The organism is Streptomyces sp. Edi2 (genome assembly GCF_040253635.1).
Lineage (GTDB): Bacteria > Actinomycetota > Actinomycetes > Streptomycetales > Streptomycetaceae > Streptomyces.
Window position 1 is genome coordinate 8,820,940 of sequence record NZ_JBEJGX010000003.1, and the last position, 56,869, is coordinate 8,877,808.

At 71.9% G+C, this 56,869-nt stretch carries 48 protein-coding genes and 2 pseudogenes (1 of these 50 cut by a window edge); 18 read left to right on the forward strand and 32 right to left on the reverse strand.

Going from position 1 to position 56,869, the window contains the following annotated elements:
• Positions 1–650 carry the 5' portion of a transglycosylase family protein gene (locus ABR737_RS42165; RefSeq protein WP_350256427.1) on the reverse strand. The gene continues 79 nt to the left of window position 1, outside the view, so only the first 650 of its 729 coding nucleotides appear in the window; it begins with the start codon at positions 648–650; the stop codon falls past the left edge of the window.
• 722 nt (positions 651–1,372) lie between these two features.
• Here ABR737_RS42165 and ABR737_RS42170 point away from each other — a divergent pair.
• The 4 genes and pseudogenes from ABR737_RS42170 to ABR737_RS42185 all read left to right on the forward strand — a co-directional run bounded on the left by ABR737_RS42170 (position 1,373) and on the right by ABR737_RS42185 (position 3,856).
• Positions 1,373–2,053, forward strand: a complete 681-nt coding sequence (locus ABR737_RS42170; protein WP_350256428.1) for a GntR family transcriptional regulator — start codon at positions 1,373–1,375, stop codon at positions 2,051–2,053.
• Positions 2,054–2,204: 151 nt separating this feature from the next.
• Positions 2,205–3,089 carry an urea carboxylase-associated family protein gene (locus tag ABR737_RS42175; RefSeq protein WP_350256429.1) on the forward strand — a complete coding sequence of 295 codons (885 nt, stop codon included), beginning with the start codon at positions 2,205–2,207 and terminating at the stop codon, positions 3,087–3,089.
• Positions 3,090–3,235: 146 nt separating this feature from the next.
• Positions 3,236–3,519: pseudogene (locus tag ABR737_RS42180) on the forward strand (FAD-dependent monooxygenase); the annotation flags it as partial.
• A gap of 73 nt (positions 3,520–3,592) precedes the next feature.
• A complete protein-coding gene (locus ABR737_RS42185; RefSeq protein WP_350257171.1) occupies positions 3,593–3,856 on the forward strand; it encodes a hypothetical protein in 264 nt (87 codons plus the stop codon).
• Positions 3,857–3,910: 54 nt separating this feature from the next.
• Here the strand turns inward: ABR737_RS42185 and ABR737_RS42190 are convergent, their stop codons facing one another.
• The gene (locus tag ABR737_RS42190) at positions 3,911–4,390 is read right to left on the reverse strand and encodes an EF-hand domain-containing protein (protein ID WP_350256430.1); all 480 of its coding nucleotides are present in this window, start codon (positions 4,388–4,390) and stop codon (positions 3,911–3,913) included.
• Between the two features lie 171 nt (positions 4,391–4,561).
• On the opposite strand from ABR737_RS42190, the gene ABR737_RS42195 reads away from it, so the two are divergent.
• Both ABR737_RS42195 and ABR737_RS42200 read left to right on the forward strand, forming a co-directional pair.
• A complete protein-coding gene (locus tag ABR737_RS42195) occupies positions 4,562–4,765 on the forward strand; it encodes a hypothetical protein (protein WP_350256431.1) in 204 nt (67 codons plus the stop codon).
• A gap of 146 nt (positions 4,766–4,911) precedes the next feature.
• Entirely contained in the window at positions 4,912–5,646 is a 735-nt protein-coding gene (locus ABR737_RS42200) for a L,D-transpeptidase family protein (protein WP_350256432.1), read from the forward strand.
• A 174-nt stretch (positions 5,647–5,820) separates the two neighbouring features.
• Here the strand turns inward: ABR737_RS42200 and ABR737_RS42205 are convergent, their stop codons facing one another.
• Together ABR737_RS42205 and ABR737_RS42210 are read right to left on the reverse strand one after the other, a co-directional pair.
• Complete coding sequence (locus ABR737_RS42205; protein WP_350256433.1) at positions 5,821–6,219, reverse strand: thiol-disulfide oxidoreductase DCC family protein; 399 nt, start codon at positions 6,217–6,219, stop codon at positions 5,821–5,823.
• Positions 6,220–6,413: 194 nt separating this feature from the next.
• Positions 6,414–6,917: a hypothetical protein gene (locus ABR737_RS42210; protein ID WP_350256434.1), complete on the reverse strand. Its 504-nt coding sequence runs from the start codon at positions 6,915–6,917 to the stop codon at positions 6,414–6,416.
• A gap of 291 nt (positions 6,918–7,208) precedes the next feature.
• On the opposite strand from ABR737_RS42210, the gene ABR737_RS42215 reads away from it, so the two are divergent.
• Both ABR737_RS42215 and ABR737_RS42220 read left to right on the forward strand, forming a co-directional pair.
• Complete coding sequence (locus tag ABR737_RS42215) at positions 7,209–8,030, forward strand: SDR family oxidoreductase (protein WP_502964459.1); 822 nt, start codon at positions 7,209–7,211, stop codon at positions 8,028–8,030.
• 49 nt (positions 8,031–8,079) lie between these two features.
• Entirely contained in the window at positions 8,080–8,583 is a 504-nt protein-coding gene (locus ABR737_RS42220; protein ID WP_350256435.1) for a metallophosphoesterase family protein, read from the forward strand.
• A 78-nt stretch (positions 8,584–8,661) separates the two neighbouring features.
• Here ABR737_RS42220 and ABR737_RS42225 read toward each other — a convergent pair whose 3' ends face one another.
• The 9 genes and pseudogenes from ABR737_RS42225 to ABR737_RS42265 all read right to left on the reverse strand — a co-directional run bounded on the left by ABR737_RS42225 (position 8,662) and on the right by ABR737_RS42265 (position 23,165).
• On the reverse strand, positions 8,662–9,168 hold the full coding sequence (locus ABR737_RS42225; RefSeq protein WP_350256436.1) for a mycothiol transferase: 507 nt from the start codon (positions 9,166–9,168) through the stop codon (positions 8,662–8,664).
• Between the two features lie 292 nt (positions 9,169–9,460).
• Positions 9,461–11,758: a condensation domain-containing protein gene (locus ABR737_RS42230; protein WP_350257132.1), complete on the reverse strand. Its 2,298-nt coding sequence runs from the start codon at positions 11,756–11,758 to the stop codon at positions 9,461–9,463.
• A pseudogene (locus ABR737_RS42235) lies at positions 11,652–12,335 on the reverse strand (condensation domain-containing protein); the annotation flags it as partial. The pseudogene ABR737_RS42235 and the gene ABR737_RS42230, both read right to left, overlap by 107 nt.
• On the reverse strand, positions 12,325–14,241 hold the full coding sequence (locus ABR737_RS42240) for an amino acid adenylation domain-containing protein (protein ID WP_350256438.1): 1,917 nt from the start codon (positions 14,239–14,241) through the stop codon (positions 12,325–12,327). The gene ABR737_RS42240 and the pseudogene ABR737_RS42235, both read right to left, overlap by 11 nt.
• Position 14,242: 1 nt before the next feature.
• Positions 14,243–16,180, reverse strand: a complete 1,938-nt coding sequence (locus ABR737_RS42245) for a non-ribosomal peptide synthetase (protein ID WP_350256439.1) — start codon at positions 16,178–16,180, stop codon at positions 14,243–14,245.
• Positions 16,180–19,383, reverse strand: a complete 3,204-nt coding sequence (locus ABR737_RS42250) for a non-ribosomal peptide synthetase (protein WP_350256440.1) — start codon at positions 19,381–19,383, stop codon at positions 16,180–16,182. Before ABR737_RS42250 ends, ABR737_RS42245 begins: the two co-directional genes overlap by 1 nt.
• A gap of 141 nt (positions 19,384–19,524) precedes the next feature.
• The gene (locus tag ABR737_RS42255; protein ID WP_350256441.1) at positions 19,525–20,820 is read right to left on the reverse strand and encodes a non-ribosomal peptide synthetase; all 1,296 of its coding nucleotides are present in this window, start codon (positions 20,818–20,820) and stop codon (positions 19,525–19,527) included.
• 107 nt (positions 20,821–20,927) lie between these two features.
• The gene (locus tag ABR737_RS42260) at positions 20,928–22,235 is read right to left on the reverse strand and encodes an MFS transporter (RefSeq protein ID WP_350256442.1); all 1,308 of its coding nucleotides are present in this window, start codon (positions 22,233–22,235) and stop codon (positions 20,928–20,930) included.
• Between the two features lie 354 nt (positions 22,236–22,589).
• Complete coding sequence (locus ABR737_RS42265) at positions 22,590–23,165, reverse strand: TetR/AcrR family transcriptional regulator (protein ID WP_350256443.1); 576 nt, start codon at positions 23,163–23,165, stop codon at positions 22,590–22,592.
• Positions 23,166–23,257: 92 nt separating this feature from the next.
• Here ABR737_RS42265 and ABR737_RS42270 point away from each other — a divergent pair, with 92 nt between their 5' ends.
• A complete protein-coding gene (locus ABR737_RS42270; RefSeq protein ID WP_350256444.1) occupies positions 23,258–24,397 on the forward strand; it encodes an agmatine deiminase family protein in 1,140 nt (379 codons plus the stop codon).
• Between the two features lie 86 nt (positions 24,398–24,483).
• Here the strand turns inward: ABR737_RS42270 and ABR737_RS42275 are convergent, their stop codons facing one another.
• The 5 genes from ABR737_RS42275 to ABR737_RS42295 are packed head-to-tail and all read right to left on the reverse strand — an operon-like array spanning position 24,484 to position 30,546.
• Positions 24,484–25,017 (reverse strand): nuclear transport factor 2 family protein, encoded by a 534-nt coding sequence (locus ABR737_RS42275; protein WP_350256445.1) that lies wholly within the window; start codon positions 25,015–25,017, stop codon positions 24,484–24,486.
• Positions 25,001–25,822: a class I SAM-dependent methyltransferase gene (locus ABR737_RS42280; protein ID WP_350256446.1), complete on the reverse strand. Its 822-nt coding sequence runs from the start codon at positions 25,820–25,822 to the stop codon at positions 25,001–25,003. The genes ABR737_RS42275 and ABR737_RS42280 overlap by 17 nt, the downstream gene beginning before the upstream one ends.
• 22 nt (positions 25,823–25,844) lie before the next feature.
• Positions 25,845–27,170, reverse strand: a complete 1,326-nt coding sequence (locus ABR737_RS42285) for an MFS transporter (RefSeq protein ID WP_350256447.1) — start codon at positions 27,168–27,170, stop codon at positions 25,845–25,847.
• Entirely contained in the window at positions 27,167–29,179 is a 2,013-nt protein-coding gene (locus ABR737_RS42290; protein WP_350256448.1) for a PEP/pyruvate-binding domain-containing protein, read from the reverse strand. Before ABR737_RS42290 ends, ABR737_RS42285 begins: the two co-directional genes overlap by 4 nt.
• Positions 29,176–30,546 (reverse strand): ATP-grasp domain-containing protein, encoded by a 1,371-nt coding sequence (locus ABR737_RS42295; RefSeq protein WP_350256449.1) that lies wholly within the window; start codon positions 30,544–30,546, stop codon positions 29,176–29,178. The genes ABR737_RS42290 and ABR737_RS42295 overlap by 4 nt, the downstream gene beginning before the upstream one ends.
• 336 nt (positions 30,547–30,882) lie before the next feature.
• On the opposite strand from ABR737_RS42295, the gene ABR737_RS42300 reads away from it, so the two are divergent.
• Positions 30,883–32,166 carry a helix-turn-helix transcriptional regulator gene (locus ABR737_RS42300; RefSeq protein ID WP_350256450.1) on the forward strand — a complete coding sequence of 428 codons (1,284 nt, stop codon included), beginning with the start codon at positions 30,883–30,885 and terminating at the stop codon, positions 32,164–32,166.
• A gap of 232 nt (positions 32,167–32,398) precedes the next feature.
• Positions 32,399–32,794 carry a hypothetical protein gene (locus ABR737_RS42305; RefSeq protein WP_350257133.1) on the forward strand — a complete coding sequence of 132 codons (396 nt, stop codon included), beginning with the start codon at positions 32,399–32,401 and terminating at the stop codon, positions 32,792–32,794.
• A 156-nt stretch (positions 32,795–32,950) separates the two neighbouring features.
• Here the strand turns inward: ABR737_RS42305 and ABR737_RS42310 are convergent, their stop codons facing one another.
• The 4 genes from ABR737_RS42310 to ABR737_RS42325 all read right to left on the reverse strand — a co-directional run bounded on the left by ABR737_RS42310 (position 32,951) and on the right by ABR737_RS42325 (position 36,936).
• On the reverse strand, positions 32,951–33,313 hold the full coding sequence (locus tag ABR737_RS42310; RefSeq protein ID WP_350256451.1) for a hypothetical protein: 363 nt from the start codon (positions 33,311–33,313) through the stop codon (positions 32,951–32,953).
• A 196-nt stretch (positions 33,314–33,509) separates the two neighbouring features.
• Entirely contained in the window at positions 33,510–34,385 is an 876-nt protein-coding gene (locus tag ABR737_RS42315) for an HpcH/HpaI aldolase/citrate lyase family protein (RefSeq protein WP_350256452.1), read from the reverse strand.
• Between the two features lie 5 nt (positions 34,386–34,390).
• Positions 34,391–35,452: an HpcH/HpaI aldolase/citrate lyase family protein gene (locus tag ABR737_RS42320; RefSeq protein ID WP_129297994.1), complete on the reverse strand. Its 1,062-nt coding sequence runs from the start codon at positions 35,450–35,452 to the stop codon at positions 34,391–34,393.
• Positions 35,453–35,631: 179 nt separating this feature from the next.
• A complete protein-coding gene (locus ABR737_RS42325) occupies positions 35,632–36,936 on the reverse strand; it encodes a glycosyl hydrolase family 28-related protein (RefSeq protein ID WP_350256453.1) in 1,305 nt (434 codons plus the stop codon).
• A gap of 40 nt (positions 36,937–36,976) precedes the next feature.
• Here ABR737_RS42325 and ABR737_RS42330 point away from each other — a divergent pair, with 40 nt between their 5' ends.
• Positions 36,977–37,708 (forward strand): CDP-alcohol phosphatidyltransferase family protein, encoded by a 732-nt coding sequence (locus tag ABR737_RS42330; RefSeq protein ID WP_350256454.1) that lies wholly within the window; start codon positions 36,977–36,979, stop codon positions 37,706–37,708.
• Positions 37,709–37,774: 66 nt separating this feature from the next.
• Here ABR737_RS42330 and ABR737_RS42335 read toward each other — a convergent pair whose 3' ends face one another.
• The 5 genes from ABR737_RS42335 to ABR737_RS42355 all read right to left on the reverse strand — a co-directional run bounded on the left by ABR737_RS42335 (position 37,775) and on the right by ABR737_RS42355 (position 44,603).
• The gene (locus ABR737_RS42335; RefSeq protein ID WP_350256455.1) at positions 37,775–38,203 is read right to left on the reverse strand and encodes an FAD synthase family protein; all 429 of its coding nucleotides are present in this window, start codon (positions 38,201–38,203) and stop codon (positions 37,775–37,777) included.
• A 22-nt stretch (positions 38,204–38,225) separates the two neighbouring features.
• Entirely contained in the window at positions 38,226–39,734 is a 1,509-nt protein-coding gene (locus ABR737_RS42340) for a fibronectin type III domain-containing protein (RefSeq protein ID WP_350256456.1), read from the reverse strand.
• 119 nt (positions 39,735–39,853) lie between these two features.
• Complete coding sequence (locus ABR737_RS42345; protein ID WP_350256457.1) at positions 39,854–41,422, reverse strand: oligosaccharide flippase family protein; 1,569 nt, start codon at positions 41,420–41,422, stop codon at positions 39,854–39,856.
• Positions 41,419–43,101: a polysaccharide biosynthesis tyrosine autokinase gene (locus ABR737_RS42350; RefSeq protein WP_350256458.1), complete on the reverse strand. Its 1,683-nt coding sequence runs from the start codon at positions 43,099–43,101 to the stop codon at positions 41,419–41,421. The genes ABR737_RS42345 and ABR737_RS42350 overlap by 4 nt, the downstream gene beginning before the upstream one ends.
• Positions 43,098–44,603 carry a hypothetical protein gene (locus tag ABR737_RS42355; RefSeq protein WP_350256459.1) on the reverse strand — a complete coding sequence of 502 codons (1,506 nt, stop codon included), beginning with the start codon at positions 44,601–44,603 and terminating at the stop codon, positions 43,098–43,100. The genes ABR737_RS42350 and ABR737_RS42355 overlap by 4 nt, the downstream gene beginning before the upstream one ends.
• 185 nt (positions 44,604–44,788) lie before the next feature.
• On the opposite strand from ABR737_RS42355, the gene ABR737_RS42360 reads away from it, so the two are divergent.
• On the forward strand, positions 44,789–45,997 hold the full coding sequence (locus ABR737_RS42360; RefSeq protein ID WP_350257134.1) for a glycosyltransferase: 1,209 nt from the start codon (positions 44,789–44,791) through the stop codon (positions 45,995–45,997).
• A gap of 41 nt (positions 45,998–46,038) precedes the next feature.
• Here ABR737_RS42360 and ABR737_RS42365 read toward each other — a convergent pair whose 3' ends face one another.
• From ABR737_RS42365 to gmd, 3 genes are read right to left on the reverse strand one after another with little or no spacing between them, the layout of a single operon-like run.
• Positions 46,039–47,163, reverse strand: a complete 1,125-nt coding sequence (locus ABR737_RS42365) for a glycosyltransferase (protein WP_350256460.1) — start codon at positions 47,161–47,163, stop codon at positions 46,039–46,041.
• Positions 47,160–47,720 (reverse strand): LbetaH domain-containing protein, encoded by a 561-nt coding sequence (locus ABR737_RS42370; RefSeq protein ID WP_350256461.1) that lies wholly within the window; start codon positions 47,718–47,720, stop codon positions 47,160–47,162. The genes ABR737_RS42365 and ABR737_RS42370 overlap by 4 nt, the downstream gene beginning before the upstream one ends.
• Entirely contained in the window at positions 47,717–48,730 is a 1,014-nt protein-coding gene (gene gmd, locus ABR737_RS42375) for a GDP-mannose 4,6-dehydratase (RefSeq protein WP_350256462.1), read from the reverse strand. The genes ABR737_RS42370 and gmd overlap by 4 nt, the downstream gene beginning before the upstream one ends.
• Positions 48,731–48,907: 177 nt before the next feature.
• On the opposite strand from gmd, the gene ABR737_RS42380 reads away from it, so the two are divergent.
• Positions 48,908–49,852, forward strand: coding sequence for a GDP-L-fucose synthase family protein (locus tag ABR737_RS42380; protein WP_350256463.1), 945 nt, complete (start codon positions 48,908–48,910; stop codon positions 49,850–49,852).
• 76 nt (positions 49,853–49,928) lie between these two features.
• Here ABR737_RS42380 and ABR737_RS42385 read toward each other — a convergent pair whose 3' ends face one another.
• A complete protein-coding gene (locus tag ABR737_RS42385; protein ID WP_350256464.1) occupies positions 49,929–51,326 on the reverse strand; it encodes a sugar transferase in 1,398 nt (465 codons plus the stop codon).
• A gap of 393 nt (positions 51,327–51,719) precedes the next feature.
• On the opposite strand from ABR737_RS42385, the gene ABR737_RS42390 reads away from it, so the two are divergent.
• The 3 genes from ABR737_RS42390 to ABR737_RS42400 are packed head-to-tail and all read left to right on the forward strand — an operon-like array spanning position 51,720 to position 53,492.
• Positions 51,720–52,397 (forward strand): AIM24 family protein, encoded by a 678-nt coding sequence (locus tag ABR737_RS42390; protein WP_350256465.1) that lies wholly within the window; start codon positions 51,720–51,722, stop codon positions 52,395–52,397.
• A gap of 52 nt (positions 52,398–52,449) precedes the next feature.
• Positions 52,450–53,178, forward strand: a complete 729-nt coding sequence (locus ABR737_RS42395; protein ID WP_350256466.1) for a ribonuclease H family protein — start codon at positions 52,450–52,452, stop codon at positions 53,176–53,178.
• On the forward strand, positions 53,175–53,492 hold the full coding sequence (locus ABR737_RS42400) for a Rid family hydrolase (protein WP_350257135.1): 318 nt from the start codon (positions 53,175–53,177) through the stop codon (positions 53,490–53,492). Before ABR737_RS42395 ends, ABR737_RS42400 begins: the two co-directional genes overlap by 4 nt.
• 63 nt (positions 53,493–53,555) lie before the next feature.
• On the opposite strand, the gene ABR737_RS42405 is transcribed toward ABR737_RS42400, so the two are convergent.
• Positions 53,556–55,865 (reverse strand): FUSC family protein, encoded by a 2,310-nt coding sequence (locus ABR737_RS42405; protein WP_350256467.1) that lies wholly within the window; start codon positions 55,863–55,865, stop codon positions 53,556–53,558.
• A 416-nt stretch (positions 55,866–56,281) separates the two neighbouring features.
• On the opposite strand from ABR737_RS42405, the gene ABR737_RS42410 reads away from it, so the two are divergent.
• A complete protein-coding gene (locus tag ABR737_RS42410; RefSeq protein ID WP_350256468.1) occupies positions 56,282–56,821 on the forward strand; it encodes a DUF4232 domain-containing protein in 540 nt (179 codons plus the stop codon).
• Positions 56,822–56,869: the final 48 nt, after the last annotated feature.

The following is a 56,869-nucleotide window of genomic DNA, read 5'->3' on the forward strand; positions in this document are numbered from 1 at the left end:
TTCAGCCGGTAGAATTCCCGCCACCCCAGGCCGTGCGCGTAGGCGATACCGCTCAGCGTGTCGCCGGAGTTGACGACGACCGAGCCGCCGGTACTCCGGTGGCGTCCCACTTTGTATCGCTTCTCATGGGACTGGGTATGGCGGGACTGCGGTTGGCGGGGCTGGGGATGGATATGGCGGGCCCGCGCCCGGGCCGACGGGTCTGCCTGGCGCTGCGGTGCGGGGCGCGCCGGGGCGCTCCGCGGAGTGCGGTGTGCGGTACTCGAGTTGAGTCCCAGCGAGGCCGAGCAGGCCGGCCAGGCGCCCCAGCCCTGACGAGCCAGCACCCTCTCGGCCACCTGGATCTGCTGGGACCGGGTCGCCCGCGCCGCCCGGGGCGCGTAGGCGCCGCCGCCGAAGGAGTGCCAGGTGGAGTGGGCGAGCTGCAGCCCTCCGGAGAACCCGTTGCCCGTGTCGATACGCCAGTTCCCTCCGCTCTCGCACCCGGCCAGACGGTCCCAGGTCCCGCCGGCGCGGGCCTCGGCGGGCTGCCCGGACGCCAGGTTCAGCGCGCCGGCCGCGAGCAGGACCGCTGCTGCCGTGATGCCCCGGACACCATAGCCCCGGAATTCACTCCGGGCAGGCGCTTTTGCTGCCTGCGGAAATTCCATGCCCTTACTCCCGTCGCTCGCCGCGCAGTTGCCTGGCGGTCATTCAGGAATCCTGGCGCGTATGCGGTGTACGCGTTCGAATGGTGCTCGAACCTCGATTTCCGTGCGGCGCCATGAATTTGACGGGGAAGAGACAACCACGCCCCGAGTTCGCCTCGGCAGAGCGCGCGGTAGCGCCGTCGCGGCCCGGCCTGCACCCTTGCCGCCGGGGCGCGGCCGTGCTTGGGCCGTGCGCACCTGTTCAGACGGGCAGGGGCGCACCCGTCCGACCGTGGGCGCAGCACACCCCCGCGGCCGGTGATCACCGGCCCGGCCCGGGGGTGTCCGCCGAGCGCAACCGGCGCACTCGATGCATGCGCTGCGCAGGTCCGCATGCACCGCGCACGGGTCTTCGGCGGTGCAACGGCCCGTTCTGCCTTGGTGCAACGGCGCATTGCACACGGGTACGGCGACGTGGATCGCCCCTGGGAACGTCGGGAATATCGGGAATGCCGGCGGCCCGGCCCACGCGTCGTCCTGGAGCCAAGGGGCAGCCATGGCGATGAAGCCAGAAATGATTGAACGATCCTGCCGCGGTGTGGGCTGTTTCCATGGCGCCCGGTCCGACGGATCATGTTCATGACCTGCATTTATGTGACGCAGTGGGTCTGCAGTAACCATGTGGATCTCTGGAGTCCTGAATTTTGCTGAACAATCCTGAAGTCCTGAGGTAGCTTCCTTCTGTGGCCGATGAATCGAACGAGACGGGTGCGGCACCCCCGTACCTCGCCGCCCAGGCGATCGCCGACCGGTTGCGTGACCGGATCACGACCGGTGTGCTCGCGCCGGGTCATCCCTTGCGCGATGCGGCTCTCGCCGAGGAGTTCGGCGTCTCGCGCAACACCCTGCGCGAGGCCGTTCGGCTGCTGGTGTACGAAGGTCTCGCCGTCCACCAGCTCTACAAGGGCGCCGCGGTCAAAAGCCTCGATGCCGAGGACGTCCATGACATCTACGCCACCCGCCGGGCTCTGGAACTCCGGGCCGCGGAGCAGAGCTTCACCGCGCCCCAGGCGGCTCTCAACCGACTCGAGCGGTATGTGTCAGCCGCCGAAGAGGCGGCGGTGGCCGGTCGGTGGGACCGGACGGCCACGCATTCGCTGGACTTCCACCGGGACGTGGTGCACCTGCTCGGCAGCGAACGGCTCAACCGCTTCTTCCGTACGACCGTCGCCCAGCTGCGCCTGGCCTTCGCCGAGGTGCCGCATGAACCGGAATTCCAGTGCCAATGGGTGCCACGCGACCGTGAGCTGTGCGATCTGCTCCGCGCCGGGCGGCGCACCGAGGCGGCCGCCGCGCTCGCCCGCTACCTCGACGACTCGGAGTGCCAGGTCGTCGACATCGTGCGCGCCGCCCGCTGCACCTGAGCGCGCCGGGCCCCAGCAGATGCCCCCGACCCGATGCCCCCGACCCAACGACCCGTACCCGTTGACCCCGACCCGGCGATCCCCGCCCGATCTGCTCCCTCGACCGCGCCCCCGCCACCCCGGCGGGCCTCCCAGGAAAGCGAGCACACCGATGGTCACCAACGAAGCCGCCTACCAAGCCACCAAGGGCGGCCCCCTCGATGTCGACAAGGCCTTCTACGACCGGGTCTCTGGCAACTCCCGCAACTCCGGTAGCTCCAGTGACTCCGGCAGCTCCGGCAGCTCCGGCGCCCGCCGCCTGGTCGACAGCTTCACCATCCCGGTACGCTCCGGCCGAGCCTGGGAAGTGCCCGCAGGTCATCTGTGCCGCATCGTCACCGTGGACGGGCCGCAGGTCGGTGACTTCAACGTATGGAACCGCCACGACCCGCGCGAACGCCTCTGGGCGTCCCGCACCCGTCAGCTCCAGCGCGCCCACGTCAGCACCTATGACCGCCTGTGGTCCACCCTCCCCTTCCTGCGCCCGCTGCTGACCGTCACCGGCGACACGCTCGCCGACTACGGCACCGACGACACGGGCGGCAGGGTGCACGACCTGCTGGGTACCCGCTGCGACCCGTACGTCAACCGCATGCTCACCGGCGAGGACTTCGACTTCCACTGCCACTCGAACCTGGTCCGCGCCGTCCTGCCGTACGGGCTCACGGAGTTCGACGTGCACGACGTCCTCAACGTCTTCCAGTGCACCGGACTCAACGAGGACGACCAGTACTTCATGAAGGCCTGCCCTGCCCGGCCCGGCGACCACTTCGAGTTCTTCGCCGAACTCGACCTGCTGTGCGCGCTGTCCACCTGCCCGGGCGGCGATCTGTCCGTACCGCTGTGGGGGCCGGACGCGGGCGACCCGCTGGAGGTCTGCCACCCGCTCGGCATCGAGGTCTACGAGGTCGATGACGCGCTCCTCGAAGGCTGGGCCTCCCCGCAGCCGGCCGCCTACCGCAATCTGCACGGGGTGACCCTGCCCAGCTGGACATAGCCGCGGCAGGGCCGCAGTGCGGCAGCCCCGCGAGGCCGCGTGTGCCCGCGCGCAAGGGGTCATGCGCACTGGCTCGCGCGCAATGGACAGACCTCCGGCGCCGTGTTGCATGGGAAGGGAGAGCGTTTTCCGCTGGGGAGGCTGCCGTGGCCGATGTGGAGGTGCTGGTCGTCGGGGCGGGGCCGGTGGGCTGACGGCGGCCCCCGAGCTGCAGCGCCGCGGCGTGCGCTGCCGGGTGATCGACAGGCTGCCCGCGCCGCAGCCGTTCGCCAAGGCGGTGGGCATCCAGCCCAGGACGCTGGAGATCTGGGGCCGCATGGGGCTGGTGCCACAAGTCCTGGAAGCCGCGGCCCCGCTCCGGGGGCAGTTGCTGTACGTCAACGGCGTCCAGCAGGCACGTATCGAGCTGACGCTGCCACCGGAGGTGCCCGTGCCGGCTGTTCGACCTGCTGCGCGGCGACGACCACAGCCTGCTGCTGTATGCGGACCACGAGGACCAGCTGATGCCGTACGACGAGGTGGCGGAGGCGGCGCGGAGCAGGGCGCGCGGTCAGCTGGCCGTCCGGGTGATCGTCGCCCCGGGGCTCCGGACGGACGGCCTGCTGCTGCCCGTCGTCCAGGACAGCCGTGACGAGTTCCGGCAGATATACGGTGCGCACGGCGGCGAAGCATTCCTCATCCGGCCCGACGGTTACGTGGGGCTGCGCCCCGCCCGGGCGAGCGGACCGGAGCTGCCGGCGCAGCTGGCACTGACCTTCCGTGCATGAGCGGCGGCCGGTCGTGCCCGGTGCCGTCGGCGGGCGCGACCGGCCGCCGTACGCTCAGGGCGCCTGCCACGCGGCGACCATCACCCGCCCGTCGCCGTCTTGGTCCAGCGCCGTGAAAGCAGCCTCCGCCTGGGCGGCCGAGTACCCGGCCGCTCGGTGCACGGCCGTGAAGTCCGCCAGGCTGACCACGCCGTCCCCGTCGGCATCGGCCAGGGCGACGGTCGCGGCGACCGACGGCCCCACGACCTTGCCGAGCACCCCCGACGCGCCGGCCCGGGCGAACGCCGCGACGAACTGCTCCCGGTCCAGGCGCCCCGTACCGTCCACGTCCGCCAGGGCGGCGAGCTCGTCGAAGGTGTTGCGCATCCCCGCACGGAGGGCTTGCGCCTTGGCGGAATCCGCCGGTTCGCCCACCGCTTCCGTCAGCACGCGCGCCCGCTCGGTGAAGTCCTGTGCGGTCAGGTAGCCGTCGCCATCGGTGTCGTACGTCGAGAAGCGGTGCTCGTACTCGGCCCGCAGGGCATCGGAGATCATGCGTCATCCCTTCCGGAGGTGGGCTCCCGGCGGAGCCCGGAGAGGCGGCCGGCCGCGCGGGGGCGCCGCGCCCATCCGCCGCCATGAGCACATTAAGTGACTTATTGGTCGCGAGGAGTGATGGTGGAGGGTGTGTTCGGCTGTCGGCTCCCTGGGGGTGGGGAGGCGGGCGTGCCGGCCGCGGCGCCCTCCGCGGTGGCCAAGGCCAACCTCCTGGCGATCGACAAGGTCGCTCTGCAGGCGCCCGGTCTGCAGGTGAAGGTCACCTACGCCTGTGACCCCGGCACGAATCACCAGCTGGTCGCCAATGCGGCCAAGCAGACCGGTCACGACGGGTTCAGCTACGCCCGCCAGGGGACCGTAGTGGTGCTGTAAGTGCGGCCGCCGCCCCGGTGGACCGGGCCGGACGGCCGTCCGGCCGCCGGGGCGAGCTCGCGCCGTCGGGCCATGGCACGATCTGTCAGATATTTCGGGTCGGTTACGCCCGCAACCGACGGGTCGGGCAAACGGTCCTACGGGGCATGAAAAGACAACTGAACCTGCGGCGGATAGGGAGGTCCGGCGCCGGACGCCGGGCGGGCGCGACGCTCGCCCTCACGGCGCTGGCCCTCCCGCTGACGGTGGCCTTCGGCTCCACGGCCCAGGCCGCCACCGCATCGTCCTGCACCGCGAGCCGCGGCCCCTATCAGAAGCAGGCCGAGAAGTTCCTCGGGCTGACCGTGGACGGCCGGCAGTCGGCGGCCGACTGCCGGGCGATCCGTGCCTTCCAGACCAGCCACGGCATCACCCCGAACATCGGCTACGCGGGTCCCGTCACCTGGGGCGTGATGAGCCTCGTGGCGCAGCAGAAGGCGGCCGGGAGCAACCCGAACAAGGCACAGAAGTGCCCCACGAACAAGGGCCGGATCGCCTGCGTCGACCTCACCCGCCAGCTCAGCTGGATCCAGGACGGATCGCGGCTGGTGTTCGGTCCGGTGCCGGTCCGCAGCGGGCGCGACGGGTACGAGACCCGCACCGGCGCCAAGAAGATCTACTGGCGCAACCTGCACCATGTGTCGTCGATCTACCACGTGGCCATGCCGTACAGCCAGTTCTTCGACGGCGGTCAGGCGTTCCACTCCATCAGTGGCAGCGTCTGGTCGGCCCCCGGCTCGCACGGCTGCGTCAATATGCGCAGCAACGACGCCAAGAAGTACTGGTCCCTGCTCAAGAACGGTGACGACGTCTACGTCTACGGCCGTAAGTCCGGTATCTGAGCCCTGAGCGGGCGGACCGGTCGGACCGGGCTCGGCTGCGGAGGGGAGGGAGCGCCCGATGGCGGGACGCCACCGGGCGCCGCGTCGTCCGGGCGTCGTGCCGTACGTATGCTGTGCCGTCCGCATGCCGAGCAGTCCGTACGCCGACCGGCGCCGGTCAGCCGGACCGTACTCTCACTCCTGCTTCCCCCGGCCACCGCGGGCGGGCGGCAGCGCGCAGGCCGCCGTGCCGCCCGGCATCCGCTGACGGTTCTTCGCGATGATCCGGTACACGCCATGGGCGATCCACCGCACGGGCGGGAGCGTGAGCAGTGCTCCCACGACCGGCCATCCGCCGCCCGCGCTCATCAGCAGCTTGGCGACAGCCTGGGCGCCACCGTGCACGGAGCCGGCCGGGGTCACCCACAACACTTCGTGTTCGGCGCGCTGTTGCGCGATGCCGAGCCGTGCGAGGTCGGTGAACTGCCAGGGGGCGGCGTCACAGCGCGGCCGCAGACGCCGTTCCGCGAACCTGGCCGAGGACGTGCAGAAGGCGCAGTCCCCGTCATAGACAAGTACGGGTTGCCGCCGCATCTTCCCGTCCCCTTCGCACCGGTGCCCTGGTGGTCACCATGATAGGTGCGTCGCCTCCCCGGCACGCCCGGCGGGCCCGTTGCTCGGTGGGCGCCCGCCGGGCGCACGGACACCCGTACCCCGGTCGTCCACGGACCGAGCCGGGAGGGCGGGAGGCCGGGATGCCGGGATGTGCCGGGTGCGGGGTCGCCGGGTCAGTCGGCCAGCAGGTGGTACAGGGCCATCGGCGTCACATAGCCGGGCCAGCGGCCGTCGGCGAACAGATGGACACCGGCGTCCAGATAGCACTGGTCGACGAGTTGGGAGCAGATCATGTGCCGGGTGCTGGCGACATAGCGGTGCAGGCCCGGAACGGGCAGGTGGAAGCGGTGCGTGGCGATCGCCAGGTAGTCGAGGAAGCTGTACGGGACTCCGACGTAGCGGGTGGCGGCTGCGCAGATGCCGGTGCGCTGCCGTTCGGTGAGCCGTTCCGGGCAGACGTAGACCACATCCGCGTCGGCGTAGGCGGTGAGGGACAGGATGCGGGCGCCACCCGGCTCGGCCTCCAGCAGCCGATTGCCGGGCAGGACCAGGAAGGCGTGTTCGTAGTCGGTGAAACCGTCTCCGTTGATCCACTGTCCGAAGCGGATCAACTGGCCGGTGAGGCCGGAGATTCTGGTGAGGCCGATGTCGCCCGGCAGGGGATGGGTGTGCTTCATGAGCAGCTCCCAGAGCCAAAGGGGGGTTCCCGTGGGTAATACCCGCTGTCATGGCGTACGCACCGCGTCCGTGGCGGCCGGTGGCGGCAGGGGGCGGCGAATGTCGGCGCATGTCGGAGGATCTCGGGGCGGACTTCGGCGGACTTCGGCGGACTTCGGTGGACTTCGGCGGAAGGCAAGGGGCAGATGGCCGAGGGAGAGGGACGGCGGGGGCTCGGCGGGGTACGGGTGTGCGGGACCGGGTTCGGCCGCCGCGGGCCGAGGTGAGCGGGCAGGAGGAGTGGGAAGACGATGAACGGCTCAGCGTCCGGGGAGTCGGTGACGATGCGTCAGGCCGGTGCCGGGGTGGAGGGTGGCGGCGGGGTGGCGCTGTCGGGCAGTGTGGCGCTGGTGACCGGGGCCTCCAGCGGAATCGGTGCGGCCGCCGCCCTGGCGCTGGCCCGGGAGGGCGCCTCCCTCGCCCTGGTCGCCCGCCGTCGCGAGCGACTGCAACACCTCACGCAGACCATCGGCGAGCACGGAGGGGCCTCCCTCGCCCTGACGGCCGATCTCGGTGACGCGACGCAGGCACGGCGGGTGGTGGAGGAGACCGTCGACCACTTCGGGCGGCTGGACGTCCTGCTGAACAATGCGGGCTTCGGAGCACGCGGCGCGGTGGAGGACAGCGATCCCGAGGACTGGGACCGGATGGTCGGGCTCAACTTCACGGCGGTTCTGCGGATGTCGCACGCGGCGCTCCCGCATCTGCTGCGGGCGGCACACGACGGACCCCGGGGCGTCGCCGACCTGGTGACCGTCAGCTCGGTCGCGGGTCGGGTGCCCCGCAAGGACAACAGCGTCTACTCGGCCACCAAGCACGCGGTGTGCTCCTTCAGCGAGGCGCTGCGCCAGGAAGTGACCGGACGGCAGGTCAGGGTCGGGCTCGTCGAACCGGGCATGACCGCGACGGAGATGACACGTGGCGGCAGTCAGGCCGCCTCGGCCCACGGGATGCCGCAGGAAAGCTGGCTGCACGCCGAGGACATCGCCCGCGTCATCACCTTCATGGTCACCCAGCCACCGCATATGGCGGTCAACGAGATCGCCGTGCGGCCGACCGCGCAGGAACACTGACCGCCCCGACCCTGACCCCGCGTCCGTGGCGCAGCCGAGGAGAGGCCCCGTGCGACTCCTGCTCATCTCCGACACCCATCTGCCCCGGCGCGCCAAGGTGCTGCCGGCACAGCTGCTCGACGAAGTGCCCCGCGCCGATGTCGTCGTGCATGCCGGTGACTGGGTCGACACCGCCACGCTGGACCTGCTCCAGGGGCGCGCCCGGCGGCTGATCGGGGTGTACGGCAACAACGACGGCCCGGAGCTGCGGGCCCGGCTGCCCGAGGTGGCGTACGCGGAACTGGCGGGCGTGCGGTTCGCCGTGGTGCACGAGACGGGCCCCGCGCAGGGGCGGGAACGCCGTTGCGCCGCACGGTTTCCCGAGCTCGATGTGCTGGTGTTCGGTCACAGCCACATCCCCTGGGACTCCATGGCGGACGACCGGCTGCGCCTGCTGAACCCGGGGTCGCCGACCGACCGCCGCCGGCAGCCGTACTGCACCTATATGACGGCGGAGCTTGCGCAGGGCCGGCTCGGCGGGGTGGACCTGCACCGTCTGCCCCGCGGCGGATGAGCCCGCGGTGACCGCCGCACAGCCCGCGCACTCCTCACCGGTCTGCCTGCGCAGTTCACCGGCCGGCCCGCGCACTCCTCACAGACCGAGCAGGCCGCGCACGTAGGCGGCCTGGCCGGCGTGCTGCAGATCGTCGGCGATCACGCTGACGAGGCGGACTCCCAGGGTGACGGGCGGCGTCCAGCCGCGGTCGACGACGCGCTTCATGTCCTTGTCGTCGATCCCCGCGAGGTACTGCACGGTGTTGTCGTGGACGGCGCCGTGATAGCCCGTCAGGAGCTCCGCACTCAGGTCCGCTACGGCCGCCACGTCCTTGCCGGAGTGGCCGTAGCCGGTGTCGTCGGCCGCGAAGGGGAGGCCGAAGCGGTCGTACCAGCCGTCCGCGGTCCAGATCTGCTCGGTGCCGGCCACCCCGGCGAGGTGGTCGTCCTGGATCCTGGTGAGGTGCCAGACCAGCCAGGCGATCGAGTTGGCGTCGTCGGGGCGGGTGCCGAGCTCGTCGGGGTCGAGCCCGGAGACCACGTCCTCGACGACCTCACGGATGCGTCCGAAGGCGTCGACAAGCAGATCCGTGCTGGCGTTCATTCAGGGCTCCTTTGCGGCGGCGGGGGGCCTCGCGCGGACGGTCCGCGGATACCGGTACCGGTGGACCGGGGTGTCGCGCTCCGGTGGCGGTCAGGCACCCGGAGGGCGTCGGCCCCGGCAGCCCGCCCATGGTCGCAAGCCGGCCCCGGGAATCGGTGCGGGGCAGGCCGAGAGCCGGGATTATCCCGGATCGGGGAACCCGATCGCGCGCCGGAGGCGAGGGGCGGCAACGGGAGACGCCCGGTGGCCCCCCACGGGTCACCGGGCGTCTGGTGCCGATCTGCCGGGCCTTTCAGCGCTCGGCAGGTCCGGTCATCGCGGCCAGCACGGAGCGCCAGTCCTCGTCCGGCTGTGCGCGCAGGGACGGTGCCAGCCGACCGGCGTGGTAGTGCCAGCGGTGATCGAGGTCCGGGTGGACCTCGTCCGTCTCCTGGATCTCGCTGTCGCTGCCGAGCAGTTCGGTCAGTCCGGTGGCGAGGTCCCGCCAGGAGAGGTGCCCGCTGACGGCGTTGGCGACGCCGTGCACGGGCGAGTCCAGACAGGAGACCACGGCCCGGGCCAGGGCCGCGGCATGCACCCAGGCCGCGCCGTACCACGCATGACCGTGCGTCCCCGGCCGAGGCAGGACGATCGGCCGCCCCTCCCGCGCCGCTTGGTACAGCACCCCGGTCGCACCCCAGCGCAACTGGTCCCGCAGCCGTTGGTGCGCTCCCCAGACGAGCGGGGAACGGACGGCGCTCGCGCCGCCCCGGCCCTGGGCGCCGGCCGCTCGCAGCAGCAGCCCTTCGCAGTCGACCTTCGCCTGTCCGTACCCGCTCAGCGGCTGTTGCGAGGCGGACTCCTCCGCCACCCACTCGCCGGCCGGGTGCCCGTAGGCGTCCACACTGCTGACGAAGACGAACGGGCCGCGCGACCAGGTGCCGACCATCGCGGCCATCGCCGTCACATCGACCTCGGGCCGGGTGAAGGTGCAGGCCGCGTGGATCACCGCGTCGGCGCTGTCGACGGCCTTGCGCAGGCCGTCGAGGTCGGTGAGGTCGCCCTCGATGACGTCCACGCCTTCCCCGGCGACGAGGTGGGCCGATTCGGGGCGGGCCAGGGCCAGGACCGGACGTCCCCGGGCGGCCAGTTCACGCAGGACGAACGCGCCGACCCCGCCGGTGCCGCCGGTGACCAGCACCGTGCCCTCGCGCGTGCGCCGCGGGCGGGAGGAGGCGGCCGTGGGCGCGGCGGCCCGCTCCGCCTCACGTGCCGCCAGCAGCGCGGTGACCGCGCGCGGGGTGCGGGCCTGCATGATGTCCAGGCCGGTCAGCGGCAGTTTCAGCGCCCGGCGCAGACGCTCGGCGAGCTGGACGGCGACCAGCGAGTGGCCGCCGAGCAGGAAGAAGTCGTCGTCCGGCCCGGGCTTGTGCCCCAGGAGGTCGGTGAACCCGTCGGTGACGGCATCCGCGTGTGCCCCCTCCGGTGCGGGGGCCGACGGGAACCCCGGGAGCCGGGCCGGATCGGGCGTGCCGTCGGCCGTGCGCGGCAGGGTGTCCAGCAGGGTCACCGCGGCGGGTACCAGGTCAGCGGCGAGCGCCGTGCGCAGCCGGGAGCGGAGCTCGGCGGGGGAGGGGCCGCCGATGCCGCGCAGTACGGCATAGGCCAGCAGCGGGCCGCCGGCCGGTTCGGCCACGGCGGCCTCGGCCACCTCGGGGTACGAGCGCAGCAGTGCCTCGGCCGGGTGTCCGCCGGTTTCGCCCCCGGCCGCCGCCGGCGGCCCGCCGGGCAGCCGGGACAGAGCGAGGCCCGGGTCGTCCGCCACCGCGGTGAGCAGGGCCGCGTAGTGCGCACCGAGAGCGGCCGCCGCCTCCTCGTCCAGCGCGGTCCGGCTGTACTGGACGAGTCCGGCGGGGGTTTCGGTGTCCACCATGCCGAAGGAGAGGTCGAACTTGGCTTCTCCGGCGCCGACTTCGACGTAGCTGTCCGCCAGGCCGGGCAGCCGCAGCGTCGTGGGTTCGCCCAGGACGTCCGAGGTCACCCGGATCAGCGCCGTCCCGTCGGCGCCGCGGGCGGCGGCGCCGAGGCGGTCGAGGATCAGGTCGAACGGGACCTCGCGGCGCTGCTGGGCGTCCAGCAGCGCCTCTCGTACCCGCTCCAGAAGGACGGTGAAGGACGGGTCGCCGGCGGTGTTCACGCGGACCGGAAGGGTGTTGACGCACAGTCCGACCAGGCCGCGCATCTCCGGGCCCTGCCGGTGGGTGCCGGCGACCCCGATCACCAGGTCGTCCTGGCCGGTGAAGCGGTGCAACGCGGCGAAGGACGCGGCGAGCGCGACGGTGAACAGGGTGGCCCGGTTGCGGCGGCCGAGTTCGCGCAGGGCGGCCGGTACCCGTGGGTCGAGCGGGGCGCTGTGGACACCGGCCGGGCGGACGCCGGTGTCGGCGGGGCGGGTGCGCGGGGCGGGGCAGACGCAGCGGGCGGACGCCTTCGAGGCGGCCTGCCCAGTGGTCCAGGCCCGCTTCCAGAGCGTCGGCGCCCGCCTGCTCGCGGCGCGCGAAGTCGGCGTACTGCGCCGGTTCCGGCTGCGCCTCGTCGGCGGTGTCCCCAGCGGCGGGGCCCCCGGTGACGGCCGCGTAGCTCCGGGCCAGTTCCCCGGCCACGGTCTCCAACGAGGCGCCGTCGATGGCGATGTGATGAAACGTCAGCAGAACGGTGTGGTCCTGCTCCCCGTGCCGCAGGACCAGTGCGCGTGGCAGGGGACCGGTGGCGAGATCGAAGGGGCGGTGCGCCTCCTCGGCCAGCAGCGCGCCGGCGCCGTCCGCGTCCGACTCCACGACGCGCGGCGCGATCGTCTCCGGAGCCGGCAGCACCTCCTGGTACGGCTCACCGTCCCGCTGTCCGTAGCGGGTACGCAGGATCTCGTGACGGCGTACCAGCGAGGTCAGCGCGGCGGCCAGCGCGTCCAGGTCGAGCGGGCCGCGCAGCCGGGTGGCGAAGGGCACGCTGTAGGAGGCGTCACCCTGGCCCAGCCGGTCCATCAGCCACATGCGGCGCTGGGCGTGGGAGAGCGGCGCGGGTCCTTGGCGGACGGGCGCGGGAGCGGCGGCGGGCCGGTCGGCGCGGGAGCGGGCCCGGCGCAGCAGCTCCTCCTGGAGCGCCGCGGCGGCGGGGGTGTCAGTGGCCATCGGTGTCCTCCGGGGCGCCGGGGCGCAGATCGCTGTGCGCGGCGAGGAGCGCGCGCTCGACCAGCGCGGCGTGCCCCGCCACCGTGGGGGCGGCGAAGAAGTCGGCGAGCGTCAGCTCGACACCGAGCTCTTCGCGCAGGTCGTCGGTGACCGCGAGCGCGAGCAGAGAATGACCGCCCAGCGCGAGGAAGTCGGCGTCCGCACGCGTGACCTCACGGCCCAGCGACCGGCCCCAGACCTCGGCGACGGCCTGCTCCAGCGGACCCAGCGGCCCGGCCGCCGCGTCGGGCAGGTCCGTGGTGACGAGATCCGTCAGCGCGCGGCGGTCGACCTTCCCCGAAGCGGTGAGCGGCAGCGCGTCGACCATCCGCACCTCGTCGGGCACCAGGTGGGCGGGCAGCACGCCGGCGAGCCGGTCCTGCAGGGTGGCGGGGCGCGGCACCGGGCCGGGCGCGGCCACGACGAAGGCGGCCAGGCGGGCGTCGTCGGGGGCGGGGCGGTGCACGGTCACGGCCGCGTCCGCCACCTCGGGCTGCTCCCGCAGGGCGTGTTCGATCTCCGCCGGTTCGATCCGGAAGCCCCGGATCTTCACCTGGTCGTCGGTCCGCCCGTGGAAGTCGAGGGTGCCGTCCGGACGCCGGGAGACGAGGTCACCGGAGCGGTAGAGGCGCCCCAGCCCCGGCTGCTCGCAAAAGCGCTCGGCGGTCAGCTGCGGCTGACCGGTGTAGCCCAGCGCCAGCCGGCTGCCGCCGATCCACAGTTCGCCGCGCTCCCCGTCCGGGACCGGCTGCCCTGAGTCGTCCAGAAGGTGCACGGTCGCGCCGGCGATCGGCCGGCCGATGGGCAGCTGACCGTCGCAGTCGGCGTCGGTGACGCGGTGGGCCGTGGTGAAGGTCGTCGCCTCCGTCGGCCCGTAGCCGTTGACCAGTTCGAGCCAGGGGAAGGCGTGCAGTACTTCGCGGGCATGGTGCGCGGACAGCGCCTCGCCGCCCACGATCACCGTGCGCAGCAGCGAGAAGAGCCGCGAGCGGCGGGCGGCCAGCTGGTGGAAGAGCGCGGTGGTGAAGAAGGCGACGGTGACACCGTGGCGCTCCACGTGCCGGGCCAGGTCCTCGAACGAGGGCCGTTCGGCGGTGCACACCACCACGGCGGCTCCGTTGGCCAGGGCTCCCCACACCTCGAAGGTCGAGGCGTCGAAAGTCATCGGCGAGTGGAAGAGCACCCGGTCGCGGGAGGTGAGGGTGAGGTACGCCGGGTCAAAGACCAGCTCGGCGATCGCACGGTGCGGGAGGGCCACGCCCTTGGGACGGCCGGTCGAGCCCGAGGTGAACATGATGAACGCCGCGGCGTCCGGGCCGAGTTCGGCGCCGGGGAGGTCACCGCCGTCCACCAGCGGTGCACCGGGCAGCGCAAGAGTCGCACCGGAGAGCTCCGCCGATTCGAGGAGCTTGCCGTCGCCAACGGTCAGCGTGGCGCCCGCGTCGGCGGCCAGGGCCTCGGAACGGGAGCGCGGATGCGCCGGATCGAGCGGTACGCACACGGCGCCCGCCCACCACAGCGCGAGCTGGGCGACGACCGTGCGGGCGGAGCGCGGCATCAGCAGCGCCACGGCGTCACCCTGGCGCACGCCGTGCTCGCGCAGATGGGCGGCGAGCGCCCGGGCCGAGGAGACGAGCTGGGCGTAGGTGAGCGTGGTGTCGCCGTCCGCCACGGCCAGGGCCTGCGGGGTCCGTGCGGCATGCCAGGCCACCAGGGCCGTCAGCCCGGCGGTGGGTGCGGGCTGCCCGGCCTCCGGGGCGGACGCGGGGCGGTCAGCGGCCGGGGTGCGCTCGTCCTGCGGGGTGCCTTCGGTGGGCACGGGATCGTCCTTCCGGGTGTCGGGGTGGTGCGGGGTGGGGGTGGTCATCTCAGGCTCCCGCCGGTTGCCGGGCGGCGAGGCGGGTGTCGACGAGCAGCGCGACGGCACGCAGGTCCGGCTGGCGCAGCAGCTCGGGGGCGCGCAGCCGGACACCGCTCTCCTTCTCGATGACGGTCAGCAGCCGGGCGGCGAGCAGCGAGGTGCCGCCGGCCCCGGTGAAGCTCTCGGTCAGCGAGACCTCGGACCGGGCGAGCAGATCGCGTACGGCGCTCAGCACCAGCCGCTCGCCGGGGGTCGCGCCGCCGATCGGGTCGCCGTCCGCGGGGGCATCGCCGGGACGCGGCGCCTCGGCGGCTGCCTGCCGCGCCAGCTCGGCCCGGTCCACCTTGCCGTTGGCGTCCAGGGGGAAGGAGTCCACGATCCGGACGTCCGAGGGCACCGCCTGCTCAGGAAGCCAGGCGCGTACGGCGGGCAGCAGCGCCTCGGCGGTGAGCACGGCGCCGGCCGCCGGCCGTACATACGCCACCAGCCGGGTGTGGCCGTCGGCGGTACGCGGCGCGGTGACCACGGCGCCGAGGACCGCCGGGTCCTTCTCGAACGCGGCCTCCACCTCGGCCGGTTCGATCCGTACCCCGCTGATCTTGACCTGGTCGTCGAGGCGGCCCAGAAACTCCAGCGTACCGTCGTCCGGCATCCGCACCCGGTCACCGGTGTGGTACAAGCGCTCCACTCCCGGCAGATCGATCCCCTCGGGCACGGCCAGGAAGCGCCGCGCGGTCAGGTCGGGATCGAGGTAACCGAGCGCCAGACCGCTTCCGCCGATGAGGAGTTCACCCTCCGCTCCCCGTGCGACCGGCCGGCCGTCCGCGTCGGCGACGACCACGGTCACGCCGGGGAGGGGATGGCCGATCGGCGGCGCGGACTCCGTGCCCGCCGCGTCGTCCGTGCCCTGCATGGCGTACACGGTGGAGACCACGGTGGCCTCGGCCGGACCGTAGGCGTTGTGGACGGTGGCGGTCACCTCGGCGCCCGGCCGGCGCCGCATCCGGTCACCGCCCACGAACAGATGACGCAGCGCCAGGCCCTGTGGCCAGGGCCGTTCCAGCAGCGGCTCCACCATCGGGGTGGCCGAGACCACCGCCGTGACCGCGGACGCACGCCACCAGTCGGCCAGCACCACCGGGTCCCAGCGGACCTCGTCCGGCGCGGGCACCAGCGCCGCCCCGGACGTCAGCCCGGCCCACAGCTCCATCAGATGAGGGTCGAACGCGACGCCGATCAGCAGGGACTGCCGGTCGCCGGGGGCCAGCCCGGTCGTCGCGCGGTACCAGTCCAGCAGGGTGCCGAGCGCGGGCTCGCCGACGGCCACCGCCTTGGGGCGGCCGGTGGATCCTGAGGTCAGCACGGCGTAGAACGCCCCGGGGGGTGCGGAACGGGCCGTGGGGCCGGGGGCGGTGAATGCCGCCACCACCATGGCGGTGGCGTTGGCGCCCTCGCCCGGCAGCGCCAGCGGCAGGTGTTCGGCGCTCCGGTGCCGGGGCGGCAGGACCTCGGGATCGCCGATCAGACAGACGACGTTCAGGTCCTCGGTGACGGCGTCGGTACGGCGCTCACCGGGACGCGGGCCCAGCGGCAGATAGACGGCGCCGATCCTGGCGAGCGCGACGGCGGTCACCACGAGTGCGGCCGAACGGTCGAGGCAGACGCCGACCAGGTCTCCGGGGCGTACCCGGTCACGCAGCGCCCGGGCGGCCTCGTCGGCGGCGGTGTCGATCTGCCGGTACGTCCAGCGGTGCGCACCGTCGATCACCGCCGGAGCCTGCGGGGAGCGGGCGGCCCACTCCTCGAAGAGGGCGAGCACGCCGCTCCCGCCGGCGGTGGCGGGCAGCGCGCCACTGGCGATGCTGAGCGAGCCCTGCGGTGCGGGCAGTCGGGTGCCGGAGGCGGTCGTCGGGGCCGGCGTCCGGGCGGTCATCGGCTGGGTCATCAGGACTCCGTCACGGTGGTCGAAGCGGCGGGAGCGGGCACGGCGGGGGTGCCGACGGCCGCGAGCGCGGTGGCCTGGTCGGCCAGCACCGGGTTCTGGAACAGCAGCCGCAGCGGCGGACGCTGCCCCAGCCGCGGTTCGAGCCAGGCCGCCAGCTGCGCGGCGAGCAGCGAGTGGCCGCCGGCCCGGAAGAAGTCGGAGGACGCGTCGAAGCGGTCGTGGCCCAGGGCCTCCCGCCAGCCCTCGGCGAGCAGTTCCGTCATCGGATCGGAGGCCGGCGCCGGACCGGACGGCAGCTGCGCCGGGGCGCCGGGGCTCTCCTCGGCGGGGGCGGCCGGCTCCATTACGGCGGCCCGGAGGGTCAGCGCGGCACGGTCCGGCTTGCCGCCGGCCAGCCGCGGCATGGCGTCGAGCCGTGCCCAGCACCCCGGTACCAGCGCACTCGGCAGCCGGCGGCTGAGCTCGGTGTGCAAGGCCTGCTCGTCCCACGGCGCACCGTCGTCCGTGCCCTCCAGGAAACCGACGAGCCGGGGCCCGCCCGAGGCCGTACGGTCCAGGACGACGGCGCAGGAGCGGCCGCCGAGCGCGGCGGAGGCGGCGGCCTCCACCTCCTCCAGCTCGATGCGATACCCGCGCAGTTTGATCTGGTGGTCGCGTCGTCCCAGGAAGTACAGCAGCCCGTCGCGGCCGCGGTAGCCGAGGTCACCGGTGAGGTAGACCCGCTCACCGCCCAGGGCCTCGACGCCGAGGAACCGGGCGGCGGTGGTCTCCGGGTTGCCGACGTAGCCCTCGGCCAAGCCGGCTCCGGCGATGGCCAGTTCGCCGACCGCGCCGTCCGGCAGCGGCCGGTGGTGTGCGTCCAGGACATGGATCCGTTCGCCGGGCAGCTCGGTGCCGAGCGGGATCTCCGCACCGTCGGCGAGACCGTCCGGGGTGAGCTCGTGGACGGTGGAGCTGATGGCGGCTTCCGTGACGCCGTAGACGTTGAGCACGGTGGTGTCGGTGTCGGCCAGGTAGGCACGCATCACGTCCGCCGGGAGGCGTTCACCACCGAGCACCAGCAGCCGCGGCGTCCAGTGCCCGTCGCGCAGCACGGGGCGCATCTCCTCGCGGGTGGCGAGGAAGTAACTGGTCGGCAGGTTCGCCACGGTGACCCGCGCGGCGACCAGCAGCGAGGCCAGCTCGGTGCCGGTCAGCACCTCGTGCTCGGGGGCGACCAGGCACGCCCCGGCGTACAGCGACGGCAGCACCTCCTCGAGGGCCACGTCGAACGTCGGCTGCGCGAACAGCAGCACCCGGTCACCCGGTTCCAGGCCGAACCGGTCGGCGGCGCCGGTCAGATGGTTCTCCAGTGCCGCACGGCCGACGGCGACGGGCTTCGGAATGCCCGTCGAACCGGAGGTGTGGATGATGTACGCGGCACCGGGGACGACCTCGGCCGCCCGCGCCGGCGGCAGGGCCGGGGCGTCGACGGTGGCCGCCGGCAGCCCGTCGGGAAGCGTGACGGGGGCCTCCGCGGAGGTCAGCACCAGCGCCGGAGCCAGCCGGCCCAGCAGCAGCTCCAGGCGGGCCGGCGGGTCGGACGGCGAGAGCGGGCAGTACACCGCACGGGTCCGCAGACAGGCCAGCAGCGCCACGACCGAGTCGGCGCCACGGGGCAGTACGGCGGCCACCGGCTGCCCGGCGGTCACCCCCGCCGCCCGCAGCCGCTGTGCCAGCGAGCTGACCCGGTCATCGAGGTCGCCGTAGCTGATCCGGCGGGCGCCGACGAGCAGCGCGGGCAGGGACGGGTCGTGCGCGGTGGCCGGGTCGAGCGGGTCGTGTGCCGGCGCCGGGGGAGCGGCGGCCGGGAGGGCCTGCGGCGGGGCCGGCGGCGCCAGGTCCGCCAGGGCGGCGCCGGGAGCGTCGAGGTAGGCCCGCAGCAGGTCCAGGAACCGCCCGGCGAGCAGCTTCGCCACGTCCTCGCCGAACATGTCGGCGTCGTAGTCCCACACCAGGGTCATCCCCGGCGCGCCGTGCCGGAGGCTGACCCCGCGCCGGTCGTCCGGCAGCAGCACCACGTCCAGGTCGAAGCGTGTGGTGCCGGTGTTGAAGCCCTCGAAGAGGGTGATCTCCAGACCGGGCACGTCGATCTCGGGCAGCTCGGCGTCGTGGGCGCTGAACATGACGCTGAACAGCGGGTTGTCGGCGCCGGAGGTGTGCAGCCCGAGCGTGCGGGTCAGCTCCTGGATCGGCACCTCCTGGTGCGGCAGCGCACGGATGAGGGTGTCGGTCACCTCGTCCATGGACTCCTCGGCCGGGGCGGCCGGGTCCAGCCGGAGCGCGAGCGGGATGGTGTTGACGAACATGCCCACCGCGCCCTCGAAACCGCGCGGGCGGTTGCCGACGGCGGTTCCGATCACCATCTGCGAGCGGCCGCTGTGCCGGCGCAGCAGCTCGGCGAAGAGCCCCAGCAGGGTGGCGAACGGCGTCAGACCGCGCTCCTTGGCATGGGCGCGCAGCGCCTGCGCCAGATCCGCGCCGATCGACTGCCGCAGCTGGCCACCGTGGTGGCGGCGCCGGGAGCCGGGCCGGGTCAGGCCGGGCAGCGGCATGTCGTAGGACATCTCGCGCAGTTCACCGGCCCAGAACTCCAGGCTGTCGCGCCGCTCCCCCCTCTCCTCGTCCTGGGCGCCCGCCCGAACGTGGTCGGCGTACGAGGGCGCGGGCGGCAGCTCCACCGGCTCGCCCAGGACGTGGCCCCGGTAGACGCTGAACACGTCGCGCAGCAGGATCGCGAACGAGTGGCCGTCGTGGATCAGATGGTGCTCGACATGGATGAGCCGGTGACGTTCCTCCGCGAGCCGGACCAGCGTCCAGCGCAGCAGCGGTGCCTCGAAGGTGTCGAGCGGGGTCTCCGCCTCGGTGCGCAGCAGCTCCTGGAACGCGGCCTCCGGGTCCGCCTCCCCGCTCAGGTCCACCGTGTGCAGCCGCGGCACACAGGCCTCGGCGACCCGCTGCCCCGGCATCGCTCCGTCCACGGCGACGAGTTCCAGCCGCAGACCGGGGTGCCGGTCGAGCGTGGCGGCGAGGCCGCGGCGCAGCGCCTCGGTGTCGAGGGTGCCCCACAGGTCGAGTGAGGCGGTGAAGTTGTAGGCGCGGCTGCCCGGTTGCACCTGTTCGTGCAGCCAGACGATCTCCTGTGACGAGGAGAGCGGAAGCATGGGCGGTCCCTGAGGTTGTGGGGGCGGGTTTTTCCGGCCGGGGCATGGTCGGGCCCGGCCTGGGGGTGCAGACCGGCCGCGGATCGCGCGGCTGGTCCTGCGGTGTCGGTAAGCAAGAGCGGGGCGGGGCCCCGGGAAGGGTCAGCCGGCCGTTGGCGCCGGGGTTCGCAGTGCGCCGGCGAGCGCGGTGAAGGCGCTCTCGGCGGTGTCGTCGGCGAGGATCGCGCGGTCCCACACCATGCGCAGATGCAGCTCGGGGCCCTGGGTGACGGCGACCGCGAAGGGGCCGCGCACGGCCCGTCCGTCGACCTGGATCTCACGGCCTGTCACCCCGCCCAGCCGCAGCGGGGGGTGCCGCCGGGCGTCGTCGACGGTCAGCATGCCGTCGAGCCGGCCGGTCCATCCGGAGCCGGCCGCGCGGGCGGCGTGCACCACGGCGTCGAACGGGGTGGCGGCATGGTCCAGGTCGTCCCACCAGGCCTCGGCCGTCGCGGACGCCGCGGGGGCGTCCCCGGTGGCGGTCGGGAAGACCACGGTGTTGAGGAAGCAGCCGAGCACCGGCGCGGCACCTTGCGGCCGGCCGCCCCACGGGTAGCCGAGCGGCACCACCTGCCCTGCCCCGAACAGCGCCGCCGCGGCCGCCCGGCAGGCGTTGAGCAGGTCGGGGAAGGGCACCCCGGCCGGCGGCGCGGGAATCCGCAGCGCGGCCGCACCGCTCGGCGCCGTCCCGGCAGGGAGGGCTGGGGGCCGTGCCGCGGGGGCCTGTTCGCGCACTGCGCGCAGCCGTTCGCCCCAGTACGCCATCGCCGCCGGTGCGCCCGCACGCTCCTCCGCGTCGAGCTGGAGCAGCACGGCGTCCCGGTAGGCGGCCAGCTCGGCCGAGACCTCCGAGGCGGAGGGCCGCTCGTCGCCGGCGTCCTCGTCGTAGGCCGCGCCGAGTTCTTCAACGATCCGCGCCAACGACTGACCGTCGCACGCGGCGTGGTCCAGGACCACGGCGAGCACGTCTTCCGCACCCTGCGGCCCGTCCTGCACCAGGAACAGCCGCAGCGGCGAACCCTGCGGGGTCCAGCTGCCCAGGGCGCGGCGCAGCACGGTGGCCGCATCCTCACCGGACGCGCAGTCCAGGCGGGTCACGGGTACCTGCGGCGCTTCCGGGCGCAGTGCGGGGGTGCCGCGCAGCACGGTGAGGCGGGAGCGCAGCACGGGGTGCAGGGCGGCGAGCCGGTTCGCGGCCGCCGTGAGGCGTACGGGATCCACCGAGCCGCGCGGAAAGGCGAAGAACATCGGCACGAGGTCCGGCCGCCCGGCGGGGTCCATGGCACGCACCAGTGCAAAGCGACGCTGGGCGCCCGTGACGGGCAGCAGGACCGGGGCCCCGTCGCCGGTTTCGAGTCGCCGGTAGCGGGCCAGGTACTGGCTCGTGATGCTGAGCACGTGATCCTCTCTGACATGACTGAGCTGCATCGCCCGAGGCGATGCGGGTGGGAAGGCCGTGCGCGGGGGCAGGCAGGAGGGGCGCGGCCGGAGGCGGTGACCGGCCGTCAACCGAGGGCGGCGGGTTCGGCCGCGCCGGACGCGGCGGCCTCCGGGTCCTCGGCAGGCCCCGTGGCGGGCAGGTCACGCATCCGCCGCAGCGGGGAGAGCAGCAGCGGCAGCGGTACGACCAGGAATCCGGCCGCACACCACACCAGCGCCCACCGGGCCCCGAAGGCCTCGGCCAGCGCACCGCCGGCCAGGGCACCGAGCGGCAGGGTGCCCCACATCAGGAACCGCAGAGTGGCGTTCATCCGGCCGAGCAGCCGGGGCGGGCACAGGGTCTGGCGGAAGCTCACCTGCGCGACGTTGTAGACCACGGCGCCGAAGAAGACCACGCCGGAGCCGAGGGCGAACAGCGCTGCCCCCGCGCCGCGTCCCGAGAGCGGCCACAGCAGCGCGAACGGGCCGGTGACCAGCGAGGACAGCCAGATGAGCCGGGCCTGGCCGAGCCGCGCGGCGAGCCGGCCCGCGCACAGTGCGCCGGCCAGTCCGCCCAGGGCCGAGGCGGCCAGCACAAGGCCCACCACTCCGGGCGCAAGGCCCAGCACCCGGACCAGGAAGACGGACTGGGTGGCCATCAGCACCGCGGCGAAGAAGTTGCCCAGCCCGGTCGCCACGGCGATCACCCGCAGCAAGCGGTGCCCGCACACAAAGCGCAGCCCCTCACCGATGTCCCGGCGCAGCGAGGCGTCCGGACGGCGTTCGGGAAGGCTCTCGGGCCGCTTGATGCGCCACAGGAACAGCGCGGAGAGCGCATAGCCGGCGGCGTCGGTGACGATGGCCAGGGCGGCCCCCAGCAACTGGACGAGACCGCCGCCGATGCCGGGCCCCGCGACCTGCGCCGAGGAACGGATCGTCTCCAGCGCCCCGTTGCCCGAGACCAGCTGGTCCTTGGGCAGCAGCTGGGGCAGGAAGCTCTGGTGGGCGACGTCGAAGAAGACCGTTGCCACGCCGGTCACCAGGGCGACGATGTACAGCTGCGCCATCGTCAGCACTCCGGTGACGGCGGCCAGCGGGATGCTCGCCATCGCGAGGGCCCGCACCACATCGGCGCGGATCATCAGCGGCAGCTTGCGCATCCGGTCGACCCAGGCCCCGGCCGGCAGCCCGACCAGCAGGAACGCGGCGGTCTCCGCGGCGGTGAGCAAGCCCACCTGGAAGGCGGGGGCGTCGAGTTCGAGCACCGCGACGAGGGGCAGGGCGACCAGGGTGACCTGGGCGCCGAGTTGTCCGGCCGCGGCACCGGCGAGCAGAAGACGGAAGTCGCGCAGGCGCAGCGGGCCGCTGGCCGCGGGTCGGGGTATGACGGGCATGTGGTGACCATCGCCGACCAGTCGATCAAGGGTCAAAACCCGATGCACACTTTCGGTCGGGTTTCTTCACCATTTACGCACCAGTACCGAAAATTCTTCGCCAGATTCCGGCAACCACCGCATGACCGCCACATGTTGACGCTCCTTGTGAGAAGGGGATTCCGGGGAGGCGGCATGATGGAACAGGGTGATCGTGCACAGAGGGTCACGTACCGGAATCCGACCGAAAACAGTCGTTGATGTCCTCTTATTGACCGAAGAAATCAGTTCCTCCGGTATGGCACCGCTCCACGGCAAAGGACCGGCCCCGCGGCTGTGACAGCCGCGGGGCCGGGCAGACCGGTGGAAGTCCCCTCAGGCGGGCCGGAGTTCCGCCTCGACGGCGCCGCGGATCAGCTCGTGTGCCCGCCGGAGCGAGGTGGTGCCGCTCAGCCAGCGTTCGCTCAAGCCCTCGACCAGGGCGGTGAGCCGTTCGGCCGCCGCGTGCGGGTCGGTGCGGGCGAGCCCCGGATCGGCGGCCTGGGCCCGGAGTATCAGGCCGGCGAGGTCGTCGTTCCACTCGCGGGTCGCGGTGGCCAGCAGCTCCCGCAGGTCCGGGTCGAAGACGGCGGTGGCCCGCAGCTCGCCCCACGCCGCGCTGTTCTCCCTGACGTGGGGCTCGTCCTGCAGTTCCCGCAGCAGGATCTCGGTGAGCTGGGTACGGGGATCGTCGGAGGCGTCGAGAGCGGCGTCGGTGTAGCGGACCGCACGTTGGTTGATGAACTCCAGGGTGCGGCGCAGCAGTCCGGTGCGGTCCTTGAAGTGGTAATAGATTAGCGCGGTCGAGACGCCGGCCTCCGCGGACACCTCCTCGACGCGCAGCCCGCGGACGCCGCGCCGGGCGATCAGCCGGGCGGCGGCTTCGAGGATCTGGGTGGGCCTGTCCGGCATCGCATGCTCCCGCGGTCCGAGGAATCAAGGTGGCTCGGCACCGATCATGCCCTACCATCGTCCTGACCGAAATTTCAGTCAGGGGGCTGAGCATGAACATATCCCGACGTCAGACACTGCAAGCGGCGGTCGTCGCCGCCGTGGGCGGGGCCTTGGGTGCCTGCGGTACCCAGGACGGCGGCCGGCCGGCGCCGCGCGGTGAGCGGGCCGTCCCCGCCGGCGCGAAGCCGGCCGGCGGATGGCGGCTGCCCGATGAGGCCCATCCGCACGAGTCGACCTACATGGCCTGGCCCACCCGCCGGATCTGGGGACCGGACATCAGCGGTGTACGCGATGACATCGCCCGTATCGCCCGGACCATCGCCGAGTTCGAGCCGGTACACCTCCTGGCCAACGAGCGGGAGGCGCAGGCGGCCCGGCGGGCTTGCGGGTCAGGGGTGGAGGTCGTCCCGGTCCCGGTGGACGACCTGTGGGCGCGGGACAGCGGACCGGTCTTCGTCCTCGGGCCCGACGGCATCGCCGGCGTCGACCTCAACTTCAACGGCTGGGGCGGCAAGCAGCCCCACGGCCGCGACAGCCGGGTGGCCCGAGCGGTCCTGGACGACGAGCGGATCACCCGGATCGAGGCACCGATCACCGCCGAGGGCGGGGCAGTGGAGGGCGACGGGCACGGGACCCTGCTGGTGGCCGAGAGCTCGCTGGTCAACGACAACCGCAACCCCGGCAAGTCCCGCAAGGACATCGAGCGGGCGCTCAAGGACCTGTTCGGCGCCACCACGGTGATCTGGGTGAAGGGCGTCAAGGGCAAGGACATCACGGACTATCACATCGATGCGCTGGCCCGCTTCTCCGAACCCGGCGTCGTGGTCCTGAGCACCCCGGCACCCCACGCCCCCCGGAACGACTTCACCGGCGCCTACGAACAGGCCCGCACGGTCCTGGAGCACGCCGTCGACGCCCGGGGGAAGCGGCTGGAGGTCGTCGATCTGTTCGAGCCGTCCGACATCGGGCGACGGGGGAAGGACTTCCTGGCCTGCTATGCGAACTACTACGTGGCCAACGGAGCGGTCATCATGCCCCGCTTCGGCGACCGGAAGGCCGACGGCGATGCCGCGGCCACCCTGAGGGACCTCTACCCGGGGCGGAAGGTGGTGCCCCTGCCCGTCGACAGCCTCGGCGAGGGCGGCGGCGGCATCCACTGTGCCACCCAGCAACGGCCCGAGGCCGGCTGAACCTCCCGGCCCGGGACGGCCGTCGGAGCGCCGGGGCGGTGCCGGCCGCGGCCGCCCGGGGCCGGGCCCCGGGCCGGGTGGCGGACTCAGCCGCGGCGCGTTTCGCCGGCCAGCTGATTGAACGGGCCGTCCGTCAGCGTCCCGTGCTGATCCGTCACGACCGGCAGCCGCGCCATCGTCTCCGCCGGGAGGAGGCCGGTCTGGCCGAGCACCGCGGCCTGGTCCCAGTAGATGTGCTCACCGGAGATCAGCGCGCCGTCGAACGAGACCACGGCGATGAGCGGGATCTCGACGCGCCGTCCGGTCGGCGGCACACCGGGCAGGATCCAGGGCACCTCGACGTCGTGAGTGAACGAGACCAGCATTTCGTCGACGAGCCGCGTCCCGCCCGTGGTGCGGGTCAGCGGCTCGATGGCGAAGTCCGCCGCGTTGTGCCCCACGAACCAGCGGCGGTAGAAGTGCCGCACGGACGCCCTGCCGCGGGCGCCCATCGCCGTCGGCACATGCACCACCTCAGGCTCGTCCGACATGGTGGCCATCGTCGTGTCGAGATCGAGACTGCTGAACTCGCTGGTGGTGTGCAGCTCCCAGACACGCTCCTGGTCAGAAGTGCTGGTCACAGGCGGCCTCCTCGGTCTTCCAGCCCCAAGCGGTGAGCATCCCCGGGGAGAGGCCGGCGCACCTGGGCGAGGACAGCTCGCGCACCGCCCGCTCGATCTGCGCCTCGTCCACCCGCCCGGTCGCCAGCATGGCGTCCCGCGTCCTGTCCCATGTATCAGCCCAGAAGCGGCTGATCGCGCTGTCCGGCACCAACGGGGGAACGTGGATCTCGGCGGCCACCTGGTACAGCCCCTCCTCGTGCAGGAGCTGCGGGTAATCCGGCACCCAGGAGATGTCCGTGCCGATGGTCTCCCGCAGTGCCTGCCACATCGCCCGCATGACCGTGGTGTACCGGGTGGCCGGGGCGGTGGCGGTCGTCAGGTCCACGGCGTCGCTGAGCACCAGCACACCGTCGGGCGCGACCAGCGAGACCAGCTTGGCGATCATGCGGCGCCACGAGCGCAGATGCATCAGGACGAACCGCGCGTGCACCAGCCGGAACCGGCCGGGGTGGAAGTCCGGGGCGGTGATGTCGGCGTCCAGCGTCGTCAGGCCCGGTGTCCCGTCGGCGGTGAGGAAGCGGGTGTCACGGTCCACCGCGAGGACCGTCGAGACACCGGCCGACTCCAGCAGCCACCGCGCGAGGGTGCCGGTCCCCGCGCCCACGTCCAGGCAGTTCCAGCCGGGACCGGCTCCCAGCGCCGTCAGCCGGGCGGCGCTCACCTCGTCGTAGGCGAGCGCCCCCAGGTCGATGCGACCGGCCTCGCCGGTCTCCTCCGGGCGGAACATACCTTCGCCGTAGCGCCCGGTATCCGTACCCCGCACGTCCCCAGTATGACGGCGCGGCTCAGGGGTTTCCTGCTGTGGTGACCAGCTCTGGAACCGGCTCCGCCGCCGGCTGCTTCCGCGGCCGTCCCGGGGCACGCCGCAGCACCAGCTGCAGGACCAGCATCACCACGCCGGTCACCACCGCGCTGTGCCACAGCAGGGCGTCGAGCCGGCCCGCGGAGAGATAGGCGCCCGCGGCCACGGCCGCCAGTGCGCACACGGCCCGGTCCACGATGCTCTCGACGGACAGCAGGGTGGCCCGTGGCGCACCCGCCGGAATCGCGTCGTTGACCAGCTTGCGCTGGAGCGGATAGGCGAATCCGGTGACCGCGGAGAACACACACAGCAGGGCGATCACGGTCCAGGGCCCGCCGAGGGTGCTGCCCGCCAGCGCGGCCGCCATCGCGAGGCTGAGCAGCGAGACCCACGCCACCGGTGACAACCGCGAGCCGAGCCACTGCGGACGGGCCGAGGCCACCGCCTCCGCGACGGTCATGGCGGCCAGCACACCGCCGTGCGAGCCCTCCGGGATGCCGTGGTCCAGCAGCACCGGCTGGAAGAGGTTCACCTGGCAGATCCGCGAGAGGGTGAAGACCGCCACGCCCTGCACCATCAGCAGCGCGAGCCAGGGCGTGGCCCACACACAGCGCAGCGCCGTGGTGGCATCGCGCAGAAACGCGAGCCCGCCGCGCGCGGACTTCCCGGCCGGCTTCCGGCCGGCGGGCGCCGCCTGCCGCGGCAGCACCACGGCGCAGACGAGCGAGCCCGCCGCACTCGCGGCGCTCAGCACATACGGCGTGGGGTGCGCGAGGGCCATCAACGGACCGACCAGCGGCCAGCACAGCACCTTCGCGGCCAGCCCCAGCGCCCGCGCCTGCCCCTCGGCCTTCAGATAGTGCTCTCCCGCGCCCTCGGCCGCCAGGCCGTCGTAGAGATAGGCGCTGGCGGCGCCGGAGGTCAGCGAGCGGCCCGCGGCGATGGCCAGGAAGTGCACCAGGAAGCCGGTGTAGCTGGGGGAGAGGACCGGGGCCAGGTTCGCCGCGGTCATCACGACGGCACCGGCCCGCAGACAGTTGCGGGCACCGATCCGGTCGGCCACGATCCCGGTCGGGATCTCGAAGAGGCAGAACGCGATGTAGTAGATGCTCTGGATGCCGAAGATCTGCCCGTCGGAGAGCCCCGCCTCCCGCTGGTAGGCGTAGAAGACGGGCATCCACCACAACAGGTTGAACAGCAGCTGGAAGCCGTTGTTGAGCCGGATGATCCGGCGGGCCCGGGGAGTCAGGGACGCCCCGGAGGCCCGGGGACCACGGGCGGTGCGCAGGCCGGCGAAGGGGCGGATCACAGCGCGTAGGGGCGGATCTGGACCAGGCGGAAGTCCCCCTGATCGGTCATCAGCCACTCGATGTCCAGCGGATGGTCCACGTCGCCGTCGCTGAAGTGCGACTGGAGCAGCCGCCCGGTCAGGGCCAGCCGGGCCAGCTTGTCGCGGGTGCCGACGGGCAGGTCCTTGCCGGACGAGCCGAGTGCGACGGTGCGGCCACCGCCCTCGACCGTGTTGTACAGGTACTGCAGCGGCAGCGTCGATCCGTCGACCACCGTCTCGGGCGAGCCGGGGGAGCAGTTGACGTAGACATTGCGGAAGTCCGTGCGCCGGGTCGGGTCGCAGGTCACCAGCACCCCGCCGAGCTCCGCCGGCACATACCGCTGGATGATCACGCCCATGTAGGTGTCGTCGAGGGAGATGCCCGCCTGGTGGCGCAGCCGGACGCTGCGCGGCGACAGCAGGGAGGCCCACACCTGGCGTACCGCGTCGAGGAGTTCGTCCGCGCCGTGGACGGTGCTGACCGAGTCGTAGACCCCGGCCGCGGAGAACCCGGGCAGGTCCTCGGCATTGGACGAAGAGCGCACCACGAGACGGCCCCCGGCGTCCGGACCACCGGGCAGCGCCTGGGTGATCTGCCGGGTCACCTCGTCGGGCATGGGAGTGTTGCGGATGAGCTGCTGCAGATGCAGACAGAGCGCGTCCAGGACGTCGACGGCGTCGAGTTCGAGGGCCATCTTCAGCTTGCCCAGGCCCTGCTGCACGGCCGGCGAGGACGTCAGGAAGCGGTGCTGCAGGGCGAAGGGCAGGGCGATGCCGTCGGGCGCCGCGACGGTACCGGCCACGAAGTCGGCGGCCAGGTCGCGTAGTTCGGCGGGCGTCGCGTCCGGGGTGCCCAGACGGGCCGCGAGGTGGCCGTAGAGGTCGGCGCGGGGCGGCCTCGGATGCCCGTAGAAGGTGGTGAGGTCGGCGGAGCGGCTGTCGAGGACGTGATGGAGCTCCCCGAGGCTGGCCGCCTTGGTGCCGTACCGGTCCTGGTCGGCGCGGCGCAGCCGGTGCAGAAACAGCGCGGGCACGTCCTCCAGCAGGGGTGGTTCCAGACGGATCCGCTGCTGGTGCCAGGCCGGGGCCTCCAGCGCCGGGGCATGGCCCAGCGGGGCGAGGGTGATCTCGTCGTCCTGCACCCGGTAGCGGATCCATGCGCCGTCCAGGTCGTCCGCCTCGACGAGGCGGTCCAGGTCGCGGACGATCGCGTTGGGGATGCCCCATCCCGAGGCGAGGACGTTGGTGTGCGAGAGCGGTGTGCCGGGCGCGGTATTGAGGAAGCCCGCCACCCGCGGCACATCGTCCGGCAGCGACGCCATGGCCACGATGTCGGACCAGCCGAGCCCGTCGGCCGCGGCCGCGTACTCCTCCTGGGTCCGGAAGTAGCGCAGCCGTCCGACGGCCTCGCCGGGGTTGAGCGGGGTACGGGTGCGGTTGCCGAAGAGCTCATGGCCCAGGATCCGGGGCACATGGACATCGCTGATCGCGGCGAGTTCGTGCTCCTGCCCGTGGTTCGCCGGCTTGAGCAGCAGCGGCAGCCGGCCGTCGACCCGGTGGCGGACGAAGGTGTAGAACTCCTCCAGCAGCAGGCCGTTCATGGTGTCGGCCTCGGTCGTCTCCAGGACCAGAAAGGGCCGCTCCCGGCCCTCGGCGTCCTCGTCGGTGTGCAGCGAGAGCACACCCAGCAGGAAGCGGCGCTCGGGATCCATGTAGACCGAGGCGTTGAACGCGTCCAGGCAGGAGTCCAGATCGGCCAGCTCCATGCCGAGCACGCGGGTGGCGATGTAGTTGACGTGGAACGGGTGGGCCGCGGTGTCGAGCAGGTGCCACGTGTTCTCGATGCGGTCCACCACCACCTTGAGGTAGGGGTGGCCGGCCAGGACGCCGGACAGGGTGCGGAAGAGCGGCAGGGACAGGTTCTCGCCGACGACGGTGCGGTCGGTGAGCGGCCCCGGCGCGCCGGAGGGCAGGAGGGTGGTGGTCATGACTGCGCCTCCGTGGTGCCGTGGGGGAGGACCTTGGGCAGGGCGTCCACCAGGGTCCGGAAGTCGCGGATCACGGTCTCCGGGTCGGCGGCGGACAGCAGGCACAGCGCCGCCATGGTGTTGGCGCCCGCTGCCGGGTCGTACACCGGCACCAGCGTCCCGTCCGGGAGCGAGTTCTCGGCCACCACGGACAGCCGGCTGCCCGCGCTGACGGGCACCGCCTCGCGCACCGTCGGGAAGTCCCAGATACGCCGGTCCGTCCAGGCCTCTCCCTCGCCGTCGACGGCCAGGACGACCAGCGATCCGGCCGCGCCGTCCGCCTCCTGCGGGGTGCGGGCCGCCTCGGGCCAGGAGACCGGACGCCCCAGCAGGTGGTCGGTGAGCATGCCGATCAGGTCCAGGCCGAAGACCTCCTCGATCTGCGGCACGGTCATCGCCCCGCCGAACCGGGCGGCGGTCTCGATCACCCACATCCGCCCGTCGGCACCGAGCTTGATCTCGGTGTGCGTCCCGCAGTTGCGCAGTCCCAGCGCGTCGACGGCATCGCGCGCGAGGGCCACGATGCGCCGCTGGGCGTCGTGCGGCAGCGCGGCAGGGGTGATCCCGGCCCGCTCGGTGAACGGCTCCACCGTCGGCATCCGCCCGCTCAGGCACACCGGGCGGAAGTCGCCGTCCACGACGACGCCTTCGACGCTGACGTAGTCGCCCCAGCCCTCCTGGTCGAACCACTCCGACGCGGTGCCCTGCACGATCTCCTCCACGAGGAAGTCCGCCCCGGCATCGGCCACATGGAGCTCGGCATAACCCAGTTGCGCGGATTCGGCCATCACCTCCCGGGCCCGCTCCCAGGCCGCCGGCACCTCGTCGGCGCGGCGGATGGTCCGGTGGGCGGTGGAACCTGCGCTCCAGGCGGCCTTGAGCAGCAGGGGGAAACGGAGCGCGGCGGCCGCGTCGTGCAGATCCTGCTCGGTGGCGACGGGACGGAACCGGGGCTGGGATATCCCCTGGTCCTGCCAGGTGCGCCGCATCATCCGCTTGTCGCGGGCGAGGGCGCAGGAGCTGCCCGCACCGGCGAGGCCGAGCTTCTCGCAGGCCTCCGCGACCGCGACGACCGCGTACTCGGAGAAGGTGACGACGGCGTCCGCGCCGACCGCCTGGGCCCGGGAGACGATCAGGGACACCAGGTCTTGCCGTTCGGGTTCGGAAGGGCTCAGCACCGAAGCGCACAACCGGTCAGCGGACGCGGCCACGGTGGGCGGGAGCGCGCTGAGTGCCAGCAGGTGCACTGCCGACCGTGCGGCGACCCGTGACAGGGCGTACCCCAGGGGCGGACCGCCCTTGGCATACACGAACAGCACCTTGCTCACTGGAATCCGACTCCTCTTCAAGATACGGGTAGGGGCCTTCGAAACGGCCGGGGACGCCCGACTCTCACATCCGGACGCCGTGCTTCAAGCGAAGCAGCCATGCGGCACACGGTTCCCCGCATCGGGCCGCAACCGCTCAGGCAAATGCCAGAGTTGTGGATACCGTTGATCATCGGTGAAGGTTTCGTGATGCCGTATGGCGGCAGCGGCGGTGTGGAGGTGCACGGGCGCACCAGATCGGCCGAGAACCGGGCATGTCGCGCAACGCGGGGGGATACCTATGGCCATGGCGCGCCGTCCGAAAACATTGAACTCTTCACCACAAAGGGGCCCGTCGTGGACGAGACCAGTTTGAAGTCGCTGCTCGAACGCCTTCCGGTGTCCTGGTGGGAGGCGGACCGTGAGCTGCGAGTGATCGACAGTGGCGGTGGCGCCTTCGACGACACGGTGACGGCCCAGCGGTTCCTCGACACCGTGCGAAGAGAGCTCCCCGAGCACGCCGCGGCACTTGAATCCAGCCATTGGCAGGCCCAGTTCGACGGTCGTGTCTTCGATGTGAACTGGTCCCCCGGCGTGCCCCGGCAGGGCCGCTCCCGTGGCCTGGCGGTGGAGGTCGCCGCGCGGGTCCCCGACGTCCGGCGCTACGACGCCTTCGCGGACCTCGCCCCCGCCGCGGCCTTCATCCGGGACGCGGACGGCCGCTACCTCTGGGCCAACCACGCCTATGCCCATCTGTACGGGACCACACCGGAGCACGTCATCGGCGCCTCCATCGCGGACATCGACGGCCCCGCCGACTCACCACAGGTCCTCGCCCTGGACCGGGAAGTACTCGCCCGCGGCAAGCCCGTGCGGCACACCCTCACCTACCACCGCTCCGACGGCACCAGCGGGCAGGCGGCCGGCCATCGCTTCCCCGTCAGGGAAGGAGGCCAGACCTGCGTCGCGGGCATCTACGTCGACATCAGCGACTACACCCGCGCCCTGCGCCAGCGCCGGGAGGCCGAGGAGAACCTGCACGCGCTGCGCGATCACAGCGGACTGGCCTGCGCCCTGATCTCCGCGGGCGGGCGGATCCAGCAGGCGAGCGCCGCGGCCGCCGAACTGCTGCAGACCCGGCTGTCGGACCTCGTCGGCCGCCGTGCGCACACCGTGCTGGCACCCGCCCCGGAGTTAGGAGCGCTGCGGCGCAGCTGGCACGATCTGATAGCCCGCCGCAGCCGGCGCATCCAGACCTCCGCCGTGTTCCAGGACGCCCGCGGTCGGCAGCGCCGCGCCCGGCTGCATCTGACGACGGTCGGCCGGAGCGCGGACCGTGCCACGAGCGTCTGGGCGGTCGTCACCCACCAGGGACTCGCCCACGAAGCCCATCCTCAGCTGACGGCAAGTCAGGTCCGCATCCTGTCCCTGCTGGCCGCCGGCCGCAGCAACGCGGAGATCGCCACCTCCCTGCACCTCTCCCGGCAGACCGTCGACTACCACCTCAGCCGCCTGCGCGACCTCCTGGACGCCCCGACCCGGCCCGCCCTCGTCGCCCGCGCCTATGTCCTGGGCATTCTCGACCCCCAGACGTGGCCACCCCGCTCGGCCACGGCCTGCCATCCGCACAGCACCACCTGACGGGGCGGGCAGGCCGCGCCGCCGCCCGGCGGACCGGGCACCGGGCGGCGCGCCGGGGCCGCCGGGCCCCTCCACGGAGCCGGCAGACGGGGAAGGGTTGGGCCACCCGGCTGATTGTGGCCGACGGGCGTTTCACTCCCCGCGGGTTGAACGGGGCTGCGGGACGGCAACGGCAGCACGATACGTCTGGCAGCAGAAGGACGAAGCGGCGAGGAGCGACGTGAGAAGAATGATGCGGGCGGGAAGCGTGGTCGGGGCGTGCGGGCTGGTGCTGATCGGCGCCGGAGCCGCCCAGGCGGTGAGTATCCCGGACTCCCTGCTCTCGGCGGTGGCGGATGCCGATGTCGGCACCGTGACCGGCATGGTCGAAGGGGTGGTCTGCAACAACCGCCTCGGCCAGGTCCATTACAAGTCGCCGGTGATCGCGTCGCCTCATGCCTGCATCAACGGGCCGGTGCACAGTGGGAACAGCATCAACAGCGGCAACTTCATCAACCACGGAAACCCGAACAACAGCGGCAATCTCTCCAACACCAACGGAACCACCAACGGCGCCAACTCCGTCACGGGTGCTTCCTCGGCGAGCTCCAACAACGTGCAGCGGATCCTCGGCATCCTGGTCCGCTGATCCGGACACGGCACCGAAGCACTGGCACCGAAAGACCCGGCACGATCCGGGGCGTCACACGATCGCCCGGCGGACATCCGCCGGGCGATCGTCGTTTCCGCTTCCGGCATTCCGCCGGCCCCGAAAGTCCCGGGGCCGGTACGGATCAGTGTGCCGTCACAGCTTCTGGGTGCCGTCGTGGCCGACGTGCTGCATGTTGTTGCTGGACTTCTTCGCGGCGCCGGTGGTGCCGCCGCTGTCGTCGTTGGTGTTGCCCTGGGAGGTCTTCGGGCTGCCGCTGTTGCTGTTGGAGCCGGAGACGTAGACGTTCTGCGAGCGCCCGGGATTGCCGCTGAGCACCGGCCCGTTGATGCAGAGCCTGGTCCGGTGACCGCAGTGGAACCTGGCGTCGAAGCGGGCGACGGTGTTGCTGTTCGAGACCCCGTCGCCGGATCCGGCCCACGCCAGGGTGGGCGCGGCTCCGCCTGCGGCCAGGAGCAGGCCACAGGCTCCTGCCATCACGAAATTGACGCGTGCCATGTTGTTCACAGTGTGCTCCTGCACCTCATTGATGGTCCCCGGATGTTGGTATCCCGGATGCCCGCATCCACCTAGCAGGAGCAACGGCCCGCCTCACATATTCACCCTGTCCGATTATGGGATTCACCGATACGGCCCTGGACGGCCCCGGGCCGTATCGGACGGCCCAGGGCGGTCCTTCGACGCTACGGACGACCTATTCGCGCCCGTCGAGCGCTTCGGCGAGGGCGAGGATCCGGCGGGCGTCCTCGACATGCAGGTTCTCGATCAGCCGCCCGTCGACGGTGACGACCCCGCGTCCCTCGCGGGTGGCCTCGTCGAACGCGTCGATGATCTTCCGGGAACGGGCGATCTGTTCCGCCGACGGCGCGAACACCCGGTTGCAGGGCTCGACCTGCGACGGATGGATGAGCGTCTTCCCGTCGAAGCCGAACTGCCGCCCCTGGACACACTCGGCCTCGAACCCCTCGGGGTTCTTCACGTCGTTGTAGACGCCGTCCAGGATCACCTTGCCGCTCTCGCGCGCCGCCAGCAGCGCCAGCGACAGCCCGGTCAGCAGCGGCGCCCGGCCGGGGACGTGCTCGGCGTGCAGCTCCTTGGCCAGGTCGTTGGTGCCCATCACCAGCACGGTCAGCCGCTCGCCGGCCGCGGCCACCGCACGGGCGTCCAGCATCGCGCGCGGCGTCTCGACCATGGCCCACAGGGCGGTGTGATCCGGAGCGCCGGCGGCCTCCAGCGCACGCTCGACCTCCCGCACGGTCTCGGCGGACTCCACCTTGGGCACCACCACCGCGTCCGGACCGGCCTCGGCGGCGGCCCGGAGGTCGTCGGCGTGCCAGGCGGTGCCCGGCGCGTTGACCCGGATCGTCACCTCGCGGTAGCCGTACTCGCCGGAGGCCGCGGCGGCCGCGACCCGCTTCCGGGCGTCGGCCTTGGCGTCGGGGGCGACGGCGTCCTCCAGATCGAGGATGAGGGCGTCGGCGGGCAGGGACTTGGCCTTCTCCAGCGCGCGTTCGTTGGCGCCGGGCATGTAGAGCACGGAGCGGCGCGGCCGCAGGATCGCGTCGGACACGGGACTTACTCCTTTTCGGCTGCGGCGTAGGCGTCGCGCAGCTCGGGGTCGCGGGCGGCGAGGGCGTCGGCGAGTTCGGCGACCACCTGGCACTGCTTGTAGGTGGCGTCGTCCTGCATCTTGCCGTCGATCATCACCGCGCCGGTGCCGTCCCCCATCGCCTCGATGACCCGGCGGGCCCAGGCGACATCGGCGGGAGCGGGCGAGAAGACCTTCTTGGCGATGCCGATCTGCACCGGGTGCAGGCTCCACGCGCCGACACAGCCGAGCAGGAAGGCGTTGCGGAACTGGTCCTCGCAGGCGGTGGTGTCCTTGATGTCACCGAACGGGCCGTAGTACGGGAGGATGCCGTGCGCCGCACAGGCGTCGACCATGCGCGCGAGGGTGTAGTGCCACAGGTCCTGCTGGAAGGTGGCGCGCGGCGCGGCGCCGTCCGCGCCGTGCGGGTCCTCGCGCACCAGGTATCCGGGGTGGCCGCCGCCGACCCGGGTGGTCTTCATCCGGCGGCTGGCGGCGAGGTCGGCGGGGCCGAGCGAGATGCCCTGCATCCGCGGGCTGGCGCCGGCGATCTCCTCGACGTTGGCGACGCCGGTGGCGGTCTCCAGGATGGCGTGCACCAGGATCGGCCGCCGTACCTGCGCCTTCGCCTCCAGCTGGGCCAGCAGCCGGTCGACGTAGTGAATGTCCTCGGCGCCCTCGACCTTGGGCACCATGATGACGTCCAGCTTGTCGCCGATCTCGGTGACCAGGGTCAGCAGGTCGTCCAGCGCCCAGGGCGAATCCAGGCTGTTGATACGGGTCCACAGCTGGGTGTCGCCGAACTCCGTGGCCTTGGCGATCTTCACCAGACCGGACCTGGCCGCTTCCTTGCGGTCGGCGGCGACCGCGTCCTCCAGGTTGCCGAGCAGGACGTCCACGGTGGGCGCGATGGACGGCACCTTCGCGGCCATCTTCTCGTTGCCCGGGTCGAAGAAGTGGATCATCCGGGAGGGCCGGAACGGTACCTCGCGTACCGGTGTCGGCGCCCCGACGGCCAGCGGGCGGAAGAAGTCCTTCGGAGAGCGCATGCAGTCTCCCTGGTCGGCTCGGAGGGTGGGCCGCCACCGGGTGCCCGGCGGCGCCATGGGGCCCTCACTCTAGGCCCGTGCCGGGGGAATGCTACTGACCAGTACGTGTGCCGTTGATCACCGTGGGCAGTGGGGCGCCTGCCGCGCGGGCCCGCCGCCCGCCACCGCCGCCGGCCCGCTCAGGACCCCAGGCAGTCGACGAACGACACCCGGTCGCCCGCGCCCTTGATGAAGTCCTGCTGGGAGTGATTGCGCAAGCGGCACATGTCGTAGCGGGCCCGGGCGCCGGACCCGCCGCTCTCCGCCTCGTAGGCGTGCTGCCCGGACAGCTGGCACGAGTCGTAGCGCACGAGCGGGCCCTGCGCGCCGATGCGGTAGCGGTGCGGGCTGCTGTCCTCGGCAAAGGACTTGAACGCTTGCGCGGTGTCATCGCAGTCGTTGAAGTGCACCGTTCCGCTGTCCCAGGCGCAGTCGATCACGACGGTGTCCGGGTCGCGCACCTCGAAGCGGATGTCCTCGGCGTGGAAGCGCTGTACGGAGTCGTGGTGCGGACCGCGCGGGAAACGGAAGAAGGTGCTGGTGTGCCCGTAGTCGCCGGAGTCCTCGGGGCGGCGGCCGGTGACGATGTAGGAGCCGCCGCGGCAGGTGATGGAACCGCCGTAGGGGAACTCCAGGAAGTTGCCCCAGGCGTACTCGACCTTCATGTCGTTGAACCAGTAGTTGAGGAACTGGTCCTGCTGCGGGCGGCTCAGTGACTTCTGGGACAGCCCGGAGTACAGGAACGCCTTGCGGTAGGCGCCGCCCACGCGGCAGGCGTCCCAGCGCATCTCCGAGTTGGTGTTGCTGCCGTCGAGGGCGAGGCCGTAGGTCCACTCGCCGGTCCACTCGCACTCGGTGAAGCGGTAGTCCTGCGCCTGCCCGGTCGAGTAGGAGTAGAAGAACGAGGCGCCGGGGGTGACGGCGGCGAACCCGATCTGCTCGAACATCACATTCGCCCAGCTGTCCTCGTTGCGGCACAGATAGGCGTTCTCGGCCTGCCGCGGCGCGAAGAGCAGCTGGGTCATGCGCTTGCCGGCCCCGCGGAACCGTAAGCCGTTGGCCTTGAGCTTTCCGCCCCGGGCGTTGAGCAGGGCGTCGGGGGAGCGGATCAGGTAGGTCCCGGCGGGCACATCGATCACGGTCCGGCCTATGTGGTCCCACACCCGGCCCGCGGCGTACGCGTAGGCGCGGGCGAACGCCCGGCTGTCGTCGGTGCGGCCGTCGCCCTTGGCGCCGAAGTCCGCCACCACGTCGATGACGTCCTTGCCCTTGGGCTTGTGACCGGTGACCGGGGGCACCTTGGCGTCGTCGGACGACTGCCGGGTGGCAGGGGGCGGCGAGGAGTCGTCACACCCGGTGAGGGCCGCCGCCAGCGCGGCGACCGATCCCGCCAGCACGGACCGGCGGGTGGCACCACCGGTTGACGGGGAGGTTCTGCCTGCCATGATGTTGCTCCTTCGGGGGTCCAGTCATCAGGTGGGGGACATGAGCCAGTTCGGATATGCGATCAGACAGCTGTCGGCCGCCCAGAAATCCTCGAAGGGAGTGTCCCTGTACTCGCGTTATGTGAACCGGCCGGCCGGCCGGGTGTTAGCTGCCGCGGGCTACACACTGAAATTGACACCCAATCAAATTACCTTGATCAGTGCCGTGTTCACCTTTGCCGGCGTGGTCATGATTGCGACGCTGCGGCCCTCTCCCGCCGTGGCGGCCGGTATATTCGCGGCCCTGGTCATCGGCTTCGCCCTCGACTCCGCCGACGGACAGCTCGCCCGGCTGACCCGGGCCGGCAGCCCCGCGGGGGAGTGGCTGGACCATGTGGTCGACTGCGCGAAGATGCTGGCGCTCCACATGGCCGTACTGGCCTCGTTCTACCGCTACTTCGGATTCTCCGACCCTCGCTGGCTGCTCCTTCCCGTCGTCTTCCAGTTCGCCGCGGTGGTGGTCTTCTTCGGCGGCATCCTCACCGAGCAACTCCTGCGCGCCGAACGGCAGAAGAGCGGCGCGGGCGGGCCGGCACCCGCGGCACCGGCCTCCACGCTGCGCTCCGTCGCACTGCTTCCGGTCGACTACGGGGTCTTCTGCGCGATATTCCTGCTGTTCGGCAGCCGGGACCTGTTCACGGCGCTGTACTGCGCGCTGCTCGTCGCCCATGTGCTCTTCATGGTGGCGTTCCTGGTCAAGTGGTACCGCGCATTGTCCGCCCCCGGCCGCTGACGGGCCGGGGACGGACAACGCACCCGGGCACACGGCCCGGGTGCGGCGGGGGGCAATGCAGCGGGTTCACGCCGGATGCGCGAGCCCGTCGAGCACCTTGCGCAACAAGGAACTCGAGGTGTGCACGGTGTAGGGGAAATAGATCACATCGACCCCGACCGTCGCGAAATCCCGCTCGAGCTTGTCGCCCTTGGGCGTCCCCCGCCAGTCGTCGCCCTTGAAGAGGACGTCGAATCGCACCTGCTGCCAGGTCTCCAATTTGTCCGGCACCGTCTCGACGAACGCCGCGTCCACGAACCGGACACTGCGCACGATCTCCAGCCGTTCGGTGAGCGGAATAACCGGTGCCTTTCCCTTGGCCTGGGTCGCCATTTCGTCCGACACCACACCGGCCACCAGATAGTCGCACTGGCTCCTGGCGTGCCGGAGAATATTCAGGTGCCCGATGTGGAAAAGGTCGTAGACCCCGGGTGCATAACCTACTCGGTGCGTCATTTACCCCCCACTTGCCCTGCGGTCAGTTCCTGGCGGTCACATAGACCGGGCCATTGCGTCCCGAGACATTGGTGCCGTCGGTGACCTCGATCGAGTAACGGTGCTGGGACCCGGGCTCCACGGTGTCCGTGAAGCTCATGTTGGGCCGGTTCCAGTAGCGCGAGTCCTGGTTGAGCGAGGTCAGGTACTCGCCGTCACGGTAGATCTTGTAGGTCAGGACGCCGTTGTCCCGGTCCCAGGATGCCTTCCAGTTCAGCGTGATCCTGCCGCGCGAGCCGCTGGAACCGCTGAGCAGCGGCACCTGCGGCGCCCCGGTGTCCGGCGCCGCCGTGAACCGGGTCAGGCCCTGCTGCGGTGCGTCGTTGACGGTGGTGAACTCGCCCCCCGCCCACAGGACGCCGTCCGCCATGGTCAGCGCCCGCGGGCCGATCTGCTCGCCGATCCCGTCGTTGGTGTCCGGGAACCACGGCAGAATCGTCTTGTCGGAGATCGACTGCGCCAGGAAGTGCTGGCGGTTGTTGATGTCCGTGAAGCCGCCCGGGGTGTCGGAGCAGTCGTGCGCGTGCGAGCCGCTGTAGAGCACGCCCTTGTACGGCAGCACCGCCTGGGTGGCGCCCAGGCAGGTGTCCTTCCACAGCTGCGAGCCGTCGGACAGCCGTCCGGCCGCCCGGCCGTCGAAGACCCCGCCGCCGGTGCCCTCGGCGCCCAGGTAGAAGTTGGTGCCGTCGTTGACGAGCGCCTTGACGGCCGACCGGTTGGGGATCCAGCCGGTGAAGGAGTTGACGACCTTGCCGGTGGTCGCGTCCAGTCCCGCCAGCGCGTGCACCCCGAACAGGCTCCCGTTCACCGAGGTGAACCGGCCGCCGATGATGATCTTGTTGAGCTTGGGGGCGACCGTGAGGGCGTTGACCGACGGGGTGGGGTCGTTGCCGACCGAGGAACCCCGGATCGTCGCCTTGAACGGCAGCAGGGTGCTGTCGGGCCGCAGGGCGGCGACCCGCTCGCGGGACTGCCCCTGGACGGTGCCGAAGCCACCGCCGAGGTAGACGGTGTCGTCGGTGACGTCGATGGCCCGTACGGTCGAGCTGACCGTGGGCTTCCAGTCCGCCCCGATGGTGCAGTCGTCGGTGTTGAGGGCGGCCGTGTTGGACCGCCCCACCGGGCCGGCCTTTCCGAACGAGCCCCCGATGTAGATCATCGAGCCGTCGGGCGAGGCCTTCATGGCCCGGATCGTGCCCGTACCGCCGGTGAACGCCGGGGCGCACGGCAGCGGCTGACCGGTCTTGGCGTCGAAGGCCGCGAAGTTCGTACGGGCGACCTCCCCGGTGCCCGGGGCCGCGCCCGGCGGCCGGATGTGGCTGAAAGTGCCTCCTACGTACACGATGCCCTTGGCGTAGGCCATGGACCACACGATGCCGTCGGTCTGCCAGGTGCTCAGCGGATCGGCGGTCAGTGTGGATTCACCGGTGGCCTGAGCGGGACCGGCGGTCAGTGCCGTGGCCGCGGTACCCAGTACCGCGGCCGCGAGCACGAGATGGATGGTTCTGCTTCTTTGGCGCACAGGTCCCCCCTGGAAGCATGGCGCGATGGGAATTGTCGGGAGAGGAAGCGGGAACGAGACGATTTCTGTGCGGAAATGAGCCCCGATGTTCACCGCGAGTTTTCCGAACCACGCTTGCGCAGCGCCCCGAAGAACTCCCCTACCCCCAGCGGCAAACGATAGCGCCAGATGGCGGCCCCGAAAGCCCCAATCGACAAAACAATTCCCAAGAACGCGCCAGGAACGCTGTCGCCGAGAAATGTCCGCATGGCGAACACCGGGAGCGCCACCGCCACGACGCCGACCAGCGCGGCACCCGCATAGCCGCGGTCGACGGTGCGAAAGCCCAGCCGGTAGCGGGCCAGCAGCGCCGAGGCGCCGTTGTCTACCACGATCGCCAGGGCCCAGGACACCGCCGCGCCCAGCACCCCGTAGCGGGGAACCAGCCATACGGCGCTGCCCAGTTGGACCACGAACGCGGCGCCGGCGACAGCCAGATTCCAGACACTCCGGCCGGCCATGAGGATGACCGTCTGCGCGTTGCCCACGCCGACGTTCACCAGACAGGCGGCCGCCAGTACCACCAGGCCCGTCGCCCCACCGGAGAAGCCGGGCCCGAAGAGCGACAGCACGGTCCGTGGGTAGGCGGCGAGGACCAGGAAGACGGGCCAGGAGAAGAGCGCGATCCAGCGCGTCGACAGCCGGTGCAGATGCCGGGCGCCGGGGGCGTCGCCGCCCGCGAGCAGCCGGCTGATCTGGGGAGCCACCGCCAGCCGGATCGCCAGTTGGAGCAGCGTCCCCGCGGTGACCAGACGCCCGATCGCGGTGTAGACGCCGGCCTCGGCGGCGGTGCCCAGGACCGACAGCAGGATCACCCCGGTCCACACCGCGGTGATGTCGAACACCGAGGAGATGGCCCGCGGACCGGCGAACGCCCAGAACTCCCGTGCCTGCGGCGGCGGCCGGCCGGTGCCCGGATGCGTACGGCGGGACCTGCGCAGCGAGAGGCAGGCCGCCACCGCACCCAGCACCCCCGGCACCAGCCAGGCCGCGGAGAGCGCGGTCACACTCGGCGCGAGGAGGACCAGCGGCACCGCGAGCAGGACCCGCAGTGCCGGTTTGCCGATCTGCTCGACGCCCACGAAGGGCACCACCGAGCCGTACCCCCGGGTGGCCCCGAGCAGCACCAACGCCACCGTCGTCACCGGCAGGAACACCGCGAACAGCCGGATCAGCGCGGCGGCCTGCCCCGGTTCCAGATCGGGCAGCAGCAGGCCGGCGAGCCCCGGGGAGAACAGCAGCGCCGCCGCCCCCGCGGTGCTCGCCAGCAGAGTCGGCAGCACCGAGATGCGCAGCAGCCCCGGTACCCCGCCCCCGCCGCTGAGTTCGAGGTCCCGGGAGACGAAGCGGACCAGGGCGGTATCGGCCCCCAGCTTGAGCGTATTGCTCAGGATGGTGAAGGCCGCGACGCCGGTGAAGACCGCGCCGGCCCCGCGGGCCCCTAACCCATGGGTGACCACGGCGACGAGGACGAACCCGAACAGCGCGTTCGCCGCCGAGCCCGCCAGGCCGAAGAGGCTGCCGCGGGCGGTCGTGGCGACCCCGCGCCCGCCGCCCGCGGCCGGTCCGGGGGCCGTCGACGCGGGCCGGCCGGAGTCCGCCGGGCGGATGGCCGTCACCTGCGCAGCGAGGTGGTGTCGGCGTCCAGGGGCGCTCTGTCCGCCGGCGCGGGGCCGGCGGCGGGCGGCGGCGGGCCGGGCAGCTGAGGCGGCGGTGCCACCACGGCGGCGCGGCCGCGGCTCCGGCCGCGCTTGCGGTGGGTGGGTCCGCCGTCCGTCAGCCGGCGCAGCGACGGCCCGTGGCTGCCCTTGTCCAGGACGGCACCCAGGATGTGCCCGCCGGCCGTGGTGATCAGCTCCCACACCCGGTCCAGGTCGTCCCGGCGGACCTCGTTCATATCGCACACCACCACGACGCCCGCCGCCTGCTTGGCGACGGCCAGCCCGTCCGCATGCGACAGCAGCGGCCCCGTGATGACCACGACATTCTCGTTCGGCCCCGACGGCGTGTTGAGCAGCCGGGCGAACTGCGGAGAGGACAGGGTGCGCGCCGGGTTGGGGACCTCCCGGCCGGGCAGCAGATCGAAACGCCCGTCGACGCCCGCGTCCACGGCGAGCCGTTCGCCGTCCGCCCAGCTGCCCGGCACCGGCCGGCCGTGGCCGGGGTGCACCGGCAGCCGCTGGGCGAGCCGGGGGGTGCGCAGATCGGCCTCGACCAGCAGGATGTCGTTGCCGATCTCGGCGAACGCACCGGCCAGGTTGACCGCGACCGACACGGCGTCCGCGTTCTCCCGGGGCGCGACGATCAGCAGACTGCCCCGCCCGGCGAACCGCTGGTCGTGCACCAGCCGGAAGGCGATGGTGCGGTAGGCCTCCGCGCGGTTGCCGCGGCCGCTCCGGCCGACCTCCAGCAGCTCCGTTCCCCCCTGCCGGCGCGGCAGGATGCCGAGCACCGGAGCCCGCAGGTTGTCCTGCACATCCGCCACCGACCTGACCCGCGGTTCCAGCACCGAGCGGACCCAGGCCGCCAGGATGCCCAGCACCAGCCCGATCACGGCGCCCGCCAGCAGCAGCACGATGAGACCGGGACTGGACGGGAAGGCGGGCGGATCGCCCTTGCGGACGATGTCACCGGGCGTGGTGTCGAGGGACTTCAGGCTGGAGATCCGGCCCTGCAGATCCGCTATCTCCGACACCAGGTTGCTGCGCTCGGACTCGTCGGTGGCCCGCCCCGACCCGCTCGCTCCCGCGATCCGCCGGTCCAGGACCTTGCGCTGCTCCTGAAGCGGCTTCAGCTCCTCGCCGAGCTTGTTGACGGTCTTGTCGATCCGCTGGGTCGCGGCGTCCTGCCGGTAGTCGAGGTACGCGTGCACAAAGGCGTTGACGAGTGCGGACGCGCGGTCCGCGGTGTCCGCGCTGTACTCGAACATCAGGGTCTGGGTCTCGGGCGGATTGCTCACCCGCAGATCGCGCTGGAGCTTGGCCGGGTCGGCGTCCAGCTTGAGGGCCTTGGCCGCACCGGCCGCGACCGACGCGCTCTGGGCGATCTGCCGTTCGGTGCCCATGCTGATCTGCTTGTCCACCGAGACACCGCCGGCCTCGAAGGGCGCCGTACTGATCGCATGCACCACCACCTCACCCGTCGCCGTGTACGTCGAGCCGCCCAGCAAGGACACGGCGGCGCCGCCGAGCATGCCCAGCACCAGCCCGAGTACCAGCAAGGCGCGATAGCGGAGGAGCTGGCGCAGCTGGTCGCGGATCTGGTCCGGCTCCTCCGCGGGCTCGTCGAAGACGCTCACGTACGTGCTCCTCCTGTGGGTTGAGGTGAGGTGACGCGGTCCGCCGGGGATGCCGGGGCGCTCGCGGTCTCCTGCGCGGCCGGCGGCAGGATCCGCCGCCCCGCCTTACGGGTGATCAGTAGGGGAATGCACACCAGCAGCGCCAGCGGGCCCACGATGGCCATCAGACTGCCGCGCAGCAACACCAGCTGGTAGAAGCCGAAGGCGGGCACCAGCAGCGCCGCGAGGGTGCCCCGGCGCCGCCGCAGCCGGTGCCGGAGGAGGTCGATACGCCGCCCCACCGCGCCGACCAGGCCGAAGACCGCGATGACCGACGGGAAACCGGCCCACATATAGGTCTCGACCCACAGCGGCGCGGACAGGTTGGTGAAGGTGTAGCCCGCGTGCCGGGCGAGCAGGATGCCCGCGTCGTCGGGCTTGCCGGACCATACGGCGCGCGGCACGAAGAACAGCGGCGGACCCAGCGCCGCCGTCGGGGTGAAGCCATGGGTACGGACGTAGTCCACACCCGTCTCGATCTGCTGGAACGCGTCATAGTCGCCGTTGGAGGTGAACTGCTCGGCGAGCGAGACCACATGGACCTCTTCCCGCTTGTCGTAGCGGAAGTAGTCGCTGTACGGGAAGACCACCAGCACCACGGCCGCCACGGCCGCCGCACCGAAGCGGAAGGCGCGCGGCCCCTGCAGCCAGGACGCACTGAAGACCAGCGCCAGCAGAACCGTTCCGGCCCAGAAACGCGGCTGGCTGATGGGGTTGTTGACCACGACGTTCACCGCGATCAGCAGCGGCAGCAGCAGCCACCGTAAGCCGCGCAGGGTCCGGTCGCCCTCGGAGAACCGCGGTACGTGCACCAGCGCCACCAGTGCCCAGAAGGCCGGTACCGAAAGGGCCCAGGCCGCCATCGCCCGGTCCGCGGAACCGGCCGGCTCCGCCGCTGCCGCCGCCTCGTTGGCCGCCTGCCGGCTCAGGAAGAAGGCCGACAGCCCGCCCTGACCGGGGATCAGCACGACGGCCAGCAGCAGTGCCAGGCCGCACAGCAGCAGCACCCGCACCGGCGACAGCCGGCGGGCGAGCAGCGGTTCGAGGACCACGGAGGAGCGCGCCGACCGCCACGACGCCAGCGCCGAGCCCGCGCTGTAGGCCAGAAGTCCCGTCTCCACCACGGCCGTTGTCAGGAACGCGGTGTGCGCGTCGACCATGAACCCCCGCGGATACGCATCCGTCGCGAGCATGGCCAGCGGCGCAAGGCCCAGCCAGACATAGGCGAAGAGCCAGAAGCCGAAGGCGATCACCCGGGCCCGGACATCCGTCAGCACCCGGGCCAGCGCCCCACCGGTGTGCAGCACCACCACGCACTGCACGGCGAGCGCCGCACCGAAGCGGGCGTCCAGCGACTGCAGGATGAGCACCGGCAGCAGCACCACCAGCAGCAGCGCCCAGCAGCACAGTGCGGCGATGCCACGCACCGGCGCCGCGGTATCCGGCCGCATCCCCTGCCTCATCGGCTCACCTCCCCCCAACTCCCCACCAGCGATCACAATCTAAGGGACACCGGGAGAACAAGGTCGCCTTCGGGACACAATCGCAACCCAATTCACAGCCCGCGGGCCCCGGCGGGCTCCTACGATGACCGCACATCCTGAGGGGGCCAGACTTGGAAGACTCGTTTGCGGGCCGGTGTGTGCTGGTGGTCTCGACCAACTACGCGCCCGAACACACCGGTATTGGGCCGTACTCGACACAGATAGCCGAGCACTTGGCCGCATCCGGCGCCGACACCCATGTCCTCGCGGGCATGCCGCACTACCCGGCCTGGCGGGTGGCGGAGGGCTATCGCGGCCGGTGGCGGATACGGGAGCGCCGCGGCGGGGTCACGGTGCACCGCCGGCGCCACACCGTGCCGTCGCGTCAGACCGCCCTGCGCCGCGCGCTGTTCGAGGCCGGCATCCTGGCGCACGGCGCCGTGGCACCACCGCGTATCCGACCCGATGTGGTGCTGACCCAGATGCCCAGCCTGGCCGGTGGAGTGCTGGGCGGGCGGCTCGCACGGCAGGCGGGGGTACCTCATGTCGTCGTCGTCCAGGACCTGATGGGGGCCGCCGCCGAACAGAGCGGCATCCAGGGCGGTGGCCGGGCCGCCGCCCTGGCCGGAGCGGTGGAGGCCAGGGTCCTGCGGGGGGCGGCCGTCGTCGGGGTGGTGCACGAATCGTTCGTGGACCGGGTCACGGCCATGGGCGTGCCGCGCGACCGGGTGCAGGTGGTGCCCAACTGGACCCATGTGGAGGGCCCGAGCGGCGACCGTGAGCGGACCCGGGAGCGGCTGGGCTGGTCCTCGGAGGAGACCGTGGTGCTGCACGCCGGCAACATGGGACTCAAGCAGGGACTGGAGGTACTGGTCGAGGCCGCCCGGCTCGCCGATCAGGACGCCGCGCCGGTACGGATCGTGCTGATGGGTGACGGCAACCAGCGCGCACACCTGCAACGGCTCGCCGCGGGCGTCTCCTCGCTGTCCTTCCTGCCGCCCGCCGGCACCGCGGAGTTCCCCGAGGTGCTTGCCGCCGCCGATGTCCTCGCGGTGACCCAGAAGGCCTCCGTACTGGACATGAGCCTGCCGTCCAAGCTCACCTCGTACTTCATGACGGGCCGGCCGGTGATCGCGTCGGTGGCCGCCGAAGGGGGGACCGCCCAGGAGGTGCTGCGTGCGGGGGCCGGGTCGGTGATCGCGCCGGAGGACCCGAAGGCGCTGCTGGCGGAGGTCCGGGCGCTTGCCGACGACCCGGAGCGGGCGGCCCGGCTGGGAGCCCGGGGCCCGCGGTACGTCGAGGAGCGGCTGAGCAGCCGGGCCGGTCTGGAGCGGATCACGGCGCTGCTGCGGCGCGCGACGACGGGCCGGTAGCCGCGGGCGGCGGGGGCGGTGTCCGTCCCCGCCGCCCCGGATCACCCGGCGCCGGGCCGGGTGAGCGAGCCGTACAGCTCCTCCAGCCGGTCGGCCACGGCCGCCAGCGAGAACTCCGCCTCGACGGCCTCCCGGCCCGCGCGGGAGACGCGCTCCCGCAGCGGGCCGTCCTCCAGGAGTTGCAGCACCGCATCCGCCAGCTGTTCCGGCGAACCGTCGGTCACCAGAGCGGCCTCGCGCCGCCGGAGGGCCGGGGCGATACCGCAGCTGTCCGTGCACACCACCGGCGTGCCCACCGCCAAGGACTCCAGCACGCTCATCGGGAACGGTTCGTCGACGCTGGGCAGGACGTACACCGTGGCCCGCGCGGTCCGTCGCACGGCGGCGTCGTGGTCGAGGGCCCCGCCGTACGTCACCACCTCGCCGAGCCCTTCCCCGGCGATCAGCCGGCGGACCTCCGCGAGCCGCCCCTCGTCCGAACCGTGCAGAGTGAAGGACACCTCGGGCCGCTTGCGGTGCACCAGCGCCGCCATCCGCACGAAGGCCTCGGGCCGTTTGCGGCTCTGCAGGCGGGCGAGGAAGAGCACATCGGCCGCACTCCGGTCCGTGTCGCCGGCCCGTACGCGGACTCCGTTGGGGAGCCTGACCAGGCGTGGTCCGCGCGGCCCCAGCACCTGCCGCAGGCCGGCCTCTTCCTCGTCGGTGAGCACCAGTGCCGCCGCCGACCGGCGCAGCAGCGGGACGTACACCCGGTCGAAGATCCAGGCCACCGCCGAGCGGCGCGGCTGGACCATGCCGTGTGTCTGCACCACGAAGGGGCGGCGGCGCACCACGGCCACCGCGAGCGCGGCCAGCGAGACCAGATCGCGCCCGGCGTGCAGATGCAGCGCCTCCGCCCGGCCGGCACTTCGCCAGAGCAGCGGCACCAGCCCCGGGTGGAACAGGCCGAGGAACCCCTGCCCCGGTACCAGGGTGCGGGCCGGCCGGGCGCGGAGCGGCACTCCGTCCACGGACCGCGGGGGCGCGCCCCGCCCCCGCCACAGCGAGACCAGCTCCACCCCGTGGCCGCGCGAGGCCAGTTCGCCCAGCTGCCCGGTGGCCACGCTCACCGGGCCGCCGTACGCCCCGTCGTCGCTGACCAGGGTCACGACATGGGTGACCCTCATACCGCACCCCCGGTGGTGTGCACGGCCCCCGGGGGCACATCGCGGTGGGCCACCACGCCGGCGCCGACCACCGCACCCGCCCCGACGGTGACGCCGCGCAGCACCATGGCGCGGGCAGCCACCCAGGACCCCTCCGCCAGATGGATCGGCGCATTGTCGAACTCGAAGGTGGGCGAGCGCCGTTGATGGCTTCCGGTGCACAGCACGGCGCCCTGGGACACACAGACGTCACGGGCAATGCTGATCGGCTCCAGGTTGATCAGCCAGGAGTCCTCGCCGATCCAGACGTCGTCGCCGACCGTCAGCTTCCACGGCCACTGCACCCGCACCCGGTGCCGGATCAGCACCCGTTCGCCGATGCGGGCGCCGAAGGCCCGCAGCAGCGGGGGCCGCAGCCGCGGCGGGCACCACCACTTCATGAACACCAGGTTCAGCACGGCGAACCAGGCGGCCTGCGTCAGCAGCCCCCGGCCCTTGTCGTAACCGGCGCCGGTGAAACCGCGCAGCCGGCGGTCGGTGGCGGCAGAAGTGGAGGTGGAGGTGGACGGAGAGGTCATCGGTCCACCCGCACCCGGTGGCCGGAGAGTTCGTCCGCCAGCTGCCGTACATCCGACTCGACCATGATCCGCGCGAGTTCGTCGAACTGCACCTTCGCCGACCAGTCCAGCAGGCTCTTTGTCTTTGATGCGTCGCCGATGAGCGCGTCCACTTCGGAGGGCCGCTCGTACTTCGGGTCGAAGCGCACATAGCGCTCCCAGTCCAGCTCCACGGTGGCGAAGGCGGCCTGCAGGAAGTCGCGCACGGTCGCGGCCACACCGGTCGCCACGACATAGTCGTCGGGCTCCTCCCGCTGGAGCATCAGCCACATGGCCTCCACGTACTCCGGGGCGTAGCCCCAGTCGCGGACGGCGTCGAGGTTGCCCAGGTAGAGGTGTTCCTGCAGTCCTGCCTGTATGCGGGCCACCGCGCGGGTTATCTTGCGGGTGACGAAGGTTTCGCCCCGCCGCGGGCTCTCGTGGTTGAAGAGAATGCCGTTCACGCCGAACAGCCCGTACGCCTCGCGGTAGTTGACCGTGGACCAGTACGCCATCACCTTGGCGCAGCCGTACGGGCTGCGCGGGTGGAAGGGCGTCGCCTCGTTCTGCGGCGGCGGGGTGGCGCCGAACATCTCCGAGGACGAGGCCTGGTAGAGCCGGGTCTGCACCCCGCTGGCGCGGATGGCCTCCAACAGTCGTACGGCGCCCAGTCCGGTCACATCGCCGGTGTAGAGGGGAGCGTCGAAGGAGACCCGGACATGGGACTGCGCCCCGAGGTTGTAGACCTCGTCGGGCTGCACATCGCGCAGCAGGTTCACCAGGGCGACCCCGTCCGAGAGGTCGCAGTGGTGCAGCAGCAGTCTGCGGTCCGGGGTGTGCGGGTCCTGGTAGATGTGGTCGATGCGCTCGGTGTTGAAGCTCGACGAGCGCCTCATCAGCCCGTGCACCTCATAGCCCTTACCGAGCAGCAATTCGGCGAGATAGGAACCGTCCTGTCCGGTGATTCCTGTGATGACCGCGGTTTTCGGCATGGCTTCCCCCCACGAGAAGTGATGTACATCGGGATCGATCAATGGATTTCCCACGCGCCGGCGGACCGCGGGGCGTGGACGCTACCTGCTCCGTGGCCGGTGGTCGAGAGCGGAGTGCGGCAGATATTTCCTGAAATAGCCGGTGGGCGTATCGGGATGACTGACACAATCCGCCCCATGGATGACTTGCTGCCCACACCCGCCCGTGTCTTCGTCGCGGGCCACCGAGGCCTGGTGGGATCCGCCGTGGCCCGACGGCTGACCGCCCAGGGCTATGACGTGGTGACCCGTACGCACGCGGAGCTCGACCTGCGAGATGCCGATGCCACCGCGGAGTTCCTGCGCGCGGCCCGGCCCGATGCCGTCGTCCTGGCGGCCGCCAAAGTCGGCGGAATCATGGCCAACAGCACCTACCCCGTGCAGTTCCTGGAGGACAACCTGAGCATCCAGCTCAGCGTCATCGCCGGTGCGCACCAGGCCGGAGTCCGCCGCCTGCTGTTCCTCGGATCGAGCTGCATCTACCCCAAGCACGCCACGCAGCCCATCACCGAAGACGCCCTGCTGAGCGGGCCGTTGGAACCCACCAACGAGGCATACGCGATAGCCAAGATCGCCGGACTGGTCCAGATCCGGTCCTACCGCCGGCAGTACGGAGCCTCCTACATCTCCGCCATGCCGACGAACCTCTACGGCCCCGGCGACAACTTCGACCTGGAAACCTCGCACGTGCTGCCCGCGCTCATCCGCCGCTTCCACGAGGCGAAGGAGAAGGGGCAGGAAGAACTCACCCTCTGGGGCACCGGCACCCCGCTGCGCGAATTCCTGCACGTCGACGACCTGGCCGCGGCCTGCGAGGTGCTGCTGCGCCGCTATGACGGCGACGACACCGTCAACGTCGGCTGCGGCGAGGACCTGACCATCGCCGACCTCGCGTCCTGTGTCGCCTCCGCGGTGGGCTACGAGGGACGGATCGCCTTCGACCCGTCCCGGCCCGACGGCACCCCGCGCAAGCTGCTCGACATCAGCAGGATGCGTGCGCTGGGCTGGTCGCCCACCATCCCGCTGGCCGAGGGCATCGCAAGCACCTACCGGGCGTGGCAGGAGGAGGCGGCCCGGGTGTGAGCGGGCCCGTCCCCTGGTGTGCGTCCGGCGCCCGCCCCACGGTGAGGCGCCGGCCGCACACCGGAGCCCTGTGTCCCTAGTAGGCACCGCGCCCGTCCACCACGGCGCGCACGGTCCGGACCAGCACACCGATGTCCCTGCCGTAGGACCAGTTGTCCACATAGCTCAGATCCAGTGCGACGGTCTCGTCCCAGGAGAGGTCCGACCGCCCGCTGACCTGCCACAGACCGGTCAGCCCCGGCTTGACGGATAAGCGGCGGATCTCGGTCCCGTCGTACCGCTCGACCTCCTCGGGAAGCGGCGGCCGCGGCCCGACCAAGGACATATGACCGGCCAGGACGTTGAACAGCTGGGGCAGTTCGTCCAGCGAGAAGCGCCGCAGCACACGGCCCACCCGGGTCACCCGGGGGTCTCTTCGGATCTTGAACATCGCCCCGTCGTTCTCGTTCGCCGGCTCCAGCGCGCCCCGCATCCGGTCGGCGGCGACCACCATCGTGCGGAACTTCCACATCCGGAACGGCATCAGATCCCGGCCGATCCGGATCTGCCAGTAGAACACCGGGCCGGCGGTGGTGAGCCTTATGGCCGCGGCCACGGCGGCGAAGACGGGGGAGAGCAGCACGAGCAGCAGCAGGGCACCCAACCGGTCGGTGACCTGCTTCAGTAACACCGGAAGCCCCCGCTGGCCCGCCGGGTCGATGTGCATCACCGTCAGCCCCGCCGCCTCGGCGAGCCGGACCCGGTGCTGTGACACATCGATGAGGCCGGGAAGTATGGCCAGATTCCGCCCCCCGTCGTGCAGCGCCCAGGCCAGTCGGCGCACCCGTGCGGCGGAGAGCTGACGCCCCGGCGCCACAAAGACGAGATCGGCATCGAGCTGCGCGGCGCACCTGAGGACGATCTCCCCGTCCGGCGCCCCCTCGGGGGCCTCCCCGTCGCACGCGAGCCGGGCGGGGACGGGCAGCGCCGAGTCAGTGGCTTCCTCTCCCACGAGGCAGCTGCCGACGACGACATATTCGTGGTCGGTACGGTGCGCCAGCTCCGCGAGCACCACATCGACGGCGCCCGCCTCCCCGACGACCAGGACGCGTCGCAGCGCCTGCGCACGGCGGCGCATGGCCAGCAGATACCGGTGGACGAGTCTGCGCCGGACCATGCTCAGCCCCAGGCAGGGCAGCAGCGCGAGCACACAGATCCCGAGGTCGACATCGATGCGCACCCCGACACAGATGACGGCCAGCACGCCCAGCATGGTCAGCCAGTCCCGCACGACCGGCAGCACCGTGTTGCCGTTGCTCAGTTCCTCTCTGGTGTAACGATTCTTCGTCATGCCGACGGCCAGCCACGACAGACCGGCGAGCACCGCCGTGAGCCACGGCTGCGGCTGTCGCGTCACGGCACAGAGCACGCCGACCGGCACCAGGGCGCCCAACGCGTCCACGGCCCACGCCAGCCGCACCAGCCAGCGCTCCATCGGTCTGTGCCTGCCTGCCTCGCTGCGCTGCGGCGCACGATCCACCTTGGCTGTTCCGGCAGGTGATTCCATCACCCGTGACCCGGCAGCTTCGAACAACCCCATGGCCCCCCACTTGGTCGTCCCCTCATTCCGGCGCGGCTGGAGCCCCCCGGCCACACAACCGCCTCCGTGTCGGACGTGACGCTAGAGCACGGTGCGCCCGACTGCTGTGGTTTACCTATTTTGAGTGTTCTTGTGTCCGATTGTTTACAAGCCAACGGTCGCGTGATCCGGTTTCAGCCGTTGTTCCGTGGCCCGGACCGGGCAGGCGGACCGGGCAGGTGGCACCGCTCGCCGCCGGCGCAGGACGTTCCGGTGTGTGCCGCCCGCACCCCGCTTAGCATGCAGGCCATGAACAGCGACCTTTTCTCTGCCGAGAACATGGCCACACCCGCCACCGCGCCCGGCATGATCCAGCAGAACGCCAAGTCCATCAAGTACACCCTGGACGGCGAGTGTTATGCGCGGCAGGGCTCGATGATCGCCTACCGCGGTGATCTGCAATTCGAGAAGCAGGGGCAGGGCGTCGGCAAGTTCCTCAAGCGCGCGGTCACCGGCGAGGGGCTGGCACTGATGGCCGTACGGGGCCGCGGCGAGGTGTGGTTCGCGCACGAGGCCGCCAACTGCTTCGTCATCGACCTCGCCCCCGGTGACGGCATCACCGTCAACGGCCGCAATGTGCTGTGCTTCGACCCGTCCCTCTCCTACGAGATCAAGGTCGTCAAGGGCGCCGGGATGGTCGGCGGCGGGCTCTTCAACTCCGTCTTCAGCGGGCAGGGCAAACTGGCGGTGATGTGCGAGGGCAACCCTCTCGTCATACCCGTGTCCCCGCAGTCCCCGGTCTTCGTCGACACCGACGCCGTGGTCGGCTGGAGCAGCAGCCTGCAGACCACACTGCACCGCTCGCAGAGCCTCGGCTCGATGCTCCGCGGCGGCTCCGGCGAGGCGGTCCAACTCCGTCTCGACGGCGAGGGCTTCGTGATCGTACGGCCCAGTGAACTCCGCCCGGAGAAGGCGGCAGGCAACTGACCGGCACCGGGCAGCGGCGGAGGCGACTTCGCCGGGTGCGTCACCGGCTGGCATGATCGCGCCCATGGCTGAACGCGTGATCGCCGCCTGTGACGGCGCGTCGAAAGGAAACCCCGGGCCCGCGGGCTGGGCCTGGGTCATCGCCGACGGTGAGGGAACCGTCGTGCGGTGGGAGGCCGGGCCGCTGGGCACCGCAACGAACAATGTCGCCGAGCTCACGGCCCTGGAACGCCTGCTGGCCGCCACCGAGCCGGCCGTTCCCCTGGAGGTCCGGATGGACTCCCAGTACGCCATGAAGGCCGTCACCACCTGGCTGCCCGGCTGGAAACGCAAGGGCTGGAAGACCGCCGCGGGCAAGCCCGTCGCCAACCAGGAACTCGTGATGCGCATCGACGCGCTGCTCACGGACCGCTCCGTGGAGTTCCGGTATGTGCCGGCGCACCAAGTGGACGGCGATCCGCTTAACGACTTCGCCGACCGGGCCGCCAGCCAGGCAGCGATCGTCCAGGAGGCCGCCGGCAGCGAACTCGGCTCTCCGCAGCCACCGCCGGCCTCCCAGCCCGCCCGGCCCGCCGGCCCGCGCCGGGGCGGCTCCGGTACGGCGGCAAAGACGGCGTCCTCGCCCAAGCGGCGAACGGGGAACGCGACGCGGACCCTCAATGCCAAGTTCCCCGGCCGCTGCCGCTGCGGACGCTCCTACGCGGCAGGCGAGCCCATCACCAAGAACCCGGACGGCTGGGGGCACCCCGCCTGCCGCGCGGGAGCCGGCAGCGCCGACTGAAGTTACCCGGCCGACGCCTCCCGGAGGTACCGGCACGGGCCGGAGGCCCAGGCGATGTCCATCTCCGGACAGCACGGTGCCTGGACATCGCCGAGCGGGCGTTGCAGGTGGCCGGGGCGTCGGTCGGGGATGTGGTGCGGACACGCATCATGCTGACTGACGTGTCGCAGTGGGAAGAGGCCGCACGGGCCCACGGCGAGCGTTTTGCCTCCGTCCGGCCTGCCTGCACATTCGTGGAGGTTTCCCGGTTCATCGATCCTGATCGGCTCGTCGAGGTGGAAGTCGACGCGGTGATCGACGGGGGACCGAGCTGAGCGGCTGGGTCTGCGCTGCAGCTCGGTCCCACCGATGCGAGGACGGGGGCCCGGCAGTCCGGGTCACCCACGAGCCGCTGCGGCATCGGCTGCGCCGCTTGCCTGGTGTCCTGAGCCGGGATTGCCTCCCTTGGGGCTCGCCACCGGTACGTCGAGCGGGCGGGCGATGCCCACCACTCCCTCGTCGAGGCGCTGGAGATGGCGCAGCACACGGAAGGTGACCGTGCCCGATCGCAGTGCTTCGGAACCGGCGGCATCCAGCATCGCCGCGATGCTGACGCCGGATTCCACCTCGCCTTCGGTGCTCTCCTCCAGCACGCGGGCGACGATGAGATCGATGTTCTGCGCGATCCGGCGGCCTGCCCGCTCCAGGCGCGGGTCGGCCGCGATCGTCTTGCTGTACGGCACGAGTTCCGCCGTCGCCGCCAGGGAACGGGCGTGGTAGGCGGCGGTCTCCAGCAGCGCGACGAGGTACCGGGCGGTCCGACGCCGCACGCGCAGCGGGGTGATCGGATGGGTCAGGGGCTGGGTGGAGGCACGGAGATCGTCCAGCGCCGTGTCCAGATCGCGGGCCTTGCCCAGCAGGTCGACGGCCGGCCCGCCGCTGAGCTGTTCCACCGCGGCGGAGACGACATCCCGCAGCCGGACCAGCACCGTGCCCAGCTGCTCGTCCGTACGGCGGTCCGTGTGCACCGGCAGCACCACTACGGCGGCGATGATCCCGCACGCGGCGCCCAGCGCCGTCTCCTCGATGCGCAGCACCAGCACGGTCAGGCTGTAGGTGTTGAGCAGGGTGTAGAGCAGCCCGAGCATCGCGGTGACGAAGAACGACATCAGCGCATACGACAGCGGTGCGGTGAAGTACATCCCGAAGATGCAGAGCAGCACGAGGGCGAACGCGGGCCAGGTGTGGTCGCCGACCAGCCCGGCAAGCGCGACACCGGCGACCACCCCGAGGACCGTGCCCAGCAGCCGGCGGTAGCCCTTGACCAGGATCTCGCCCGTGGACGCGGTGTTGAGGAAGACGACCCAGCAGGTCAGCACCGCCCAGTACCAGCGCTGGCTGGACAGGAACTCACCGCCGATGATGGCCAGCGTCGAGCCCACCGCGACCTGGCACGCGGCACGGGTGGTGGGCCTCCGGAGCCCGGTCCGGTCCTCCTCCGCCTCTTCGGCCTCCTCGGCACCGACGATCGCAAGGTCCTCGGCGTCGAACTCCTCACGTGAGCGCGTGGTGGCCGGGGAGTCGTCCGACTCGTCCTGCGGCCCGTCGAGTGCCAGCCGCAGACCCAGCACGGCCCGAGCGGTCTCACCGACCCCGCGGAAGACGTCCTGGACGACGGACGAGGCGCGCGGCAGGTTGTCCTCGTCGCGGTAGCCGAGCAGCCTGTTGCGCACATGGGCGAGCGCGGTGCCGCGGTCGTCGGGCGCACGCCGGGCGACCAGCAGGAGCAGAGAGTTCAGATCCCGGCGCAGGGTGACGGTCGACGCGTCCTCGGCCGGGGTACGGGTCGCCGTGGCCGGCACGGGGGCGTGCGGCAGATGCATGGTGAGGGTGTCCGCCCGCTCGGCGCTGCGGGCGTTGAGTATCAGCATGCCCAGCCGTTCGGCGGCGATCTCGGCATCCGCGACGCGGCGTTGCACCAGTCCCGCCGCGGCGGCGCTCTGTGTGCCCTCCTCCAGGAGGCCCTGGATCATCAAGGCCGCTTCGTGCAGCCGGGCGGTGTGCCGCCGCAGGTCGTCGAGGACCTTGTCCAGTTCGTCGGGGCCGGCGTCCAGCAGTTCCATCTGGGTGGCCAGCAGCTGGGCGAGCCGCGCCCGGAAGGCCTCGCGCAGCCGGTTCAGGGTGCGCTGGGGCGTCTCCGGGACGACGGCGAACCGTACGACCGCGCTGCACGCGAAGGCGATGCCCAGGGTCAGATACAGCTCGGGGAGGGTGGGGACGGTGGCGTGGACGAACAGCGAGACGAAGTAGACCTGAAAGCCGATCAGGCCGAGCGCGGTGCCGCGGTCGCCGAACCGCCGGGAGTAGACGGCACCGAAGATCAGGAGGACGAAGAACACGTCACCGGCGATGACCAGGGAGTGCAGCAGCGCCGCCAGCGACATGGCGGCCAGCGCGACGGGCAGGCCCAGCGCCAGCGTGATCGCCTGGCCGCGTACCTCCTTCTCCCTGATCGCGAAGGTGGCGACCATGGCCGCCATGGCGCCCGCGACCATCAGCGTGACGCCGGTGCCGAGCAGGGCGAGGACGACGAGGGTGAGCACGATCGCCCCGACCGTCCGCAACCCCGCCTTCAGCCGCAGCAGTCCTGGGTCGGATGCCGCGAAGCGGTCCCAGGTTCTCGTCCCAGCCCGCCGTATCGCTGCCATCACGGTGCCGTACACTCCCACTTCTTGCCATGATCAGGGGTGCTCCAGCATCGCACGCCTGATCGGAACGCCTGAATCCGCATCGTGTCCGGGCATCATCTGCGTCGCAGCCGTGTGGCACGTGCGGGTTCTCGTACCCCGCGAACCCCCTGCGGCCACACGAACTCTCCCGGCCTCGCGCACGCCTCCGCTTCCCGGACCGCTCCCTGGTTTTCCGGGTGTTAGCCAGGCGTTAGCCGATCACCAGTGGCGGCACCCAGGGTGGGTCACGAACGAACCACCACCCACCGGCCGGTCCCGCGGCCGGCTCTCCCGTGCGAGTCACCGCGGGGGCGGGGGAGGGCCGTGCGGGCCGCACGGCGGGTGGGACACACCGAGGTTTCTCCGGGCTCCGGAGAAAAGGGAGTTGATGACTGATGATCATCCGTGGTCTGCGTACCACCGCCACCGTCACCGCCGCTGTTGCCCTTGCCGTGGGAGCGGGCGCCGGCATGGCTTCCGCGGCCGGTGCGGCAGGATCCGGCGCGGCCGGCTCGTGCGGGCCGGGGACGCTGAAGGTCACGACCACCAGCGCGGGTTCGAGCCAGGTCGGAATGAATCACGAGGGCACCTACCTCAAGGTCACCAACACCGGCACGAGCACGTGCGCGATAAGCGGATACCCGGGTCTGGCGCTGGAGGGCGCCGGTCACACGGCCCTGAAGACCACCCCGCACCACGGCGACACCTACTTCGCCAAGGACCCGGGTGCACACGGGGTCACCCTGAAGCCGGGCAAGAGCGCCTTCGCCGACCTGGTCTGGACGCACGCCGGCCCCTCCTCCGCCCAGGCCAAGTACCTGCAGGTGTCCCCGACGGGCAGCAATTCGCACAGCGTCGTGGCGTTCGACAAGGCCGTCGACGGCGGGGAGCTGTCCGTGACGGCGTGGTCGGCGACGCCGCCCAGCGCTTCCTGACCCGCTTCAGGCAGCCCGGAGGCCCGGCGCACCGTGCGTCGGGCCTTT

What these genes read in the sequence shown, in the direction of transcription:
- ABR737_RS42190 (WP_350256430.1), bottom strand. Translation starts at nt 4,390, where the DNA reads ATGATCTCCGATGCCCTGCGGGCCGAGTACGAGCACCGCTTCTCGACG.
- ABR737_RS42325 (WP_350256453.1), bottom strand. Translation starts at nt 36,936, where the DNA reads ATGGCAGGCAGAACCTCCCCGTCAACCGGTGGTGCCACCCGCCGGTCC.
- ABR737_RS42205 (WP_350256433.1), bottom strand. Translation starts at nt 6,219, where the DNA reads ATGCGGCGGCAACCCGTACTTGTCTATGACGGGGACTGCGCCTTCTGC.
- ABR737_RS42270 (WP_350256444.1), top strand. Translation starts at nt 23,258, where the DNA reads ATGAACATATCCCGACGTCAGACACTGCAAGCGGCGGTCGTCGCCGCC.
- ABR737_RS42250 (WP_350256440.1), bottom strand. Translation starts at nt 19,383, where the DNA reads ATGCTTCCGCTCTCCTCGTCACAGGAGATCGTCTGGCTGCACGAACAG.
- ABR737_RS42310 (WP_350256451.1), bottom strand. Translation starts at nt 33,313, where the DNA reads ATGGCACGCGTCAATTTCGTGATGGCAGGAGCCTGTGGCCTGCTCCTG.
- ABR737_RS42335 (WP_350256455.1), bottom strand. Translation starts at nt 38,203, where the DNA reads ATGACGCACCGAGTAGGTTATGCACCCGGGGTCTACGACCTTTTCCAC.
- ABR737_RS42405 (WP_350256467.1), bottom strand. Translation starts at nt 55,865, where the DNA reads ATGGCAGCGATACGGCGGGCTGGGACGAGAACCTGGGACCGCTTCGCG.
- ABR737_RS42395 (WP_350256466.1), top strand. Translation starts at nt 52,450, where the DNA reads ATGATCGCGCCCATGGCTGAACGCGTGATCGCCGCCTGTGACGGCGCG.
- ABR737_RS42320 (WP_129297994.1), bottom strand. Translation starts at nt 35,452, where the DNA reads ATGCGCTCTCCGAAGGACTTCTTCCGCCCGCTGGCCGTCGGGGCGCCG.
- ABR737_RS42200 (WP_350256432.1), top strand. Translation starts at nt 4,912, where the DNA reads ATGAAAAGACAACTGAACCTGCGGCGGATAGGGAGGTCCGGCGCCGGA.
- ABR737_RS42305 (WP_350257133.1), top strand. Translation starts at nt 32,399, where the DNA reads ATGCGGGCGGGAAGCGTGGTCGGGGCGTGCGGGCTGGTGCTGATCGGC.
- ABR737_RS42385 (WP_350256464.1), bottom strand. Translation starts at nt 51,326, where the DNA reads ATGGAGCGCTGGCTGGTGCGGCTGGCGTGGGCCGTGGACGCGTTGGGC.
- ABR737_RS42245 (WP_350256439.1), bottom strand. Translation starts at nt 16,180, where the DNA reads ATGACCCAGCCGATGACCGCCCGGACGCCGGCCCCGACGACCGCCTCC.
- ABR737_RS42390 (WP_350256465.1), top strand. Translation starts at nt 51,720, where the DNA reads ATGAACAGCGACCTTTTCTCTGCCGAGAACATGGCCACACCCGCCACC.
- ABR737_RS42260 (WP_350256442.1), bottom strand. Translation starts at nt 22,235, where the DNA reads ATGCCCGTCATACCCCGACCCGCGGCCAGCGGCCCGCTGCGCCTGCGC.
- ABR737_RS42370 (WP_350256461.1), bottom strand. Translation starts at nt 47,720, where the DNA reads ATGACCTCTCCGTCCACCTCCACCTCCACTTCTGCCGCCACCGACCGC.
- ABR737_RS42225 (WP_350256436.1), bottom strand. Translation starts at nt 9,168, where the DNA reads ATGAACGCCAGCACGGATCTGCTTGTCGACGCCTTCGGACGCATCCGT.
- ABR737_RS42355 (WP_350256459.1), bottom strand. Translation starts at nt 44,603, where the DNA reads ATGAGGCAGGGGATGCGGCCGGATACCGCGGCGCCGGTGCGTGGCATC.
- ABR737_RS42215 (WP_502964459.1), top strand. Translation starts at nt 7,209, where the DNA reads ATGAACGGCTCAGCGTCCGGGGAGTCGGTGACGATGCGTCAGGCCGGT.
- ABR737_RS42175 (WP_350256429.1), top strand. Translation starts at nt 2,205, where the DNA reads ATGGTCACCAACGAAGCCGCCTACCAAGCCACCAAGGGCGGCCCCCTC.
- gmd (WP_350256462.1), bottom strand. Translation starts at nt 48,730, where the DNA reads ATGCCGAAAACCGCGGTCATCACAGGAATCACCGGACAGGACGGTTCC.
- ABR737_RS42185 (WP_350257171.1), top strand. Translation starts at nt 3,593, where the DNA reads ATGCCGTACGACGAGGTGGCGGAGGCGGCGCGGAGCAGGGCGCGCGGT.
- ABR737_RS42240 (WP_350256438.1), bottom strand. Translation starts at nt 14,241, where the DNA reads ATGACCACCCCCACCCCGCACCACCCCGACACCCGGAAGGACGATCCC.
- ABR737_RS42265 (WP_350256443.1), bottom strand. Translation starts at nt 23,165, where the DNA reads ATGCCGGACAGGCCCACCCAGATCCTCGAAGCCGCCGCCCGGCTGATC.
- ABR737_RS42290 (WP_350256448.1), bottom strand. Translation starts at nt 29,179, where the DNA reads ATGACCACCACCCTCCTGCCCTCCGGCGCGCCGGGGCCGCTCACCGAC.
- ABR737_RS42380 (WP_350256463.1), top strand. Translation starts at nt 48,908, where the DNA reads ATGGATGACTTGCTGCCCACACCCGCCCGTGTCTTCGTCGCGGGCCAC.
- ABR737_RS42330 (WP_350256454.1), top strand. Translation starts at nt 36,977, where the DNA reads ATGAGCCAGTTCGGATATGCGATCAGACAGCTGTCGGCCGCCCAGAAA.
- ABR737_RS42410 (WP_350256468.1), top strand. Translation starts at nt 56,282, where the DNA reads ATGATCATCCGTGGTCTGCGTACCACCGCCACCGTCACCGCCGCTGTT.
- ABR737_RS42210 (WP_350256434.1), bottom strand. Translation starts at nt 6,917, where the DNA reads ATGAAGCACACCCATCCCCTGCCGGGCGACATCGGCCTCACCAGAATC.
- ABR737_RS42365 (WP_350256460.1), bottom strand. Translation starts at nt 47,163, where the DNA reads ATGAGGGTCACCCATGTCGTGACCCTGGTCAGCGACGACGGGGCGTAC.